Raw genomic sequence first — 47951 nt, 5'->3', positions numbered from 1 at the left:
GAACGTTCCACGTGAAACACCGCCCGAAGGCGGCCCGGCGGCGGCCCGGCAGCGGCGCCCCGGGCCGGGCTCAGTCGTCGAGTACGGCCAGGTCGAGGGCGCGGAGCCGGTCGCCGCCCAGGGCGTCGATCTCGACGATCCGCCCCTCGTGGACCGTGAAGGCCAGGACCGAGTACGGCGAGCCGTCGGCCCCCAGGGAGACGAAGCCCGCCATGCCGTTGACGAGCGCCGGACGGACCGAGGCGGCGAGCCGCGAGTAGGTGATCGCGTTCCGGGCCACCTGCTCCACACCCCGGAAGACCTGGACCGGCCCCGGCCCGCCGGTGTCGGAGCGGACCACCACCTCCGGGTCGAGTACCGCGATCAGCCCCTCGAAGTCCCCGTCGCGGGCGGCCGCGCGGAACGCGTCCACGACCTTCCGCTGCCGGGTGATGTCGGCGTCCGGGGCCGGGGTCCCCTGGACCCGGCGCCGGGCCCGGCTGGCGAGCTGCCGGGTCGCGGCGGGGGTACGGTCCACGATCGGCGCGATCTCCTCGAACGGCACCGCGAACAGATCGTGCAGTACGAAGGCCAGCCGCTCGGCCGGTGACAGGGTCTCCAGGACGATCAGCATCGCCAGCCCCACCGAGTCCGCCAGCACCGCCTGGTACTCCGGGTTCTCACCCTCCGGCTTGGCGATCACCGGCTCCGGCAGCCGGACGTCCAGCGGATCCTCCCGCCGCTGGGTCCGGGAGCGGAGCATGTTCAGACAGACCCGGCTGACGATCGTGGTCAGCCAGCCGCCCGGATTCTCCACGCCGTCCGTACCGGCCCGGCTGACCCGCAGCCAGGACTCCTGCACGGCGTCGTCGGCCTCGGCGGCCGAACCCAGCATGCGATAGGCGACCGCGTGCAGCCGTCCCCGGTGCTCCTCGAAGAACGCGGCCAGCAGCTCGTCGCCGGGCTCGACCCGGTCCTGGCCGCCGGGGTGTCCGCCGGGCCGCGCGTCGGGCGTGTGGTCGTTCATGGGTGGCTTTCCTCCGTCATCGGTCTCACCGGGATGACCCGCCGGGACCCTCCGATGTGACAGGACCGGGGAAATCCGGCGGGCCGGATTCTCCCGGGCCGGTACTGGGCCGTCGGAGGAGGCCGGAGGAGTACGGCGGACCCGGGCCGAGACCGTCCGGCCCCCGATCGCGGAAACCGGCCGGAACGGGCGCACCGTACGACGCCCCTCCCGTCCCCGCCACCCGGAATGGGCCGACCGGGTGGTGTTCATCGGAAGAACCTCTTAGCAACGGCGTCGGTCCTTCGCAACTCGAGATCCATACAGATCATGAGAAAGGTATGTAGATCGCCCAACTCGAATGTGAGGGGTCATGGCAGTCCAGCAGGTCAGAAATGTGTGGGCCGCGCTCGTCGCGGCGCTCGTGGCGCTGATGGCGTCACTGGGGTTCTCCACCGCTTCGGCGGGGACGGCACGAGCCGCCGGGGGAGTCTCCGGCGAGGCGGTTCCGCCCGCCCGGGGCGCGGAGTCGCCCGCCGCGACCGGTGCCACGGCGGCCGGTCAGGGCTCACCGCCCGGCGGATCCCCGGCGCGGACGGCGGAGATGCCGCGCCAGTCGGACGGCGGCCGTCAGGACGGCGGCCGGACGACGGAGCGGGCCCAGGACCGCGAACGGTGGCGGGACCGGGTGCCGGACCGGCTCCGGGGCCTGATCAGGGACCATGAGCGCGGCCGGTCCGTACGGTCGCTGATGTCGGCACTGATCCCGGCCCAGCAGACCCGGCTGCACACCGGGCCGCGCGAGAGGTCGCTACCGCCGACGATCAAGCAGCGCATCGGTGCCGAGGCCCATGGCTCGTCGCCGTCGGTCCGCAGGATCCCGCTGTACGACACCGACTCCCCGGCCGCTCCGGCCACCGCGTCCGCCGAGTCCGAGCAGTCCGGCCAGGAGGCCGCCGCGGACGCGGACCGGGCGGAGCGTAGGGAACGGAGCGCTTCCGGCGTTGCCACGGGCGGCACAGGCACACCGGCGGAAGGCACCGGAACCGACACCGGCACCGACACCGGTGGCGCGTCGGCGGACCGTACCGCCGTTCCGGCCGCCCGCTCCTCGTACACCACGGCGGCATGAGACGCCGGACGTCGTGTCCGTGCCGTTCCGGCAGCCGTACGAGACGAACCGGCGACGCCGTGCCGGGCCTCCGCCCGGACCGTTGCGACCGGCCCGTACGAACGACCGGACGACCGTGCCGACCAGCGGTACGGCGACGGACCCGACCACCGACCGGACCACCGGCACTACAGCGCCGGCGACGACCGGTCCCGCCGGGCGGAACACCGGAACACGGGGCCCCATCGGAGTCCGGGGCACACCCGGTCCGCCCGGGGACCGCTGAACCGGACCACGGAACCGGACGGGACCACCAACCGGATCGCCCACCGGGCCAGCGCCCGAACCGGCGGCCGACGGCGACCGCCGTACGACCCGTACCGCCTCCGGGAAGACGACCACGGCACCGGCGACCCGCCGGGCGCTCACCACGGGACCACCCCGCCGCACGGCATCACCTCACCGAGCGGCGGCACACCGCTCAGGCACGCCCGTCGCGGTTCTCCTCACCGGCCTCACCGGTCTCACCGGCCGCGTCGGCGGCGTCGGCGTCGTGCTGCTTCGCCCGTACCTCGGGATCCAGCGCCTCCGGACTGCCGTCGACGGACGACAGCGGATCGCGGCCCGGATCGGGGATCTCGGTCGCCTCCGGCGGCTCCACCAGCCAGTCGGGATTGGCCTGCCGGTCCCACCACTTCCACGCCACGAACGCCACCACCGCCGTCCCGCCGACGATCGCGAGGCCCCTGACGAACCGGCCGGCCCTGGCCCGCCGTTCGTGCTTCCTGACCAGACGCTGAATCTCGCCCGCCGTCACCCCGCCGCGCAGCGCGGCCAGTGCGGCGTTCGACCTGACCACGGCCTCCTCGCCGATGGGCTGGGCCGCGGCCACCGCGTGTTCGATCCGCGGTTTGCCGTAATCCGCCGCCTGACGAGCCGCCTTCCGGGCCCGGTACGCCGCCCGGTGCGCAGCCGCGTCCACCTTCGGCGGCACATGCGGCGCGACATGCGCGCCGTATTGAAGGCGTGCCTGAGCGGCGGTCGCCCGCGCCGCCCCGGAGACCCGGGGCGCGATCCGTACGCGGGCCTCCTGCGCGTAATGAGCGGCGTGGTCCCGGGCCGAGTCCGCGTAGGGCGCCACCACCTCCGCCGCGTGCAGCACGCTCTCCTTCGCCGTGTCGGTCGCGGCGCGCACGCTCTCCAAGCGGGTCACGGGAACCTCCTCATCGGTGGCGTTCCGGAACGCACCGGGCAAAGCCCGTACACATCCCGGTTCAGTACATAACGTCGTATCGCCTATCCGTCCGTGGAAAAATCATGCCTTCGGGGCGGGACCTCGGCATGCGGTGCGCGCATCCGGGTCACCGGGCCCGTACCCCGGTGGGGGTGTTCCATGGCATTTCCGGGCGGTTTTCGGTGCCCGCCGCCCATCCGTGCGAGGATCGGGCCGACCGATATGACCGTCAGCACCCACCGGAAGGCAGGATCGTGGCTGAGCAGCTTTACGCCACCCTGAAGACCAACCACGGCGACATCGAGATCCGGCTGCTGCCGAACCACGCGCCCAAGACCGTGAAGAACTTCGTCGAGCTGGCCCAGGGCGAGCGCGAGTGGGTCAACCCCGAGACCGGGCAGAAGACCACGGACCGCCTCTACGACGGGACGATCTTCCACCGGGTGATCGAGGGCTTCATGATCCAGGGCGGCGACCCGCTGGGCAACGGCACCGGCGGCCCCGGTTACAAGTTCGCCGACGAGTTCCACCCCGAGCTGGCCTTCACCAAGCCGTACCTGCTGGCCATGGCCAACGCGGGCCCCGGCACCAACGGCTCGCAGTTCTTCATCACCGTCGGCCCGACCACCTGGCTGACCGGCAAGCACACGATCTTCGGCGAGGTCAGCACCGAGGCCGGCCAGAAGGTCGTGGACGCGATCGCGACCGCCGACACCAACCCGCGCACCGACCGCCCGGTCAAGGACGTGGTCATCGAGTCCGTGGTGATCGAGACTCGCTAGGGCTGAGCCCCGCCCGGCCGACCGGCCCCGGGCCGTACCCGGGCCGTGATTCCGGGAACAAATCCGCCCCGTCCATCCGTCTGATGGACGGGGCGGTGTGTTGCCGGACGCCCGACCGGGGTATCCGCTCGGCGACGCATCCCGGGCGGCTGCCGGGACACCGGCCGCGACCCGGCCGGACGGTGAAGGACGTGGGAGTTCATGGACCAGGCGCCAGGCCAACCGCAGGAGTCGCGCGGCGCGCACCGTCCGCCCGGGTGTTACCGCCATCCGGACCGCGAGACGGGCATCACCTGTACCCGCTGTGAGCGGCCGATCTGCCCGGAGTGCATGATCAGTGCCTCCGTGGGCTTCCAGTGCCCCGAATGCGTGAGAACCGGTTCCGGTACGGGGCACGGCGCGGCGGCCAACCAGCCGCGGACCATCGCGGGCGGCGCGATCGCGGCGGACTCCTTCCTGGTCACCAAGATCCTGATCGGGATCAATCTGGCGGTCTTCGTCGCCGTGCTGGCGCTCGGTGACGAATTCGTCGACGAGACGAGCCTGATCGGGCTGGCGTACAGCCCGCTGCTCGGGGAGGTCGTCGGGCTCGCGGACGGCCAGTGGTACCGCCTGCTGACCTCGATCTTCCTCCATCAGGACCTCTCCCATATCGCCTTCAACCTGCTGGCCCTGTGGTTTCTGGGCCGGATGGTCGAACCGGCGCTGGGCCGGAGCCGCTTTCTCGCGCTCTATCTGCTCTCCGGGCTCGGCGGCGATGTCTTCGTCTATCTGCTGAGCGAGCCCAACCAGGCCACGATCGGCGCCTCCGGCGCGATCTTCGGACTGGTCGGCGCCTTCGCCGTACTGCTGCGGCGGATGAACCTCGATCTGCGGCCGGTCGGTCTGATCATCGCGATCAGTGTGCTGCTGACGGTGGTCCGGCCCGGTGAGATCTCCTGGCAGGCCCATCTGGGCGGACTGCTGACGGGTGGCATCCTCGCCCTCGCCATGGTCTACGCGCCCCGGGCGCACCGGAATCTGGTGCAGTTCGGGGCGATGGCGCTGGTGGTGCTGGCGATCGTGGTGGCCCTGGCCGCCAGAACCGCTTATCTGACCTGACCCGGAGGGCCGACCCGGGGGCGCGGACGGCGACCCCGGGCAGACGGCGGTCCGGCATCCGGACGGCGGACCGGCATGCGGACGGAGACGGACAGTGAAGGGCCCCGGGCGTCAACCCGGGGCCTCTTTCGTCCGGCCCGAAAATCTGTCCGACGTGGCCGCGCTGAGCAGGGTGTTTCCCCGGTCCGCTCCCCGGTTGTCCACAGCACGTGCCGGATCTTGTGCATGGTGTGGTAAAAGCCCGTACCCCTTGTTCCGGCGGGGCTCTGCCCAGCGGGGACAAGGGGTACGGGGAACCACCGGGATGGCGGACGGCGTCTCACGCAGTCACACCGGCGTCAACATCCCGAAGGTTATCCACAGATCGTCTGACCTTTTCCCCACTGTGGACAACTCTGTGGACAAAGGTGGGGACAACCCTGGGGAGGGTGCGCCGACGGCTACTCCGGGAAGCTCCGGAGACGCCCTCCGGCGGTCATTTCCACTGGGTGGAGACCGCGAAGCCACCGGCGATGAAGCCGAAGCCCACCACGATGTTCCAGTTCTTCAGGCTCTCGACCGGCAGACTGCCGTCGGTCACGTAGAACAGGACGATCCAGACGAGACCGATCAGGAACAACGCGAGCATCACCGGCGCGACCCAGCTGCGATTGGTCAGCTTGATGGTCGTCGCCTGCTTACCCGCCGGTGGCGTGTAGTCGGCCTTCTTGCGGATACGTGACTTCGGCACGAGGGACTCTCCTGTCGATGCGCTGCGTTACCGCGCAGATAACGGTGGCTGGCGCCGGATCCGGGAGGAGCGACGGGTACCACTGCCTCCCCCGGGCGTCCGTTAGCGTAGTGCTTCCAAGGCGCCTGGTGAGATAAGGGTACGCTGGGCAATTCTGCCGGTGGGCAGGGGCGCGGGGACAGGGGGCTGACCGGAATGTGGACGAACGGCACGACGGCCGCGATCTACGGCCCGTCCCGCGGTATCACGTGATGCGCGGCGGCCGCACGCTCGTCCTCCGGACGCTGACCGGCGCCGTCTTCGCCCTCGCCGGGCTGATCTTCGTCACCAGCTTCAACACCGCCCGGGGCACCAACCTGCGGACCGACGACTCCCTGCTGAAGCTCTCCGACCTGATCCAGGAGCGGAGCGACCGCAACGGGGAGCTGGACGATTCCACCGCGAAGCTCCGCGGCCGGGTCGAGGCGCTCGCCCGCGCCGACGACGGATACACCCGTGAGGAGGACGCCAGGCTCGGCGCGCTGAAGCGGGCGTCCGGCACCGAGAAGGTGACCGGCCGGGGGCTGACCGTCACCCTCGACGACGCGCCGCCCGACGCCAGGGCCGCCCCCGGTTATCCCGAGCCCGGCGCCAATGACCTGGTGATCCACCAGCAGGACCTCCAGGCCGTGGTCAACGCCCTGTGGGCGGGTGGCGCCCGGGGTATTCAGGTGATGGACCAGCGGCTGATCTCCACCAGCGCCGTGCGGTGCGTCGGCAACACCCTGATCCTCCAGGGGCGGGTCTACTCGCCCCCGTACAAGATCACCGCCGTCGGGGACCAGGACCGGCTCCGGAAGGCGCTGGACCGCTCCCCGGCGCTGCGGAACTACCAGCTGTACGTCGAGGCGTACGGGCTCGGCTGGCAGGTCGACGAGCGCGACACCGTGAATCTGCCGGGGTACGCGGGGGCTGTGGATCTCCATTACGCGAAGCCCGTCCGCCGGGACGGGTCCTAGGCACCGGGACCCGGCACCCGGACCCGGCATCCGGATCCGGCCGGGCGGTTCACCCGGCGGATCATCACGAAGCCCCGCCGTTCGGTCCCGACCGGTACCGGAGTGATCGATCCCGGTCCGAAGGGGCCGCCTTTCGAAGAACCCGGGCGCCGCCCGGACCCGACCACGTGTGATCCGGGGTGGGGCGGCGCCACCCGCCGGCCGCCCCGGTCCGGCCCGGCGCCGGCCGGGCTGTGACGCACGGCAAACCGGAAGCTTCGCGCAGCCGACCCGCGGCCCCGTGCCGCCCCGTAACCTGGTGCGGTACCGAAACGAAAGGGACGGCATGTACGGCTGGATCTGGCGGCATCTGCCGGGGAACGTGTGGGTGCGTGCCCTTCTCTCGCTCGTCCTGGCCCTCGGCGTCGTCTTCCTGCTGTTCCAGTACGTCTTCCCATGGGCGGAGCCGCTGCTTCCGTTCAATGACGTGACCGTGGACGGAACCGGAAGCGGAACCGGGACCGGAACGGGATCCGCACCCGAGGGGATCGCCCGATGAACGCATCGCACCACCGGCCCGCCCGTGTCCTGGTCGTCGACAACTACGACAGCTTCGTCTTCAACCTGGTCCAGTACTTGTACCAGCTCGGCGCGGAGTGCGAGGTCGTACGGAACGACGAGGTCGCACTCTCGCACGCCCAGGACGGCTTCGACGGCGTACTGCTGTCGCCCGGTCCCGGCACCCCCGAGCAGGCCGGGATCTGTGTCGACATGGTCCGCCACTGCGCCGCGACCGGTGTCCCCGTCTTCGGCGTCTGCCTGGGGATGCAGTCGATGGCCGTGGCGTACGGCGGGGTCGTCGACCGGGCGCCCGAACTGCTGCACGGCAAGACGTCCCCCGTCAGCCACGAGGGCAAGGGCGTCTTCGCCGGGCTGCCGTCGCCGTTCACCGCCACCCGCTACCACTCGCTGGCCGCCGAGCCCGCCACGGTCCCCGCGGAGCTGGAGGTCACCGCCTGGACGGCGGACGGCATCATCATGGGCCTGCGCCACCGGGAACTGCCGGTGGAGGGCGTGCAGTTCCACCCCGAGTCCGTCCTCACCGAGCACGGCCATCTGATGCTCGCCAACTGGCTGGAGCGGTGCGGCGACGCCGGGGCGGTCGCCCGGTCGGCCGGGCTGGCGCCGGTGGTGGGCAAGGCCCTGGTGTGACCGGGCGGGAGCCGGGCCGGGACGACGGTCTCTCGCCGTGGTTCTCGGCGGGCGCCCCACCGCGCCCCGAACAGCCGGACACCGCCGTCATGCCGGTCGTCCGGGACGACCCCGGCGACGGCGGGGCCGCCCCCGGTCCCATGGGGGTACGCCGCCCGGAGGCGCCCGGTCCGGCGACGGCGTCCGCCCCCCGGGTGTCCGGCCCCCCGGCGCCCGGCCCTCCTTTGTCCGGCCCTCCTTTGTCCGGTGCCCTGTTGTCCGGTCCCGAGCCGTCCGCGCCGCCCGTTCCCGCCGGACCCGGCCGGGCCGAGCGCCGCAGGGCCGCGGCCGCCGCCGCCAAGAAGGGCCGGGGCCGGGGCCGTAAGCCCTCGAAGGGCACGGCGGGCACCCCGCCCGGAACGGGAACCGGAACCGAGGGCGGGGCCGGGGACCGGCCGATGACCCGGGTCGAGGCCCGTCGCGCGGCCCGGGCCGCCAAGGACAGCCCGGCCGTGATCGCCAGCCGCGCCATGGGTGAACTCTTCATCACCTGCGGTGTGGTGATGCTCCTCTTCGTCACCTACCAGCTCTGGTGGACCAATGTCCGGGCCGGGATAGAGGCGGGCAAGGAACGCGACCGGATCGAGCAGAGCTTCAAGGACGAGAAGCGCAAACCCGGCGCCTTCCGGCCCGGTGAGGGCTTCGCCATCATGTACATCCCCAAGCTGGACGTCGTGGTCCCGGTCGCCGAGGGCATCGACAAGAAGAAGGTCCTCGACCGGGGGATGGCGGGCCACTACGCCGAGGGCTCCCTGAAGACGGCGATGCCCTCCGACCGGCAGGGCAACTTCGGGGTCGCGGGCCACCGCAACACCCATGGCGAACCGTTCCGCTACATCAACCGGCTGAAGCCGGGCGATCCGATCGTGGTCGAGACCCGGGACGCGTACTACACCTACGAGATGGCGAGCATCCTCCCCGAGACCTCGCCCTCCAATGTGGCGGTCCTCGATCCCGTACCGCGCGGCTCGGGGTTCACCGGGCCGGGCCGGTACATCACCCTCACCACCTGCACACCCGAGTTCACCAGTACCTATCGCATGATCGTATGGGGCACGATGGTCGAGGAACGGCCTCGCAGCAAGGGCAAACCGGACGCACTCGTAGGGTAGGGCCGGACCGGAACCGGGCGGCCCCCCCGCCCCGGACCGGGGGGAACCATCCACGGCCCCCGAGGAACCAGACGGGAACAGGTGCAGCAGTGTCACGTGCGCGCAGCCGGATCGCCGGTGTCATCAGTGTCCTCGGTGAACTGCTGATCACCGCGGGCGTGGTGCTGGCCCTCTTCGTCGTCTACTCCCTCTGGTGGACCAATGTCCTCGCCGACCGGGCGGCGGCCAGGATGAGCGACGACGTACGCGACGGCTGGAAGGCCAACAACGCGCCGCAGGGCCTCGACACCCGGGACGGCATCGGCTTCCTCCACGTACCCGCGATGAAGAACGGCGAGGTGCTGGTCAAGCGGGGGACCGACCCCAAGAAGCTCAACGACGGCATCGCGGGGTACTACACCGAGCCCATTGCGTCGGCGCTGCCGTGGCAGCCCCGGGGCAACTTCACCCTCGCCGCGCACCGCGACGGCCACGGGGCCAAGTTCCACAACATCCACAAGATCAAGGAGGGCGATCCGGTCGTCTTCGAGACCAAGGACGTCTGGTACGTCTACAAGGTCTACAAGACGCTGCCGAAGACCTCCAAGTACAACGTGGACGTACTGGACCCGGTCCCGAAGGAGTCCGGGAAGACCAAGCCGGGCCGGTACATCACCCTCACCACCTGCACCCCCGTCTTCACCTCCGACTACCGCTACATCGTCTGGGGCGAGCTGGTGCGCGAGGAGAGGGTCGACCGGGAGCGCACCAAGCCCGCCGAACTGCGCTGACCCGCCCGCACCGGGACCGCCGCACGAAACCGGACCGGACCCGGACCGAGCCAGGACCAGGACCGGAGATCGGGGCCGGGACCCCGGCGAACGACCGGAGACACGACGGTACGGGGAAGGCCCCGGCACCCCCGAAGGGCGCCGGGGCCTTCCCCGTACCAGCGTCGCGTTCCGCCGACCCGCGCGGTCAGTCGCCGCCGTTCAGCCAGTCCCCTATGTCACCGCTGCCGTTCCCGTTGCCGCCCGGATTGCCGCCGAACGCCTGGGTCTCGACATTGACCGCGTCGCCCTGGTTCATCGGCGTGCCGGGCGCCGGGTTCTGCACCATGATCCGGGCATTCTCCCCCTTCGGGCCCTTGATCTCGCCGAGCTGCAACCCCAGCTGCTCCAGAGTCGCCTTGGCCTGCGCCAGCGTCTGGCTCACCACCATCGGGGCCTGCGTCTGCTGCTGCGGACCCTTGGAGACCTTCAGCTTGACGGTCGAACCCTCACCGGCCTTGGTGCCACCGCGCGGGGTCTGCTCGATGATCTCGTTCGCGGGCTTCTCCGAGTCGACCATCTCGACCGAGACGTCGAAACCGGCGTTCTTCAGCTGGTTCTCGCCCTGGCTGAGCTGACGGCTCTCCACCGGCGGTACGAAGGCCATGGCCTCGGTCGCCACGGTGATCGTGACGGTCGAGTCCTTGGCGGCCATCGAGTTGCCCTTCGGCTCCTGCTCGATCACCTTGCCGGCCTCGACGTCACTGGACTCGGAGGTCTTCACATCGACCTTGAAGCCCTTCCGCTCCAGCGCCTCGACGGCGTTCTCCCGGGACTTCTCGGTGACATCGGGCACCTCGACCTTGGCCGCGCCCTCGGAGACCACGACCTGGATCGTGTCACCCTGGTCCATCTTGCCGGTCTCGGGCGACTGCTTGCAGATCGAGCCCGCGGGCTGGTCGCACGGCTCGGTACCGGTCTGGGAGAGCTTCACCTCGGCGTTGTCCGCGAGCCGCTGCGCCTCCTTCATCGGCTGACCGACCAGGACGGGCACATCGACCTGTGCCGTCTTCTCCTTGCCGTCGAAGATGGTCTGCCCGATCAGGATCGCCCCGACCAGGACCAGAACGGCCGCGACCGCCAGCAGGATCGTCGACGTATGCGACTTCTTCTGCTGACGTCGCCGGTCCGGCCGGTCGTCGTAGCCCGAGTAGCCGCCGTCGTCCGGGTTCATCGGCGGCAGCATCGACGTCTGGGCGGCGGCCGGATCGGACTGCCGCAGCGCCGTGGTCGGCTGGTCCTGCGGACCGTAACCGCCGGCGCCGTACCCGACCGCGCCGAGCGCCGCCGTGGCCGCCACCGGCTGGCCGTCGAGGCATGCCTCGATATCGGCCCGCATCTCGTCTGCGGACTGGTAGCGGTAGTCGGGGTCCTTGACCAGGGCCCGCAGGACGATGGCGTCCATCTCGGGCGTGATCTCGGGGTCGAAGACCGACGGGGGCTGCGGCTCCTCCCGGACGTGCTGGTACGCCACGGCCACCGGCGAGTCGCCGATGAACGGGGGCCGCACGGCCAGCAGTTCGTACAGCAGACAGCCGGTGGAGTAGAGGTCGGACCGGGCGTCGACCTGCTCGCCCTTGGCCTGCTCCGGCGAGAGGTACTGCGCGGTGCCGATGACGGCCGCGGTCTGGGTCATCGTCATCCCCGCGTCGCCCATGGCGCGCGCGATGCCGAAGTCCATCACCTTGACCTGGCCGTCGCGGTTCAGCATCACGTTCGCGGGCTTGATATCGCGGTGGACGATGCCGTTCCGGTGCGAGTACTCCAGCGCCTGGAGAATGCCGGTGGTCATCTCCAGGGTGCGCTCGGGCAGCAGTCTGCGCCCGGAGTGCAGCAGCTCGCGGAGGGTGGAGCCGTCGACGTACTCCATCACGATGTACGGGATGGAGACCCCGTCGACATAGTCCTCGCCGGTGTCGTACACGGCGACGATCGCCGGATGGTTGAGCGACGCGGCGGATTGGGCCTCGCGGCGGAACCGGGCCTGGAAAGACGGATCACGGGCGAGATCGGCCCGCAGCGTCTTCACGGCGACGGTGCGGCCGAGCCGGGTGTCGTGGGCGAGATAGACCTCCGCCATGCCACCGCGGCCGAGCACCGAGCCCAGTTCGTACCGGCCGCCGAGGCGACGCGGCTCCTCCATACTGTTCCAGCCCTCTCCGTCAGTCCCCACTGCACTCGTCTCCGCCACCGCACCCACGTCGTCCGATCCGGCGGGTGAGCCGCTCGATATACGCTACCGGGCCCATACCACCCGATCGGCCCGTGACCTTCACCTGATACCCGACCGGTATCGCAATGTGCAGGTATCGGGGCCGGACGTGAGATGCGTCACCGGGACGGCGCCCGCCGGGATCCGTGATCGTGGCCGGGGCCCGGCCACGCGGATGAGACGGTCCGGACCGGGCACGCGGTTCCCGGTCCGCGGGGCGCGTCCCGGGCCCGCCGCACTCCGGGCCCGTCGTACCGTCCCGCGGGCCCGCCGCACTCGGGCCCGGGACGGGGTACGTCACCGCTTGCTGTCCAGTACCGCCTTCATCACGTCCTTGGCGATCGGCGCCGCGAGACCGCCGCCGGAGATGTCCTCACGGCTGGCGCCGCTGTCCTCGACTACCACGGCGACCGCGACCGGGGAGCCGTCGGCCGTCATCGCGTAGGAGATGAACCAGGCGTACGGGCGCTTGGAGTTCTTCTCACCGTGCTGGGCGGTACCGGTCTTGCCGCCGACCTTCACCCCGCCGCCGAGCGCGGCCTTCTTGCCGCCGCCGTTCTCCACGACGTTCTCCATCATGTCCCGCACCAGCTGGGCGTTCTCGCCCGAGAGGGGACGGCTCATCTCCTGCGGCTTCGTCTTGGAGATCACATCGAGATTGGGCGCCACCAGCTGGTCCACCATGTACGGCTTCATCAGCTTGCCGTCGTTGGCGATCGCCGCGGCGACCATGGCCATCTGGAGCGGGGTGGTCGCGGTGTCGAACTGGCCGATCGAGGAGAGCGCGTTGCCCGGCCGGTCCATGGTGTCGTTGTACCGCGACATCGCGGCCCGGACCGGGGTGTCCAGCTCCTCGTCGTTGAAGCCGAACTTCTTCGCCGTCTCCACCATCTCGTCCCGGCCCACATCGTCACCGAGCTTGGCGAAGACCGAGTTGCAGGAGATCTGGAGGGCGAACTTCAGGGTGGCGTTCTCGCACCCGTTCGCCATGTTCTTCATCTGCGTCCGGGTGTTCGGCAGGATGTACGGCTCCGGCGTGTCGGTCGGGGCGTTGATGTCCTTGACCTTGCCGTGCTCCAGCGCCGCCGCCGCCGTGACCACCTTGAAGACGGAACCGGGCGGGTAGACCTCCCGCAGCGCCCGGTTCAGCATCGGCTTCTCCTTGTTGTCCTTCGAGGAGAGCGTCCCCCACGCCTTCTCGTCCTTGTTCGAGCCGCCCGCGAAGGCGCCCGGGTCGTACGAGGGGGTGGAGGCCAGCGCCAGGATCTTGCCCGTCTTGGGCTCGATCGCGGCGACCGCGCCCTTCTTGGAGCCGAGACCCTCGAACGCGGCCTTCTGCGCCGCCCCGCTCAGGGTCGTGACGACATTGCCGCCCTTCTTCTTGTCGCCGGTGAACATCGCCATCGTGCGGTCGAAGAAGAGCTGGTCCGAGTTGCCGGTGAGGATGCCGTCCTCCAGCTTCTCCAGCTGGTTGGCGCCGTACACCTGGGAGGCGTAGCCCGTCACCGGCGCCCACATCGGACCGTTGACATAGGTCCGCTTGTACGCGAAGTCGGCGCTGTCCGTCTTCACGGAGCCGGTGATCGGCTTGCCGTCGACGATGATGTTGCCGCGCTCGTTGGCGTACCGCTCGATCAGCACCCGGCGGTTCTTCTCATGGGTGTTCAGGCTGTCCGCCTGGACGTACTGGAGCCAGTTGGTCCGGGCGAGCAGGGCGAGGACGAGCAGTCCGCAGAAGATCGCGATCCGGCGCAGGGGCTTGTTCACGGGCGGACCACCTGGGTCATCTCGGCGTCGGAAGAGGGAGCGGGGGCGGGGGCCGGGCGGCGCGCCGTGTCGCTGATCCGGATCAGGATCGCGATCAGCGCCCAGTTGGCGATCACGGACGAACCACCGGCCGCCACGAACGGCATCGTCATACCGGTCAGCGGGATCAGGCCCATCACGCCGCCCGCGACCACGAACACCTGGATCGCGAAGGCGCCGGAGAGGCCGATCGCCAGCAGCTTGCCGAACGGGTCACGGGCGGCCAGCGCCGTCCGGATGCCGCGCTCCACGATCAGTCCGTAGATCATCAGGAAGGCCATCATCCCGGCCAGCCCGAACTCCTCGCCGACGGTGGCCAGGATGAAGTCGGAGTTGGTGGCGAAGCCGATCAGATCCGAATTGCCCTGGCCGAGGCCGGTACCGAGGGTGCCGCCGGCGCCGAAGGACATGATCGAGTTGGATACCTGCTCACAGGCGGCCGTACTGCACCCGAAGGGGTCGAGCCAGGCGTCGACCCGGGCGCCGACGTGCGGGGAGACCGAGGCCACGCCGACCGCGCCGACCGCGGACATCAGCAGACCGAAGACGATCCAGCTGGTCCGCTCGGTGGCCACATAGAGCATGATCACGAACATCCCGAAGAACAGCAGGGACGTACCGAGGTCGGTCTCGAAGACCAGGATCAGGATCGACATCGCCCAGACCACGAGGATCGGGCCGAGGTCCCGGCCACGCGGCAGATAGAGGCCGAGGAAACGACGGCTGGCCAGCGCCAGCGCGTCCCGTTTCACCATCAGATAGCCGGAGAAGAACACCGCGATGATGATCTTCGCGAACTCGCCGGGCTGGATGTTGATCGGACCGAGGCTGATCCAGATCCGGGCACCGTTACGGGCCGGGAAGAACATCGGCAGCACCAGCAGCACCAGCGCCGCCGCCATCGAGATATAGGTGTACCGCTGAAGGATCCGGTGGTCCTTGAGCAGCAGCAGCACCCCGACGAAGAGGGCGATGCCGATCGCCGAGTAGAGCATCTGCTTGGGGGCGTCCGGGGAGAACGAGCCCCACGCCGCCTCGGCCCGCCGGATCAGCCGCTTGGACTGGTCCAGCCGCCAGATCATCACCAGACCGATGCCGTTGAGCACCACCGCCAGCGGCAGCAGCAGCGGATCGGCGTACTTGGCGAACTTGCGCACCACCAGATGCGCCACGGCCGCCAGCAGGGTGATCCCCGCCGTGTAGCCGAAGACGCCCGCGGGCAGCTTGCCGTCGATGGCGAGGCCCACATTGACGTACGCGAAGACCGCGATGGCCACCGCGATGCCCAGCAGCATCAACTCGGTGTTGCGGCGGCTCGGTGCGTCGATGGCGCCGATCGTGGTGGTGTTGGTGACAACGCTCATGGTCGAGAAGGCCCCCTACGGCTGAGTTACTGCTTACCGCAGTTCGAGGCCAGCTTCTGCTCCTCCTCCGAGAGGGTGGGTCCCGGAGCGGGGGAAGCGGTGGTCGGCGGCTTTTCGGTGGTTTTCTGGTCGCCCTTGGCGTTCTCGGCGGCGGGCGGCGGAGTCGCCGACGCGGCCCGTTCGGCCGCCTTCCTGCGCTCCTCGTTCTTCTTGCAGGCGCCTGCCTGGAGCGACAGCTCCTCGATCTTGGCCCGGGCCCGGTCGAGGCTGTCCTGGGGGAGGGCGCCCTCGACCTGCTTCTGCTGGTACGGCGGTAGGTACTTGAGTTCGATCTCGGGGTGGTCCTTCTTCACCTTCGAGAGCGACACCCAGCCGAGATCCTGGTCGATGCCCTGGTAGAGGGCGACATGGCCGTCCTTCGTGCCGATGTAGTACTGGGTCTGCGTCCAGCGGTGGCCGCCGTAGAGCGCGCCGCCGACGACCGCCAGCGCCAGTACCCCGATCAGGGTCCGGCCGAACCAGACCCGGCCCGCGGAGCGCGGCTTGCCGAGGTCGTCGTCGAACTCGTCGAAGCCGTCGTACGACTCCTGGGAGCCGTCGGGCGTCCGGCCGTCGTAACCCCCGCTGCCGGGCGGGCCGAAGCCGCCCTGCTGCGGCGCCTGCCGGCCCAGACCGGACGCGCGCCCCGCCGGGGTCTGCATCGCGCCGCCGTCGTTCAGCGGGTACTGGTTCTCGGCGACCGCGCCGACGACGACCGGGATGTCGCTGAGCTGCCCCGCCGCCCCGTCATTGGCATCGGTGTCGAAGACATCGGCGACGATGCAGGTGATGTTGTCCGGGCCGCCGCCGCGCAGGGCGAGCTGGATCAGGTTCTGGACGGTCTCCTGCGGGCCCTGGTAGCTGGCGAGGGTGTCCTCCATCGTCTGGTGGGACACCACCCCCGACAGGCCGTCGGAGCAGACCAGATAGCGGTCACCGGCCCGGACCTCGCGGATCGACAGATCGGGTTCGACGTGGTCGCCGCTGCCCAGCGCGCGCATCAGCAAGGAGCGCTGCGGATGGGTGGTGGCCTCCTCCTCGGTGATCCGGCCCTCGTCGACCAGCCGCTGGACCCAGGTGTGGTCCTGGGTGATCTGGGTGAGCACCCCGTCCCGCAGCAGATAGGCCCGGGAGTCGCCGACATGCACCAGACCGAGCCGCTGCCCGGTCCAGAGCAGGGCGGTCAGGGTCGTGCCCATGCCTTCGAGCTGGGGGTCCTCCTCGACCATCAGCCGCAGCTGCTCATTGGCGCGCTGGACCGCGGTACCGAGGGCCGTGATGATGTCGGAGCCCGGGACGTCGTCGTCCAGACCGACCAGCGAAGAGATCACCTCGGACGAGGCGACCTCGCCGGCCGCCTGGCCGCCCATGCCGTCGGCGATCGCGAGCAGCCGCGGCCCGGCGTAGCCGGAGTCCTCGTTCCCCTCGCGGATCATGCCCTTGTGGGACCCGGCGGCGAAGCGCAGAGACAGACTCATACGCACCTGCCCCGGTGAACCTGGATCGGGGTACAGCCGGTCTCTCGCCACACTGCCCACCCTCCGGTCGGGAGCCCGCCCCGGTCCGCCGAGGGGACCGCGGCTCGCTCGCTCCGCTCGCGCGCTGTCATTGGTCGTGTCTACTTCCGCAGCTCGATGACGGTCTTGCCGATACGGATCGGCGCGCCCAGCGGGATCGGGGTCGGCGTGGTGAGCCGGGTCCGGTCGAGATAGGTGCCGTTGGTGGACCCGAGGTCCTCCACGATCCACTGGCCGTCACGGTCCGGATAGATCCTGGCATGTCTGCTGGACGCGTAGTCGTCGTCCAGCACGATCGTCGAGTCGTGCGCCCGGCCCAGGGCGATCGTCTGGCCCTGGAGCGCCACCGTGGTGCCCGTGAGGGTGCCCTCGGTGACGATCAGCTTGGTCGGGGCGCCGCGCCGCTGGCGCCCGCCGGACTGCGGCGGCTGCTGCTGGCGCTGCGGCGGCGGGGCCGCGGCGGCCTGCCGCTGCTGGGCGCGCGGCTCGGAGTTCCGGCGCGATCCCCGCTGGGTGACCCGCGTACCGAACAGGTCACTGCGGATGACCTGAACGGCCACGATGACGAACAGCCACAGAACGGCCAGGAAACCCAACCGCATGACCGTCAGGGTCAGCTCTGACATTGCCCCCGCTTCACCCTTCGGCTTGCCGGTAAACGATGGTGGTGCTGCCCACGACGATCCGCGAGCCGTCGCGGAGCGTAGCGCGGGTGGTGTGCTGCCCGTCCACCACGATGCCGTTGGTGGATCCGAGATCCTGGATCGTCGGGGGCGTTCCGGTCCGGATCTCGCAGTGCCGGCGGGAGACACCGGGGTCGTCGATCCGTACATCGGCCTCGGTGCTGCGACCCAGCACCAGGGTCGGGCGGGAAATCTGGTGGCGGGTGCCGTTGATCTCGATCCAGCGCCGGACCTGGGCCCCGGGCAGGGGGCCGGGGCCGCCGGAGCCGCGATCCGGACCGACGGCCGCGAGGCCGGGGCGCCCGGCGCCGGGCGGCGGGGCCGCCGGCATGGGCGGAGCGCCCGCGGGGCCGCCGCCCGGGCGGGGCGGCTGGCCCGCTCCGCGCTCCGGGGACTGTGACGTACTCGACGCCAGAGTCCGGCTGCGGACCCGGTAGAGCCCGGTGTCGAGGTCGTCGGCCTTCTCCAGGTGGACCTTGATCGGGCCCATGAAGGTGTAGCGCTGCTGCTGGGCGTAGTCCCGGACGAGACCCGCCAGCTCGTCACCGAGCTGGCCCGAGTACGGGCTCAGCCGCTCGAAGTCGGGGGTGCTCAGCTCGACGATGAAGTCATTGGGGACGACCGTCCGGTCGCGGTTCCAGATCGTCGCGTTGTTGTCGCACTCCCGCTGGAGCGCGCCGGCGATCTCGACCGGCTGGACCTCGGACTTGAACACCTTGGCGAAGGTGCCGTTGACCAGACCTTCGAGACGCTGCTCGAAACGCTTCAGAACTCCCATGGGGCACCTCCTCCGGCGCTGCCGTCCTCATACTGCTTACTGATCGTATCCACGCGTCGGGAAATCGGCTGGTTCCCCTTGTCTGCCCCGTCGATGAGTGTCACCTCTCACACGGATCGTAGAGGCGGCTCGCTGCCAGTGTCCCGCACCCGGGGCGGACCCGGCGGGAGCGGGGCGGGACCCCGCCGTCCCGGGCCCGGCCCCGAGCCCGCTCCCGGCCCCCGGGAAGCCTTCCGCTTGGCCCTCCGGACGCCGCTCCCGGTCTCCCACCGTCCTCCCCTCCCGTCCGTTCTCGTCCGTCGCGCGTCCTTTCCCGGGGTTTCCCCCGGTTCCCCCGGGGCGGCGTTCCCGGATTCCGTCCGGCCCTCCCGGATCCCGTCGCCCGGCCCGCCGGACGAGCCCGTACGGCCTTCGGTTCCGGCACCGGCCCGCGCACCCGGCCCGGTGCCGCGCCGGGTGCCGCGCCGGGTGCGCGGGCCCTCCCGTCGCGCCTGCCCACTCCGCCGAAAGGGATGTGAACCCACCCTCGCCAGCGTGCTAATCTTCTGGATGTCGGCAGGCGAAACCACCGGAAGGCGGGAAAGCCCGGCGGCGACACCCAATGCGCGGGTGGCGGAATAGGCAGACGCGCTGGATTCAGGTTCCAGTGCCCGAAAGGGCGTGGGGGTTCAACTCCCCCCTCGCGCACCAGACGAGACGGTCGTCATCGTGAAAACGATGGCGGCCGTTTCGGCGTTCCCGGCTCCGGGAGCGAATGGGGCCGGGCCGTGAGCGGGGCGACCTTCGTCGGTGCCGGGCTGGACGAAAGTGGGCCGTCGGGGGTGGGGCGGGGTGCCTAGGGTGCCGGTGTGGAAATGTCGATGAAGCTCTGGACCGGGCGAATACGTCGTGGCTGGGAGTGGCTGGAGCCCGATCCGCGGCGGCGCCGCGCGCCCGGGACGGAGTTGACGATCGCCCTGGTCACGGGCTGTCTCTCCACCCTGCTCGGGATGCTTTTCGACGAGGGGCGGACAGTCTGGCTGGTGCTGCTCGGGGTCGGGGTCGCCGTACTGACGCTGCTGCGGCGGCGGTATCCCGCGACTGTGTTCCTGGTCACCGCCGCCGTCTCCGGCTGGCTGGCGGGGATGGCGCTCGCCCTGCCCCTGATGGCCTGGTCGGCGGGTCGCCGGATCGAGCAGTCCGGGCGGACCCTGGCCGCCTTCATCGGGGCGTACCTGCTGATCCATGTGATCGGGCTGCTGGACTACGGGCCCGGTCTCACCCTGACGCCCCTGATGGTGGGCCTGGGCGCGCTGCTCTATCTGGCGCTGGTCGTGGTGCCCGGTCTGGGCGGGCGCTATGTGGCACAGCGGCAGACCCTGCTCGACACCCTGCGGGAGCGGAACGCCCAGTTGCAGTGGGAGAGCCGGATGGTGGCGGGGCAGGCGCGGCTGCGGGAGCGGCAGCGGATCGCCCAGGACATGCATGACAGCCTCGGCCATCAGCTGGCGCTGATCGCGGTGCACACCGGGGCGCTGGAGGTGGATTCCGAGCTGACCGAGCGGCAGCGGGACGCCGTGGGGGTGCTGCGGCAGGCGTCGGTCGGGGCGATGCACGAACTGCGGGAGGTCGTCGGCATCCTCCGGGACGGCGAGACCATCGGACTCGAACCGGTGGACGAGTCGGGGCGGGCGGCCCGGGGCACGGCCGGGGTGGCGGACCTGGTGGCGGCGGCCCGGGGCGCGGGCAAGGAAGTGGCGCTGCGGCAGTCCGGGGAGCGCCGGCCGCTGGCGGCGGCGGCCGATCACGCGGCGTACCGGATCGTCCAGGAGGCGCTGACCAATGCCTACAAGCACGCGCCGGGGGCCTCGATCGCGGTGGAGCTGCGCTATGAGCCGGATTCCCTGGTGGTGGAGATCGTCAACGGTCCGGCACTGCCCGGCGGGCCGGTGGGGGAGGTCGTCAGCGGCGGTCAGGGGCTGACGGGGCTGCGGGAGCGGGCCCGGCTGGTCGGCGGGATCGTGCATGCCGGGGCGGTCGGGGGCGGTGGCTTCCGGGTGGCCGGTGTGCTGCCGTACGGGGCCGGTGAGAAGGCGCCTTTCGTCGCACCGGACGAAGACTTTCCGACGCAGCCGGGGTTCGGTCCGCCCGGCCATGGTGTTCCGGCGATGAACTGGAACAGCGTGGCGGGACAGGAGCCGGTGATGAGCGGTGGGTACGGGCCGACGGCGGGCGGGCGGCGCGGCGGGATGCTGGGCGGGATCGGACTGGGGTGCGGGATCTCGGTCCTGGTCGTGATGGCGCTGGTGGCTTTGGTGGTGGTCGGGGGGTTCCTGTTGTTCAACTCCGCCGAGGAGAACCTGGTGAGCAACAAGGAGTACGACTCGATCGCGCTCGGCGCCCCCGAGGACGAGGTGCGGAGCAAGATGCCGTCCTCGGACTCGTTCTGGGCCACCGGTATCAGTGACGCCGAGGGGCACCCGAGGAAGCCCGAGGGGTCGGAGTGCCTGGTCGTGGTCTCGGAGGAGAGCGGCAGCGATCTGGACCGCGAACCGGTGTTCCGGTTCTGTTTCCGGGACGGGAAGCTGATCGAGAAGAAGTCGTACGAGGTGAAGGTCGACTTCTGACCGGCCTCCGGGCCCGGGCCGGGGGCGCCGTCGGTCCGGGGAGCGGGCAGACTGGGGCGCGGCCGGTAGGGACCGGTCATGACATGGGTGAGGGTGAGGACGCGATGGCGGGGGAACGGATCCGGGTGGTCGTCGCCGATGACGAACCGCTGATCAGGGCAGGGATCCGGATGATCCTCACCTCCGACCGGCAGATCGATGTGGTGGCCGAGGCCGCCAACGGCCGGGAGGCGGTGGAGGCGGCCCGGTCGCACGGCGCCGATGTGGTGCTGCTGGACATCCAGATGCCGGTGATGGACGGGCTGACGGCCATGGGGGAGCTTCGGCGGGTCGTCCCGGCGACCAGGGTGATCATTCTGACCACCTTCGGGGAGCGGGAGAACGTGCTGCGGGCCCTGGAGTCCGGTGGGGCCGGTTTTCTGCTGAAGGACACCGCGCCCGCCGAGCTGATCGGTGCCGTACGTGCGGCGGTCGCCGGGGACGCCTATCTCTCGCCCGGTGCCACCCGGCATGTGATCGACCAGCTCGCGACGGGCCGGTCCGTGGGCCGGGGCGAGCAGGCCCGCGCCAGGATCGCCCAGCTCAGCGGGCGGGAGCAGGATGTGCTGGCGCTGCTGGGCGAGGGGCTCTCCAATGCCGACGCGGGGCGGCGGCTGCATATGAGCGAGGCCACCGTGAAGACGTATGTGAGCCGGATCCTGGCCAAGCTGGAGTGTGAGAACCGGGTCCAGGCGGCGCTGATGGCCCGGGACGCGGGGCTCGGCCCCCAGGAGTAGGCCGGTTCCTCCGGAGGTCCGGTACGGGCCGTCGGCGGTGCGGCTCGCGGTGTTTCACGTGAAACGGTCTCCGGGGTGCCGCACGACCGCCGGGCCGGGTGTGGGTATGGGTGTTCGACGCCGGGCGGTACGGTCGGGACAGCCGGGCCCGAGAACGGTCACCCGGCCGGATTCTGGTACCGAGTGGGGGAGGCGGCGCGCGATGGGCTGGACCGAGTCGGAGACGGCGGCGGGGGGAGCCACCGGCGGCGGGGCGCGGATTCCGGTGGTCCGGGGGTTCGCCCCGGGCGGCGGTACCTCCGGTGCGGCGGTGGTCGTCCCGGGTGGTGGGATCCCCGCGGGGGCGGCCGTCTCGCCCAAGCAGGCGGGGAAGGCGCTGCGCGAGCGGATACCGCGTTCGGCACATGCCGTGCTGGAGCTGCCCGCGGGGCGGCCCGACGCGGTGGCGGCCGTGCTGGAGTCCAGCCGGGGCCGGGTGCCGGAGCTGACCCCGATCCGGGTCGGCCGGATGATGGCCTCGCCCTTCGCCTTTCTGCGCGGCGCGGCCGGGCTGATGGCCCACGACCTGGTCGGTACCCCCGTCACCGGGGTGGGCGCCCAGCTCTGCGGTGACGCCCACGCGGCCAACTTCGGGCTGTACGGGGACGCCAGGGGCGGACTGGTGATGGACCTCAACGACTTCGACGAGACGGTGCCCGGCCCCTGGGAGTGGGATCTCAAGCGGCTGGCCGCCTCGTTGGTGCTGGCGGGCCGGGCCGGGGGCGCGGACGAGACCGTCTGCCGCAGCGCCGCCTTCGACGCGGTGGGCGCGTACCGCCGCACCGTACGGCTGCTGTCGAAACTGCCCGCCCTGGACGCCTGGAACGCGATCGCGGACGAGGAACTGGTCTCCCACACGGACGCCCGCGACCTGGTGGGCACCCTGGAACGGGTGTCGGAGAAGGCCCGGAACAACACCAGCGCCCGGTTCGCGGCCAAGTCGACCCGGGCCGTGCCGGAGGAGGAGGGCGGCGGGCGGCGGTTCGTCGACGCGCCTCCGGTGCTGCGGCGGGTGTCGGACCAGGAGGCCGCGGCGGTCGCCGGGGCGCTGGGCGAGTATCTGACGACGGTGGGGGAGGACCGGCTGCCGCTGCTGGCCCGCTACGCGATCCATGACGTGGCGTTCCGGGTGGTGGGCACGGGCAGTGTCGGCACCCGCTCGTATGTGGTGCTGCTGCTGGACCACCGGGGCGATCCGCTGGTGCTCCAGGTGAAGGAGGCCCGGCCTTCGGCGCTGCTGCCCCATCTGGCCGCGGCCGGGTTCCCGGTCCCCGCGGTGGACCACGAGGGCCGCCGGGTCATCCGGGGCCAGAAGCGGATGCAGGTCGTCAGCGACCAGCTGCTGGGCTGGACGACGGTCGCCGGGCGGCCGTTCCAGGTCCGGCAGTTCCGGAACCGCAAGGGCAGTGTCGATCCGGCGGAACTGTCGGCCGGGCAGCTCGACGACTACGGGCGGATGACGGGCGCGCTGCTGGCCAGGGCGCACACCCACAGCGCCGACCCGAGGCTGCTGGCCGGGTACTGCGGCCGGGGCGAGGAGCTGGACGAGGCCGTGGCCGCTTTCGCGGTGACCTACGCGGACCGCACCGAGGCGGATCACGCGGATCTGGTTGCGGCGGTCGGCGCCGGGCGGATCGCGGCCGAACAGGGCGTATGAGGCCGCTCGCCCGGCGCGGGTGGCGGTGGCCGGGCGGGCGGGTGACCGCGGTGGTCGCCCGCCCGTAGGCTGGGCGGGTGACCCACGAAGCACCCGGCGGGCAGACGGCCCGTGACGACGGCCGGAACCCCGCCCAGGACGACATCGAGGACGGCACCCGATACGACGCCGGAGCCGGAGCGGCGGCGGACGCGAGCGGTGCCGGGGACGGGCCGGGCGGTTTTGGGGGCGCGGACGCCGGGGCGTCGGCCGAGCGTCCCGAGGCCCGGCTGGAGCGGGCCGTCCGCGCGGCCGAGCAGGCGCTGATCGAGTTCGAGATCGCGGTGGAGACGTTCCGGGTGGAGGTGGAGAACTTCTCCCGGCTCCACCACCAGAAGCTCGGCCCGATGTACACCCGCCTCGACGAACTGGACGCGGAGATCGCCGAGGCCGAGGCGGCGCGCACCGGCGACCCCGAGGATCTGCGCAAGGCGCGGGAGGCCAGGGCAGCCGTGCTGCCCATGCCGGGGGTCGACGAGCTGTTCAACGGCTGGATGGACGCCGAGGGGCTGTCGCCCGAGGCGACGGCGATGCTGACCGGGCGGCCGGTCCGGGCCCCGCAGCGGGTCCGGCCGGGCGAGGAGGCCAGGCGGCTCTACCGCGAGCTGGCCCGTAAGGCGCATCCGGATCTGGCCCAGGAGGAGACCGAGCGGGCCCGGCGCGAGGAGTTCCTGACCCGGGTCAACGCCGCCTACGCGCTGGGCGACGCCGAGGCGCTGCGGGAGCTGACCGCCGAGTGGGAGGCCGGTCCCGAGCCGGTCCGGGATCCGCTGGGCGAGGCCGAGGAGCTGTACGCCCGGCTGGAGTGGCTCTCCCGGCGGAAGGAACTGCTGGTGGTGGTCGCCCGGGATCTGGAGGAGAGCGCGATCGGCGCGATGCTGAAGATGGCACCGGACGATCCCGACGGGCTGCTGGACCAGATCGCCGATCAGCTGCTGGCGCAGGTCGCCGAACGGGAGCGGGAGCTGGCCGCGCTCCTCGGTTAGGTTGGCGGGGTGCCGTCCGCCCGTGGACCGGGTGTCCGGCGCGTCGCCCATGACGTATGAGAAGAGGCTTGACCCATGAATTTCGCCCCGCTGCCCTCGGTGACCGTGGCCGAGGTACCGGCCGACGGGCTGATGCTGGACGTCCGTGAGCACGACGAGTGGGCGGCCGGTCATGTGGACGGCGCTCTCCATGTGCCGATGAGTGACTTCGTGGCCCGGTTCGGCGAGGTGACCCAGGCCGTGGAGGACGGCCGGCGCGCCTATGTGATGTGCCGGTCCGGCGGACGGTCCGCGCAGGTCACGGCATACCTCACCCAGCAGGGCATCGACGCGGTCAACATCGACGGCGGAATGTACGCCTGGGAGGCCGCCGGACGCCCGATGACCACGGACGGCGAGGGCCCCGCGATCGTCCTCTGAGGCGTCTTCGACGGCCGGCCCGTCCGCGCGCCGGACGGACGGGCAGGGGACGAACGGGCGGGCGGCGGGGCGGGCCCGGCCGGGCGGTCGGGCGTCAGCGGTCGAAGTCCAGCTCCACCTCCGCGGTCACCGGGTGGGACTGGCACGCCAGGACATAGCCCGCCTCCGTCTCCTCCGGCTCCAGGGCGAAGTTGCGGTCCATCCGCACCTCGCCCCTGGCCAGGAACGCCCGGCAGGTTCCGCAGACGCCGCCCTTGCAGGCATAGGGCGCGTCGGACCGGTTCCGCAGCACGGTCTCCAGCAGGGACTCCCGCTCCCGGACGGGCCAGTCGCCGGAGCGGCCGTGCAGGGTCGCCGTGAGCGTGGCCCGGTCGGGGGCGGGCAGCGGGGCGGGCGCGGGGGCCGAGCCGTCGTCGACATGGAAGATCTCCTGGTGGATCCGGGAGCGGTCGACCCCGAGTCCGCGCAGGGTCCGCTCGGCCGAGGCCACCAGACCCAGCGGTCCGCAGAGGAACCAGCCGTCCACCGCGGCGACCGGGAGCAGTGCGGGCAGCAGAACGGCCAGCCGCTCGCCGTCCAGCCGTCCGGACGGCAGCCCCGAGGACTGCTCCTCCCGGGAGAGCGCCGTGACCAGCTGGAAGCGGTCCGGATAGCGGTCCTTGAGGTCGGCGACCTCGTCCAGGAACATCGTCGACGCGACGGTCCGGTCGCTCCGGATCAGACAGAACCGGGCATCCGGTTCCCGGGCCAGCAGCGTCGCGGCCATCGACAGCACCGGTGTGATCCCGCTGCCGCCGACGACCGCCGCGAAGTATCCGGGGCGGGGATCGAGCCGGAACCGGCCCGTCGGGGGCATCACCTCGACCCGGTCGCCGACGGCCAGCTCCTTCAGCGCCCAGGTGGAGAACTCGCCGCCCTCGACCAGCCGGATGCCCACCCTGAGGACGGGCCGGAACGCCGGGGCCGTGTCGTCCCCGCCGTCCGGGGGCGGGGTTACGGCGGGGGCGCAGATCGAGTACGTCCGGCGGATCTCCGCGCCGTCGACGATCCGGCGCAGCGCCAGATGCTGACCGGGGGTGTGCCGGAACTCGGCGGCCAGTTCGGGCGGCACGTCGAAGGTGACGGCGACGGCGTCGTCGGTGAGCCGGTCGACCGCGGCGACCCGGAGCGGATGGAACATCTACAACTCCTTGAAGTGGTCGAAGGGTTCACGGCAGGAGACACAGCGGCGCAGCGCCTTGCAGGCGGTCGAGGAGAACCGGCTGAGCAGTTCGGTCTCCGTGGAGCCGCAGTGGGGGCAGCGGACGGAGAGGCCCACCGGGACCGGTCCGGACGCCGGGTGCGGCCGGGGCGGGGCGATTCCGGACTCGGCCAGCTTGCGCCGCCCTTCGGAGGTGATGTCGTCGGTCGACCAGGCGGGGGAGAGCACCGTGACGACGGAGACCTCCGCCATGCCGTGTCCGAGCAGGGCGCGCTCTATGTCGTCGCTCATGGCCTCGACGGCGGGGCAGCCGGTGTAGGTCGGGGTCAGGGCCACCTTGACCCGGCCCGGCCCGAGCACCCTGACATCGCGCAGAACGCCCAGCTCGGCCAGGGTCACCACCGGCAGCTCCGGGTCGGGCACGGCTCCCGCGACGCGCCGCAGCTCCGCCTCCAGGGCCGTGTCCCCGGTGGGGCGTTGTGCCGTGCCGCTCACCATGACGCCCCCGGATGGCTGCGGTGCAGATGCTGCATCTCGGCGAGGGTCCGGCCGAAGGGCTCGGTGTGGATGCCCTGCCGTCCGGCGCCCGCGGTCCAGCCGCCGGTGCGCGGGCCTTCGGGCACGGGGAGCGTCGCCCGGGTCAGCACGGCGGTCACGGATGACAGCCACTCGGCCTCCAGCTCCCGCCCGTCGACCTCCGCCCCACTGGCCCCACCAGCCCCATCGGCCGGGGCGGCTGAGGCGCTGGTGCGGTGGATCAGCCCGGCGAAGGGCTGGAACGGCTCCCCGGTGAACCGCCACAGCTCTTCGACGGCCCGCAGCATCCGGCGCCGACTCTCCTCGGTGCCGTCCCCCAGCCGCACCGTCCACTGCTCGGCGTGGTCCCGGTGGTAGGCGACCTCCTTGACCGCCTTGGCGGCGAGGGCGGTGAAGCGGCTCTCGGCGGCGGCCAGCCGCTCGTACAGAAGGTGCTGGTAGGTGGAGAAGTAGAGCTGGCGGACGATCGTCCGGGCGAAGTCGCCGTTGGGCTGCTCGACCAGCTGCAGATTGCGGAAGGCGCGCTCCTCCCGGAGGTAGGCCAGCTCGTCCTCGTTACCGGCGAGGGAGAGCAGGACCCGGGCCTGGCCGAGCAGATCGAGGGCGATGTTGGCGAGCGCGACCTCTTCCTCCAGGACGGGGGCGTGGCCCGCCCACTCCCCCAGCCGGTGCGAGAGCACCAGCGCGTCGTCTCCGAGGGCGAGCGCCGCGGCGTCCGCCTCGGCCGGTGCGGCGGTCACAGATGCCTCACCCCGTCCGGGATCTCGTAGAACGTCGGATGGCGGTAGGGCTTGTCGGCGGAGGGCTCGAAGAAGGGGTCCTTCTCGTCCGGCGACGAGGCCGTGACGGCGGTCGAGGGCACCACCCAGATCGACACCCCCTCGCCGCGCCGGGTGTACAGGTCCCGGGCGTTTCGCAGGGCCATCTCGGCGTCCGGGGCGTGCAGGCTTCCGGCGTGGGTGTGGGAGAGGCCGCGCCGGGACCGGACGAACACCTCCCACATGGGCCACTCCGCCGTGCCGCTGCCGCTCATGCCGTGGCCTCCAGGGACGCTGTGGTGCGGGCGGACCGCTTGGCGGCATGGGCCGCGGCGGCTTCCCTGACCCAGGCGCCGTCCTCGTGGGCCCGGCGGCGCTGGGACAGCCGCTCTTCGTTGCAGGGGCCGTTGCCCTTGAGGACCGCGTGGAACTCGGCCCAGTCGATCGCGCCGAAGTCGTGGTGGCCGCGCTCCTCGTTCCACCGGAGATCGGGGTCGGGGAGGGCGAGGCCGAGGGATTCGGCCTGCGGGACGCAGATGTCCACGAAGCGCTGCCGCAGCTCGTCGTTGGAATGGCGCTTGATCTTCCAGGCCATGGACTGCGCCGAGTGCGCCGACTCGTCGTCCGGCGGGCCGAACATCATCAGCGACGGCCACCACCAGCGGTCCACGGCGTCCTGGGCCATCGCGTGCTGGGCGGGGGTGCCCTGGGAGAGGGCGTGCAGCAGCTCGTAGCCCTGGCGCTGGTGGAAGGACTCCTCCTTGCAGATCCGGACCATCGCACGCGCGTAGGGGCCGTAGGAGCAGCGGCACAGCGGGACCTGGTTGGTGATCGCGGCACCGTCCACCAGCCAGCCGATGGCGCCGACGTCGGCCCAGGTCAGCGTGGGGTAGTTAAAGATCGAGGAGTACCGCTGGCGGCCCGCGTGGAGCTTGTCCAGCAGCTCGTCCCGGCTGACGCCCAGGGTCTCGGCGGCGCTGTACAGATAGAGGCCGTGGCCCGCCTCGTCCTGCACCTTGGCCATCAGGATCGCCTTGCGGCGCAGGGAGGGGGCGCGGGTGATCCAGTTGGCCTCGGGCTGCATGCCGATGATCTCGGAGTGGGCGTGCTGGGCCATCTGCCGGACCAGGGTGGCCCGGTAGGCGTCGGGCATCCAGTCGCGCGGCTCGATCCGCTCGTCGGCCGCCACGGCCGCGTCGAAGACCTCCTGCGCGGACGCCCCCGCGGCTCCTGCGGACCCCGCTGCCCCGGCGGATCCGGGGCCGGCGCCGGGCGCAGGGCCGTACATCTCCGGCGTATCCGCCGTCACTGACGTCATCCGAACCCCCTACCGACCGATCGTTCGGTTCATTGACTTCAATGGTGGGTCGGCGGCCCTTAAGGTGTCAACCCTGTGGATAACCGAGGTGGGACCGGCGGGATCGGGGCGGGATGGACTCCTACGAGCACGAAGGCGCACGGGAACAGAGGGGTCGGCGGCCCGGCTCCCCACCGGACGGCACCCCGCTTTCCCCCTCCGACCGGCGGGAACGTGAGTCCGGCCCGGATTCCGCGACCCCCGGCGGGACCGCCGCGGGGACTGCCGCCGACGGCCCCGCCACCGGTGGCCCCGCCGGTTCGGCCGGCGGATCCGCCGGTGGGGTGAGCGAGCCCGGCCACGACGGCCCCGGCGGTTCCGGCTCCGGCGAGGGCCCCGGCGGTTCCGGTTCCGGTCGGTCTCCCGGCGCCGGGAGCGGTCCGGAGGGCCCGGGCGCCGCTCCCGCCGCGGGGCTCGCCGCGCTCTCGTTCCCGTACCAGGTCACCGCCGCCGTCGTGCTGGGCCTGGCGGCCCTGGTCGGCGCCGTCCATCTGCTGATGGTCTTTCTGCACGTGGCGCCCTCCAACACCGCCAGCAAGGAGTACAGCGAGGCCGTGGACGGCTGGGTGCTGCCCGAGTTCGAGCAGAACTGGAAGCTCTTCGCCCCCAACCCCCTCCAGCAGAACATCACCATCCAGGTGAAGGCGGAGCTGTCCGGCGCGGGCGGCGAGAAGAAGACCACGGAGTGGATCGATCTGGGCGCCGACGACGTCGACGCGATCCGCGGCAGCCTGCTGCCCAGCCACACCGCGCAGAACCAGCTCCGCCGGGCCTGGGACTTCTACACCGGTTCGCACGACGACCAGAACCGGGCCACCGGCCGCCGCGGCGAGCAGTCCGAGACCTATCTGCGGCGGCTGGTGACGCTGCGGATCGAACGGGACCACGATCTCGGGGGGAGGGTGGAGCGGATCCAGATCCGCTCGGTGGCGACGCTGGTGAAGGCGCCGCCGTGGTCGAAGGAGAAGACCGACACCCGGCCGTCGTACCGGGTGCTGCCGTGGTGGAACGTCACCGACGCCGACCGGCCGCTCGGCCACGGCGTCCGCGCGGCGGACAGCGGCGAGAGCAGCGGCAAGGGCGGCGGCGAGGGCAGCGGCGAGGGCAGCGGCAAGGACGGCGGGAACGGCGAGCGCGCGGAGGCGGCCCGATGAGCGGCACGAACGAGGGCTCCACCCGGACCGCCGAACTGCTCCAGAAGGTCACCGCGACCGCCTTCGGCCCGTACCAGAGCGCGATCATCCGGATCGGCTTCTCCGCGACCTGGCTGTTCTTCCTGCTCCGCGAGTTCCCGCACCGCCATCAGCTGTACGGCCCCGACGGGCCGTGGAGCTGGCAGCTCGCGGACGGCTTCATCTCCGGCAACGACTCCTTCACGGTCCTGATGTGGTCGGACGGCGAACTCTGGTTCGAGATCGTCTACGCCCTGGCGGGCCTGGCCGCGCTCGGCCTCTGTCTGGGCTGGCGGACCCGCACCATGTCGGCCCTCTTCATGGTCGGCGTGCTGTCGCTCCAGAACCGGACGATCTTCGTCGGCGACGGCGGCGACAACGTCATCCACATCATGGCGATCTATCTGCTGGTCACCCGGTGCGGCCGGGTCTGGTCGCTGGACGCCGCCCGGGCCCGTAAGGCACCCGGCGCGCCCGACCGGGTGGGCCCGGTGCTGTGGGTCGTGACCGGTACCGCCCTGCTGCTGGCCACGGTGGAGAACCGGACGGGCCTCTTCATCCTGCTGGTGCTCTGGGGCATGTGGGCCGGGCTGGGCCTGTGGTGGCTGGCGCACCGGCCCGGTGTGCCGGATCAGCCCCGGATCCTGCTGGACACGCTCGCCAACATCGGGCACAACGTCGGACTCGTGGTGATCATGGCGGAGGTCTGTCTGATCTACGCCACCGCGGGCTGGTACAAGATCCAGGGCTCCCGCTGGGGGGACGGCACGGCGCTCTACTACACCCTGGAGCTGGACTACTTCGCCCCCTGGCCCGCCCTCTCCGAGATGCTGGGCTCGCACGGGCTGATGGTGATGGCGCTGACCTACGGCACGGTCATCGTGCAGGTCGCGTTCCCCTTCACCCTCTTCCACCGCCGGGTGAAGAACGTTCTGCTGGTGGTGATGATCGCCGAGCACGCGGCGATCGCCGTGATCATGGGGCTGCCGTTCTTCTCGATGGCGATGATCGCCGCCGACGCCGTCTTCCTGCCGACCGCCTTCCTGGTCTGGCTGGGCGTCCGGGTGACGCGCGGCCGGGACCGGCTGCTGGGCCGGGCCGGGAAACGGCCGGACGCCGGGGACGGTCCGGAGGGGGCGGGCCCCGGGGCCGTACTGCCGGAGCAGCGGACCGGGGAATCCGGCGCGCCCCGTACGCTCGTGGGGTGAGCACGACCCGAGGTACCGCGCCCGAAGCCGATCCGACGGCCGTCCCGGCCGTCCCCGAGGAGGCGTCCGGCGCCACCGCGTACGCCGGGGCCGGTGGGGCTGCGGGGACTGGTGGGGCTGCGGGGAACGGCGGTCCGGTGACCGGGACGGACGAGCCGGTGCAGTACGACGACGGCTACGGCCCCGAGATCGGAGTCGGGCCGCATCCGCTGCCCTGGCCCGAGGACGAGCGCTACGACCCCGAACTCCTGGCCGGGGGCGATCGCCGCAATGTGGCCGACCGCTACCGCTACTGGACACGGGAGGCCGTCGTCGCCGATCTCGACACCCGGCGGCACGACTTCCACATCGCGGTGGAGAACTGGAGCCACGACTTCAACATCGGCTCCGTCGTCCGGACCGCCAACGCCTTTCTGGCCCGGGAGGTCCATATCGTGGGCCGCCGCCGCTGGAACCGGCGCGGTGCCATGGTCACCGACCGCTATCAGCACGTCCGGCACCATCCCGACACCGCCGCCCTGACGGCCTGGGCGGCGGCCGAGGGGCTGCCGGTCATCGGGATCGACAACCTCCCCGGCGCCGTGCCGCTGGAGCGGACCGTACTGCCGCGCCGCTGTGTGCTCCTCTTCGGCCAGGAGGGGCCGGGGCTGACCGAGGAGGCGCGGGAGCACGCCGCCATGGTCTGCTCGATCGCCCAGTTCGGTTCGACCCGGTCGATCAACGCCGGGGCCGCCGCGGCGATCGCCATGCACGCCTGGGTCCAGCGGTACGCCGAGATCTCCGCGCCCTCCTGACCCGGGCGCCCTCCCGGCCCGGTCCGGCGGGGAGGCCCTACGCCTGGCGGCGGACCTCCACCACCCGGAAGCGGTTGGCCACGAACGCCCCGTCGCAGAGCGCCGCGTTGGCCGCCGGATTGCCGCCCGAGCCGTGGAAGTCGGAGAAGGCGGCCGTCTGGTTGACGTACACCCCGCCGGTGAGGTTGAGGGAGAGCTGGGCGGGCTCGTCCAGGCAGACCTCCTCCAGGGCCCGCTCGACCTTCTCCGACGTCGTATAGGCCCCGACCGTCATCGCGCCCTTGTCGCGGATCGTGTGCCGCAGCAGTTCGACCGCGGCGGCCGTGGAGTCCACCGCGACCGCGAACGACACCGGGCCGAAGCACTCGGAGAGATAGACCGCCTCCGGGTCCGCCGCGCCCCCGTCCAGCTTGACGATGACCGGAGTACGGACCACCGCGTCCGGGAACTCCGGATGCGTCACCTCGCGGGAGGGCAGCGCGACCTCGCCCAGTCCGGCCGCCCCGTCCAGCCGCGTCCTCACATCGGGGTTGACCAGCGCGCCCAGCAGCGCGTTGGCCCGGGCGTCGTCCCCGAGCAGTCCGTCCACCGACGCGGCGAGATCGCCCACCACCTCGTCGTACGACTTGTGGCCCGCGTCGGTGGTGATGCCGTCGCGCGGGATCAGCAGATTCTGCGGGGTGGTGCACATCTGGCCGCTGTAGAGGGAGAGGGAGAAGGCCAGATTGGACAGCATGCCCTTGTAGTCGGCGGTGGAGTCGACGACGACCGTGTTCACCCCCGCCTTCTCGGTGTACACCTGGGCCTGGCGGGCGTGGGTCTCCAGCCAGTCGCCGAAGGCGGTCGAGCCGGTGTAGTCGATGATCCTGACCTCGGGGCGGAGCGCGAGGGTCTTGGCGATGCCCTCCCCGGGGCGTTCGGCGGCCAGACAGACCAGATCGGGGCTGAAGCCCGCGTCCGCGAGCGCCTCCCGGGCGATGTCGACGGTGAGTGCGAGCGGGAGCACGGCCCTCGGATGCGGCTTCACCAGCACCGGATTGCCGGTGGCGAGGGAGGCGAAGAGCCCCGGATAGCCGTTCCAGGTGGGGAAGGTGTTGCAGCCGATAACCAGGGCGACACCGCGCCCGGCCGTGGTGAACGACTTCCGCAGCTTCAGCGGGTCCCGCTTCCCCTGCGGCTTGGCCCAGTCCGCCGTCCCGGGGGTCCTGGTCTGCTCCTGATAGGCGTAGGCCACGGCCTCCAGACCCCGGTCCTGGGCATGCGGCCCGCCCGCCTGGAACGCCATCATGAACGCCTGACCGCTGGTGTGCATCACGGCATGGGCGATCTCATGCGTCCGCGCCGCGATCCGCGCGAGGATCTCCAGACAGACCAGGGCCCGCCGTTCGGGCCCGGCGTCCCGCCAGGCGGGTACGGCGGAGCGCATCGCGGGAAGGAGGACATCCGGATCGACATGGGGGTACTCGATCCGCAACTCGGGCCCGTACGGCGAGACTTCGGCGCCCGCCCAGCCGTCCGTGCCGGGCTGGCCCAGATCGAACCGGCTGCCCTTGAGCGCCTCGAAGGCGGCGAGATCTTCGGCCGGGGCGCTCTCCCCGTAAGCCTTCGGATGCTCGGGATGGGGGGACCAGTAGGCCCTGGTCCGAATCGCTTCGAGGGCCTGGTCGAGCGTCGTCCGATGGCCGGTCAGCCGGGTCTCGGTCAGGGTCATGACGGACCAACTCCTCGTCGAGCTGTGGGCGGGGATGAGCGGACAGGGTTAGAGTAACCGAACGATCGGTCGGTACAAGGGGGCCTGTCGAAGCTGTGGACAACTCATCGGGGAGGATCACCTCCATGACCGCCATCGAGCCCGGGACCGCCGCCGGGCGGGCCCCGGGCGACGGGTCCGCCGACCGCGCCGGGCCCGGCCGGACCGCCGCTTCCGAGGTCCCTGCCGGGCCCGCCGCGCCCGCCGGATCCGCTGAATCCACCGGATCCGCCGAGTCCGCTGCCCCGCTGCCGCTCGGCGCCCTCGTCGCGGTCGTCGGCGCCGGGACGATGGGCCGGGGCATAGCCCAGGTGGCCCTGGCCGCCGGACACCCCGTACACCTCTACGACCAGGACGGGGAGCGCGCGGCCGAGGCCGTGAAGGACATCGGCGCCCGCCTCGACCGGCTCGTCGAGAAGGGCCGGATGGACGCGGTCGACCGGGATGCCGCCCGCTCCCGGCTCCGTACGGTCGACAGCGTCTCCGGGCTCGCGGACGCCGCCCTCGTCGTGGAGGCCGTCGCCGAGGACCTGGAGGTCAAACAGAACCTCTTCCGGGCCCTCGAAGTGCTGGTCGCCGAGGACTGCCTGTTCGCCACCAACACCTCCTCCCTCTCGGTCACCGCCGTCGCGGGCGCGCTCGGCCGCCCGGAGCGGCTGGTCGGACTCCACTTCTTCAACCCCGCGCCCCTGATGCCCCTGGTGGAGGTCGTCGGCGGCCGGACGACCGGCGCCCGGTACACGGCGCTGGCGAGGGCGACCGTCGAGGCATGGGGCAAGATCCCGGTCGCATCCGCCGACGAACCCGGCTTCATCGTCAACCGGGTGGCCCGGCCCTTCTACGCCGAAGCCTTCGCCCTCTACGAGGAGCGGGCGGCCGACCCGGCCACGATCGACGCGGTGCTCCGCGAGTGCGGCGGCTTCCCGATGGGCCCGTTCGAACTGACCGATCTGATCGGCCAGGACGTCAACGAGGCCGTCACCCGCTCCGTCTGGAACTCCTTCTTCCAGAGCCCGAAGTTCGTCCCGTCCCTGGCGCAGCGGCGGCTGGTCGAGGCCGGGCTGCTGGGCCGTAAGACGGGCCACGGCTGGTACGACCACACACCGGGCGCGGAACGACCCCTTCCGCAGACCGCGGAGCCCGTCGACGCGCCTCCTTATGTCACGGTCGGGGCCGTCAAGGGGCTCACGGCCGAGCTGGCGGAGCTGGTGGCCGAGGCCGGGATCGACGTACGCGAGGGGAACGACGGCCGGTGGCGGCCCGGAATCGAGCTGCCGGGCGGCGGATTCGTCGTACCGGTGACCGGCGCCCCGCCCGGCCACGGGCGGGAATGGGTCCAGGTCGATCTGGCGCTCGACTACCGGGCCGCGACCCGGGTCGCGATCGCGCCCGCGCCGACCGCGTCGGCGCGGACCGCCGACGAGGCGGTCGGCCTCTTCCAGGCGCTGGGCAAGAAGGTCAGCGTCGTGGCCGACGTACCGGGCCTGATCGTCGCCCGTACGGTGGCGATGCTGATCGACATCGCCGCGGACGCGGTCGCCCGGGGCGTCGCGAGCGAAGCGGACGTCGACCGGGCGATGCGGCACGGCGCCGGTCATCCCGTGGGCCCGTTCGGCTGGGAGCGGCGGCTGCCGCCGGGATGGGCGTACCACCAGCTGGAAGAGATGCACGGCTTTCTGCAGTCGGGGCGCTACGCCCCCGGATACGCGCTCTACCGGCGGACTTTCCAGGGTGAGGGAGCGGACGGATGACCACCGCGAAGCGGGACACGTACACACCGGAGACGCTGCTGACGGTGGCGGTGCGGATCTTCAACGAGCGCGGCTACGACGGCACTTCCATGGAGCACCTCTCCCAGGCGGCGGGGATCTCCAAGTCGTCGATCTACCACCATGTGGCGGGCAAGGAGGAGCTGCTGCGCCGGGCGGTGAGCCGGGCGATCGACGGGCTCTTCGCGATCCTCGACGAGCCGGGGGCGCAGCGCGGCCGGGCCGTGGAGCGGGTCGAGTACGTGGTGCGGCGGACCGTACAAGTACTGGTGGCGGATCTGCCGTATGTGACGCTGCTGCTGCGGGTGCGGGGGAACACCAAGACGGAGCGGTGGGCCATGGACCGGCGCCGGGAGTTCGACCAGCGGGTGGTCGATCTGCTGCGGGCGGCGGCGGCCGACGGCGATCTGCGGGCCGATGTGGACACCCGGCTCGCCACCCGGCTCCTCTTCGGCATGGTCAATTCCCTGGTCGAGTGGTACCGGCCGCATCCCGGCGGCGGCTGGGAGGGGGACCAGGTGGCGGAGACGGTGGTACGGATCGCCTTCGACGGCCTGCGGACGGCCGACGGGCCCCGGGCGGCGGGCTGACGCTCCCGGCGTCTCCGGAAGCCTTCCCGCGGCCTCCGCACGGTCTTCAGGGCCCAGCCACGGTCTTCCCCGGTCCCCGCGGGTTCCGGGGAGCTGTCGCGGGGGTCGGGGGTGCCGTCCGTCCGCGATCCGTACCGGGCGGCTCGGCGTGCTTCGGGACCGGTGCGCGCGAGGCGTCGCGCGGTGGTCAGCCGGCCGGGTCGTCGTCCGGGGCCGTCGCGGGCGCGGGGACGCCCGTGCCCCGGTCGAGATCGGTCTCCTCGAAGACCAGCAGGGTCCGGGTGGAGAGCACCTCCGGAATGGACTGGAGCCGGGTCAGCACCAGCTCCCGCAGGGTCCTGTTGTCCCGGGTGTGGATCAGCAGCAGTACATCGAAATCACCGCTGACCAGGGCGATGTGCGCGGCACCCGGCAACTCCTCGAGCTGCTCGCGCACGGTGCGCCAGGAGTTCTGCACGATCTTGAGCGTGATGTAGGCGGAGGCCCCCTGGCCCGCCCGCTCATGGTCGATCCGGGCGCTGAAGCCCCGGATCACCCCGTCGTCGACCAGACGGTTGATCCGGGCGTAGGCATTGGCCCTGGAGACGTGCACCCGCTCGGCCACGGAGCGTATCGAGGCCCGGCCTTCGGCTTGGAGGATCCGGAGGATGTCCCGGTCGATCGCGTCCAGCGGGCGGGGCGCGAGCGGTTGTCCGGTTCGGGCCGCGCCGTCGGCCATTTGTTCAGCTCCCATGTCCCCCCGCTTCCCCGGTATGGACGACCTGTGCCCATCACAGGCTGTGGGGAACCGTTTGTCCACAGGCTGGAGGCGCCTGTAGCCAAATTGCGCCGACGACCGAACAATCGGTAGGTGAGGCGGGCCACAGCCGGACCGCTTCCTTCGTCGCCCCCACGAGGAGGTGCTCGCGTTGCGCAAGAGCAGCAGCACGACCGTGCAGGAGCTGCCGGGTTCCGCCGCCTACCGCCCCAGCCCGCCCCCGGCGTGGCGGCCCCGGACCGACCCCGCGCCCCTGCTCCCCGACCCCGAGCCGTTCCGCGTGCTCGGTACGGACGCGGCGGCGTCGGCCGATCCCGATCTCCTGCTCGCCCTCTACGCCCAGCTCGTCCGCGGCCGCCGGTACAACGCCCAGGCGACGGCGCTGACCAAGCAGGGGCGGCTCGCCGTCTATCCGTCGAGCACCGGCCAGGAGGCGTGCGAGGTGGCCGCCGCGCTGGTGCTCCGCGAGCGGGACTGGCTCTTCCCCAGCTACCGGGACACGCTGGCGGCGGTCGCCCGCGGACTGGACCCGGTGCAGGCGCTGACCCTGCTCCGGGGCGACTGGCACACCGGATACGACCCGCACGAGCACCGGATCGCCCCGCTGTGCACCCCGCTGGCCACCCAGCTGCCGCACGCGGTCGGGCTGGCGCACGCGGCCCGGCTCAAGGGGGACGACGTGGTCGCGCTGGCCCTCGTCGGCGACGGCGGCACCAGCGAGGGCGATTTCCACGAGGCGCTGAACTTCGCGGCGGTGTGGCGGGCACCGGTCGTCTTCCTCGTCCAGAACAACGGCTTCGCGATCTCCGTCCCGCTGGCCAAGCAGACCGCGGCGCCGTCCCTGGCCCACAAGGCCGTGGGGTACGGCATGCCCGGCCGGCTCGTCGACGGGAACGACGCGCCCGCGGTCCACCGGGTGCTCTCCGAGGCGATGGAGCGGGCCCGGGGCGGCGGCGGTCCGACGCTGGTGGAGGCGGTCACCTATCGGATGGACGCGCACACCAACGCCGACGACGCCACGCGGTACCGGGGCGAGAAGGACGCCGACGCCTGGCGCGACCACGATCCGATCCTGCTGATGGAACGGGAGCTGACCGCGCGCGGGCTGCTGGACGACGCCGGTAAACAGGCCGTCGCGGACGCGGCCGAGGAGATGGCCGCCGAACTGCGCGCGGGGATGAACGCGGATCCGGTGCTCGACCCGGCGGATCTGTTCACCCAGGTGTACGCGGAGCGGACGGGCCAGCTCCGGGAGCAGGCGGCCCAGCTGCGGGCCGAGCTGGCGGCGGAGGACGAGCAGGACGGGTCGGACGGGGCCGACCGGGCGGACGGATCGCGAGGAGGGGACCGATGAGTACGGCGACGACCACACCGGCCGGGCGGGCCGGGGCCCCGGCCAAGCCCGCGACCATGGCCGAGGCCCTGCGCCGGGCCCTGCGGGACGCGATGGCGGAGGACCCGGCGGTCCACGTCCTGGGCGAGGACGTGGGCACCCTGGGCGGTGTCTTCCGGATCACGGACGGGCTGGCCGCCGAGTTCGGCGACTCCCGGTGTACGGACACCCCGCTCGCCGAGGCAGGCATCCTCGGGGCGGCCGTCGGCATGGCGATGTACGGGCTGCGGCCCGTGGTGGAGATGCAGTTCGACGCCTTCGCCTATCCCGCGTTCGAGCAGCTCTTCAGCCATGTCGCCCGGATGCGCAACCGCACCCGGGGCGCGATGCCGCTGCCGATCACCGTCCGGGTGCCCTACGGCGGCGGGATCGGCGGCGTCGAGCACCACAGCGACTCCTCCGAGGCGTACTACATGGCCACCCCGGGGCTGCACGTGGTGGCCCCGGCGACCGTCGAGGACGCCTACGGGCTGCTGCGGGAGTCGATCGCCTCGGACGATCCGGTGGTCTTCCTGGAGCCCAAGCGGCTCTACTGGTCGAAGGCCGACTGGTCGCCGGAGGCGCCGAAGCGGGTGGAGCCGCTGGGCCGGGCCGTGGTCCGGCGCCGGGGGAGCGACGCCACCCTGATCACCTACGGTCCTTCGGTCCCGGTCTGTCTGGAGGCGGCCGAAGCGGCCACCGCCGAGGGCTGGGACCTGGAGGTCGTCGATCTGCGGAGCCTCGTACCGTTCGACGACGAGACGGTCTGCGCCTCGGTCCGGCGCACCGGGCGGGCGGTCGTCGTCCACGAGGCCACCGGCTTCGGCGGACCCGGCGGCGAGATCGCCGCCCGGGTCACCGAGCGCTGCTTCCACCGGCTGGAGGCGCCGGTGCTGAGGGTCGCCGGTTTTGACATCCCCTATCCGCCGCCGATGCTGGAGCGGCACCATCTGCCCGGGGTCGACCGGGTTCTCGACGCGGTGGCGCGGTTGCAGTGGGAGGCGGAGAGCTGATGGCCCAGGTGCTGGAGTTCAGGTTGCCCGATCTCGGGGAGGGGCTGACCGAGGCGGAGATCGTGCGCTGGCTGGTCGCGGTCGGCGATGTGGTCGCCGTCGATCAGCCCGTGGTCGAGGTCGAGACGGCCAAGGCCATGGTGGAGGTGCCCTGCCCGTACGGCGGGGTGGTGACCGCGCGCTTCGGCGACGAGGGCACGGAACTCCCGGTGGGGGCGCCGCTGCTGACGGTCGCGGTGGGCGCGCCCGGTGACGGCGACGGTGCCGCCAACGGTGATGGTGCCCCGGCGGCGTCGACGGCTGCCTCGGGCACTGGTGCCGGTTCCGGTTCGGCTCCGGCTTCGTCGGGGGCTTCGAGTGAGTCGTCCGGGAATGTGCTCGTCGGGTACGGGACGGGGGCGCCCGCCGCGCGCCGCCGCCGGGTCTCCCCCGACGCGACCCGCCCCCGTCCGGGGACGCCCGTTCTGCGGGAGCCCGGTGTCGTCACCCCTGATCCGGTCCCGGCCGGGCCCGTGCCGGTGATCTCGCCGCTGGTACGGCGCCTGGCCCGGCGGAGCGGTCTCGATCTGCGGGAGCTGACCGGATCGGGCCCTGAAGGGCTGATCCTCCGCTCCGATGTGGAACGGGCGATCGGCGCCGCCGCGACCGCCCCGCCGGAGCGGACCGCCGTTCCGGCCCCCGCCGCCGCTCCCGCCCCTGCTCCGGCGGCCTCGGCGACGGCACCCGGCCTCGGTACGGGCAGGGCGGCCGAGGCTGTCGGGGCTTCGGCTGAGACTTCGGCTTCGGCGGCGGAGGTCCGGATACCGCTGCGCGGGGTGCGCGGAGCGGTCGCCGACAAGCTGACCCGCAGCCGCTCCGAGATACCCGACGCCACCTGCTGGGTCGACGCGGACGCCACCGAACTGCTGGCCGCGCGGACGGCGATGAACGCCGCGGGCGGGCCGCGGATATCCCTGCTCGCCCTGCTCGCCAGGGTCTGTACGGCGGCGCTCGCCCGCTATCCGGAGCTGAACTCCAGGATCGACACGGACCGGCGGGAGATCGTCCGGCTGCCCGAGGTGCATCTCGGCTTCGCCGCCCAGACCGAACGGGGCCTGGTCGTCCCGGTGGTCCGGTCCGCGAACCGCCGGAGCGCCGAATCGCTGACGGAGGAGTTCGCCCGGCTGACGGACGCGGCCCGCGGGTCGGCGCTGACCCCGGCCGAGCTGACCGGGGGGACGTTCACCCTGAACAACTACGGAGTGTTCGGGGTCGACGGCTCCACGCCGATCATCAACCACCCGGAGGCGGCGATGCTCGGCGTCGGCCGGATCGTGCCCAGGCCCTGGGTGCACGGCGGTGAGCTGGCCGTGCGTCAGGTCGTCCAGCTCTCCCTCACCTTCGACCACCGGGTCTGCGACGGCGGCACGGCGGGCGGCTTCCTGCGGTATGTGGCGGACTGCGTCGAACAGCCGGCTGTGCTGCTGCGGACGCTCTGACCGGGGCCGGGGCCGGGGCGGCATCTCCCCCGGGGCGCGAGGCCCGTCGGCCGCCCGGTCGCCGCCGGGCCCGTCCGGCGGCCCGCCCGACCGCCGGTGTCCGTCGGAGCCGGAATCGCCCGGCCCCGAGGGGGCCGGGGCTTCGGCTCGCGGGACCGACCGGCCCGGTCATCGTCCGCGCGCTGGGACAGGCGTGCGGCGGTTCGCCCGACCGCCGCCCCCGCCACCGGCCCGCCGCGTCGGACGGAGTCCGGTCACGTCTGCCGGGAACGGCCGTACGCGAGGCGCCGACGGGCGCCGACGGCCGTAGAAGGGCGTGAAAGGGCGTGGGAGAGGCGTAGAAGAGGCGGAATCCGGCCCGCCTACTGGTCGGCACGGGGTGGGAGGGACGCTTCACCCGGGAGACGGCGGGCGATCATACTGCTGGGTATGACCGCGATCTCGGGACCGCAGTGATGACCGTGTCGGCCGGACCGGGGCCGGGTCCGTCGGCCGACGGGTACGACGCCGTCGTGCTCGCCGGGGGCGGCGCGAAGCGGCTCGGCGGGGCCGACAAGCCCGGGGTGGCCGTGGGCGGGCGGGCGCTGCTCGACCGGGTGCTCGGCGCCTGCCGGGACGCCGGGCGCACGGTCGTCGTCGGCGGGCGCAGGCCCACCGTACGGCCCGTCGTCTGGACCCGGGAGGATCCCCCGGGCGGCGGGCCCCTGGCCGCGCTCGCCGCGGGCGTACGGCAGCTCGCCACCCCGCCGGACGGCGCGGTCGTGGTGCTCTCCGCCGATCTCCCGTTCCTCGGCCCTTCGACCGTGCGCCGACTGGTGGACGCGCTCGGTGCCGACGGGCACGAGGGCGTCGTGCTGACCGACCCCGACGGGCGGGACCAGCCGCTGGTGGCGGCCTACCGGGCGGAGCCGCTCCGGCGGGAGATCGCCCTGCTCGCCACGGAGTACGGCTCACCGGCCGGACTGCCGCTGCGGCTGCTGGTCCGGGAACTGGACCTGGACCGGATCGAGGCAGGGCCGTTCGCCTCGTTCGACTGCGACACCTGGGACGACATCGCCGTCGCCAGGGCCCGGATCAGGGAGCATGGCACCGTGCTGGAGGAATGGATCACCGCGGTCAAGGACGATCTCGGTGTCGACCTCGATGTCGACACCCATCTGCTGCTCGATCTAGCCCGCGACGCCGCGCACGGCGTCGCCCGGCCCGCCGCGCCGCTGACCACGTTTCTCGTGGGGTACGCGGCGGCTTCGGCGGGTGGCGGCCCCGAGGCGGTGGCGGAGGCGGTACGCAAGGCCACCGCGCTCGCCCGCCGCTGGGCCGAGGAGACCGAGCAGCGCCCTGACGGGAGCGGGACATGAGCGGCGGGTCCCGTTCGGGCGGCCGGAAGGCCACCGCCGGGAGCCCGGCCGCCGCCGCCCCCACCGCCCCCACTGCCGTCACCGATCCCACCGACCCTGCCGATGACGGGGTCGAGGACGCCCTCGCGCTGGTGGGGCGGGCGGCCTCGTGGGAAGCTCGCGCCGCCGCCCCGACCGACACCGCCACCCCGACCGACCCCGGTGCCGCCGCCCCTGGGCGCGACGACGGCAACGATGACGGGAACGACGACGGCTTCGAGGACGTCCTGGGGCTGGTCGGCCGGTCCGCTCCCCGCAGGGTTCCGGCCGCCTCGCGGGAGCCCGCCGCCACGGACGTCCCCGGCGGTGAGGACGGCGTCGAGGACGCCCTCGCGCTCGTCGGCCGGGCCGCGTACGGGAGCGGCGCGGAACGGCCCGTAGGACAGACCGGACGGACCGGGCGCACTGGCCGGGCGGGACCGGCCGGACCGGCAGGACCGACGGAAGCGGCAGCGGGTCGGGAGCGGCGGGCGGGGACGGCCTGGCCCGAAGCCCGGGCGGCGGCGGCGACGGCCGGGCGGGAGGTGTTCCGCGGCGACCGGACCCGGCGGGTATCGCTGGAGTCGGCTGTGGGCCTGGTGCTGGCCGAGGAGCTGACCGCGCTCTGCGATCTGCCGTCGTTCGACACCTCGGCCATGGACGGCTGGGCCGTGGCCGGACCCGGCCCCTGGGACCTCGACGACTCCGCCCCCGTACTCGCCGGGCGCGATGACGTACCCCCGCTGCCCGACGGCACCGCCGTGCCGATCGCCACCGGTGCCCGGGTCCCGCCCGGGGCCACCGCCGTGATCCGGACCGAGCACGCCCGGCCCGACCCGGCCCGGGGGCTGCTGTTGCCGTCCCGGACGGTGGTCCACGGCCAGGACATCCGGCCCCGGGGCCAGGAGTGCCGGTCCGGTGAGCGGCTGCTGCCCGCCGGGGCGACGGCCACCCCGGCCGTGCTCGGGCTCGCGGCGGCGGCCGGATACGACGAACTCGCCGTCGTCGTCCGCCCGACCGTCGAAGTGCTGGTACTCGGGGACGAACTCCTCGACGGCGGACTCCCCCACGACGGCCGGATCAGGGACGCGCTCGGCCCCATGACGGCCCCATGGCTGCGGGCCCTGGGCGCCGAAGTCCTCGGCACCCGCCGGATCGGCGACGACGAGAAGGCGCTCCGCCGGGCGGTGACCGGCTCCCCGGCCGATCTTGTGATCACCACCGGCGGTACGGCCGCCGGGCCCGTCGACCATGTCCATCCGGTGCTGCGGAAGGCGGGCGCCACCCTGGTCGTCGACGGTGTCGGAGTACGGCCCGGCCATCCGATGCTGCTGGCCCGGTTCCCCGACGGGCCCGGCCCCCGCTGTCTCGTCGGGCTCCCCGGCAACCCCCTCGCGGCGGTCTCCGGGCTGCTCACCCTGGCCGCGCCGCTGCTGCGCGCGCTCGGCGGGCTGCCGGAGCCGGTTCCGTACACCGCGCCGGTACGTGACGAGGTGTCCGGTCACCCCCGGGACACCCGGCTCGTCCCCGTCGTGCACAGCGGGGCGCTGCTGGTGCCGCTGCGGTACCACGGTCCGGCGATGCTGCGCGGGATCGCCTCGGCCAACGGGCTGGCGGTCGTACCGCCCGGCGGGGCCCGGCCCGGGGACGAACTGGAGGTACTGGATCTCCCGTCGGCCCCGGGCGGCACCGACGGCCTCTGGCTGTGACCGGGCCCGGTCGCCGACTGCGTTTCACGTGAAACACTGTCAGTGATCAACGTCGAACAGTCGGTGGCCAACGGCCCGGTGACCAATGGCCGGTGTCCTTCGGAGCACCGGATCCGTCAGAGGTACTCGGGTTCCTCCCGGCCGATGATGATCAGCCGGTCCCCGAACTGCATGGTCGCGGCCTCCGGGTCGGCGTAGTCCAGCATCCGCTTCCGCCGCACCACGGCGACCACCAGATCCGCGCACTCCCGCAGGGTCCGGCCGATCTCGTCCTTCCGTACGCCCCGTTCGGTGAGGCTGAGCCCACGGCCGTGGGTCATCAGATCCTCCAGGGTGTCCGCCACATGCGGACTCGCCGTCGACGCGCCCAGCAGCCGTCCGGCGGAGCTGGAGCTGGTGACCACGGTGTCCGCGCCGCTCTGCTTCAGCAGGGGTACGTTCTCGTCCTCGCGGACCGCGACCACGATGGACGCCCGGCGGTTGAGCTGGCGGGCGGTCAGGGTCACCAGGGTGGCGGTATCGTCCCGCTGCGGGGAGATGATCACCCGGGCGGCCCGTTCCAGCTCCGCCCTGAGCAGGGTCTTGGAGCGGGTGGCATCGCCCTGGACGGCGACGAGCCCGTCCGCGTTGGCCGCGTCGACCGCCTTCTGGAGGGGGTCGACGATCACGATCCGCTCCTTGGTGAGGCCCTGTCCGAGCAGGGTCTCCACGGCGTGCCGCCCCTTGGTGCCGTAGCCGACGACGACCACGTGGTCCCGCATCCGGGAGCGCCAGCGGTGGACGCGGACCTGCTGCCTGGTGCGTTCGGTGAGCACTTCCAAGGTGGTACCGACCAGGATGATCAGGAAGACCACGCGCAGCGGGGTGATCACGAAGATATTGGTCAGCCTGGCGGCGTCGCTGACGGGGGCGATATCGCCGTAACCCGTGGTGGAGAGGGTGACGGTGGTGTAGTACGCCGCGTCGAGGAGGTCGACCTTGCCGTCCGCGTTGTCGTTGTAGCCCGCCCGGTCGAGCCAGACGAGCAGGGTGGTGACCGCGAGGACCAGTATCGCCATGGCCAGCCGCCGCAGTACCTGCTGGAGCGGCGGTACGGCCGCCTGTGCGGGCATCGTGATGGCGCGCCCCGCCTCGGTGTCGTCGCTGGTCTCCACCTTGGGGCGGGACCAGATGGAGCGCAGGATCGAGATCCGTCCCCTGGGCGGCGGATGTTCCTCGTCCTTCATCGCGTGTCTCCTCCGGCCTTGGCCGTCTCGCGGGGCATGGGTGACCATGGTCGCGGATCCGTCCGGGTAAGTCTCGCCGGGTTCGGTCGGAAGTGCCGGGAACACGGGTACTACCGGGGCCGGGCGGAACAACTGGATCGGGAACTCGGGAACGACGAGGAGGAGGCCGGACGTGCGCGATCACACGATCATCGTCGGCTTCGGGACCAAGGGGCGCTCGGCCCTTCAGACACTGATGGCGACGGGCCTGCCGAAAGAGCAGGTCATCGTGGTCGACCCGAGCGGCAAGGTGATCGAGTCGGCGCTGGCCGAGGGTGTCGAGGGCGTGGTCGGCGACGCCACCCGCAGCGGGGTTCTGCTGCGGGCGGAGGTCCAGCGGGCCCGGCAGATCGTCATCGCGACACAGCGCGACGACACCGCCGTACTGGTCACTCTGACGGCGCGCCAGCTCAATCGGCAGGCGAAGATCGTGGCGGCGGTACGGGAGGAGGAGAACGGGCCCCTGCTCCGCCAGTCGGGCGCCGATACGGTGATCACCAGCGCCAGCGCGGCGGGGCGGCTGCTGGGTCTCTCCGTACTCAGCCCGAACGCCGGGGCCGTGATGGAGGATCTGATCCATCAGGGCAGCGGCCTCGACCTGGTCGAGCGGCCGGTGATAAAGGCCGAGGTGGGGAAGGACGTCCGGGACACCGGCGATCTGGTGGTCAGTGTGCTGCGCGGCCATCGGCTGATCGGGTACGACGACCCGGCGGCGAGCCCGCTCCAGTTGACGGACCGTCTGATCACCATCGTCCGGGCGAACGCGTCCGCCCCGCCGGAGCAGCCCCACCGGCCCTGAAACAGCTGGTTGGGGCGGGGCCGGGGAACGGCTCCGGAGTAGCCTCGCGGTCATGCATGCGATCACGATTCCGGAACCCGGTGGGCCCGAGGCGCTGGTCTGGGCCGAGGTGCCCGATCCCGTGGCGGCCGAGGGCGAAGTCCTCATCGAGGTGGTGGCCAGTGCCGTCAACCGTGCCGACGTCCTCCAGCGGCGGGGGCGCTACGACCCCCCGGCGGGCGCGTCGCCCTATCCGGGCCTGGAGTGTTCGGGCCGGATCGTCGGCATCGGGACCGGGGTCTCCGGCTGGGCCCTCGGTGACGAGGTGTGCGCCCTGCTCGCGGGCGGCGGCTACGCGGAGCGGGTCGCCGTCCCCGCGGGTCAGGTACTGCCGGTGCCCCGGGGTGTCGATCTCGCGGTCGCCGCGTCCCTGCCCGAGGTCACCGCGACGGTCTGGTCCAATGTCTTCCTGGTCGCGGGGCTGCGGCCGGGGGAGACCGTACTGATCCACGGCGGGGCGAGCGGGATCGGCACGATGGCGATCCAGCTCGCCAAGGCCGTCGGGGCGCGGGTCGCGGTCACCGCGGGCGGCCCGGAGAAGCTGGCGCGCTGCGCCGAGCTGGGCGCGGACATCCTGATCGACTACCGGCGGGACGACTTCGCCGACGAACTGCGCCGGGCCACCGACGGGGACGGCGCCGATGTCATCCTCGACATCATGGGCGCCCAGTACCTGGACCGGAACGTCCGGGCGCTCGCGGTCAACGGCCGGCTGGCCGTCATCGGCCTCCAGGGTGGAATCAAGGGCGAGCTGAACCTGGCGACGCTGCTGGGGAAGCGGGCGGCGATCACCGCGACATCGCTACGGGCCAGGCCGCTGGAGGAGAAGGCGGCGATCATGGCGGCCGTCCGGGAACACGTCTGGCCGCTGATCGAGTCGGGCCGGGTCAGGACCGTGGTCGACCGGGAGTTCCCGCTCCGGGATGCCGCCGCTGCCCATGAGGCGCTGGAGGCCGGTACGCATACCGGCAAGATCCTGCTCAGGGCGGCCTGACCCCCGCCGCGACCGCGGAGACCGTCCCGGTACGCATACGTACACGGCATTCATACGCGGCAGCCATACGCACCGGGACGCGTCCGCGGGCATTCGTACGCATGCGTACGCACCGGGACGCCCGAGCCGCGCCCGAGCCGCCCCCGGGCCGGTCGGCCCCGGGCCGGGACCCTTGTGGGGTACGGCTCGGGAGCCGCGGTCCGCGGACGCGGTGGACGTGGTAGACGCGGTCTACAGATACGGCCCCGAGCGCAGCGCGCCGTCCATCGGGTTGTCCTCGTCGTGCGACGCGCCGGGCGGCAGGGCGCGGCGCATCTGCTCCAGCTGGGCCCGGGCCGCCATCTGCTGGGCGAACAGGGCCGTCTGGATGCCGTGGAAGAGCCCTTCGAGCCAGCCCACGAGCTGGGCCTGGGCGATCCGCAGTTCCGCCTCGGAGGGGACGGCCTCGTCGGTGAAGGGGAGGGAGAGCCGTTCCAGCTCCTCGACCAGTTCGGGGGCGAGCCCGTCCTCCAGCTCCTTCACGGAGCTGGCGTGGATCTCCTTCAGCCTGACCCGGCTGGCCTCGTCCAGAGGAGCGGCCCTGACTTCTTCCAGCAGCTGCTTGATCATGCTGCCGATCCGCATGACCTTCGCGGGCTGTTCCACCATCTCCGTCACGGGAACCTCACGAGACTGGTCGTCGCCGCTACCGTCACCGCCGCCGAGAGCCATGCCGTCCTGCCCCACGACGAGGACATGGGGGCTTTCCTGCGAGCGTTCGTTCCTCGGCATATCCATGCCGCCATTCTCGCGCACACCGACCGCGTCACGGGGTGTGCCCCCGGGCGGGAGTGATCACTCCCACACGAGGGCACATATGCGCGGCTGCCGGTCCCGGAGCCGCCCCGGGGCCGTCCGGGAACGTTCCCGGACGGCCCCGGCGGCCGGTGGGGGCGCGGTGCCGGGGCCCCCCCCCGGGGGGTTTGCCGGGGGAGGGGGTGTGGGGGGGGGGCAGCGGGC

The 47951-nt window shown here is 72.2% G+C and carries 42 protein-coding genes, 1 tRNA gene and 1 pseudogene; 26 read left to right on the top strand and 18 right to left on the bottom strand.

All coding sequences use genetic code 11. The features are described from left to right. Positions 1-70: 70 nt before the first annotated feature. Positions 71-1006, bottom strand: a complete 936-nt coding sequence (locus tag AB0G74_RS28930) for a sigma-70 family RNA polymerase sigma factor (RefSeq protein ID WP_361151996.1) — start codon at positions 1004-1006, stop codon at positions 71-73. 352 nt (positions 1007-1358) lie between these two features. Here AB0G74_RS28930 and AB0G74_RS28925 point away from each other — a divergent pair, with 352 nt between their 5' ends. Continuing rightward, complete coding sequence (locus AB0G74_RS28925; RefSeq protein ID WP_361151993.1) at positions 1359-2117, top strand: DUF6344 domain-containing protein; 759 nt, start codon at positions 1359-1361, stop codon at positions 2115-2117. Between the two features lie 460 nt (positions 2118-2577). On the opposite strand, the gene AB0G74_RS28920 is transcribed toward AB0G74_RS28925, so the two are convergent. Continuing rightward, the gene (locus tag AB0G74_RS28920; protein WP_361151991.1) at positions 2578-3309 is read right to left on the bottom strand and encodes a DUF5324 family protein; all 732 of its coding nucleotides are present in this window, start codon (positions 3307-3309) and stop codon (positions 2578-2580) included. Positions 3310-3584: 275 nt separating this feature from the next. Here AB0G74_RS28920 and AB0G74_RS28915 point away from each other — a divergent pair, with 275 nt between their 5' ends. After that, on the top strand, positions 3585-4112 hold the full coding sequence (locus AB0G74_RS28915; protein WP_361151988.1) for a peptidylprolyl isomerase: 528 nt from the start codon (positions 3585-3587) through the stop codon (positions 4110-4112). A 201-nt stretch (positions 4113-4313) separates the two neighbouring features. Continuing rightward, positions 4314-5213, top strand: a complete 900-nt coding sequence (locus AB0G74_RS28910) for a rhomboid family intramembrane serine protease (RefSeq protein ID WP_361151985.1) — start codon at positions 4314-4316, stop codon at positions 5211-5213. A gap of 475 nt (positions 5214-5688) precedes the next feature. On the opposite strand, the gene crgA is transcribed toward AB0G74_RS28910, so the two are convergent. Then, positions 5689-5943 carry a cell division protein CrgA gene (crgA, locus tag AB0G74_RS28905; protein ID WP_361151984.1) on the bottom strand — a complete coding sequence of 85 codons (255 nt, stop codon included), beginning with the start codon at positions 5941-5943 and terminating at the stop codon, positions 5689-5691. Positions 5944-6194: 251 nt separating this feature from the next. On the opposite strand from crgA, the gene AB0G74_RS28900 reads away from it, so the two are divergent. The 5 genes from AB0G74_RS28900 (at position 6195) to AB0G74_RS28880 (ending at position 10053) form a co-directional block, all read left to right on the top strand. Then, positions 6195-6941, top strand: coding sequence for a DUF881 domain-containing protein (locus AB0G74_RS28900; RefSeq protein ID WP_361152011.1), 747 nt, complete (start codon positions 6195-6197; stop codon positions 6939-6941). Positions 6942-7266: 325 nt separating this feature from the next. Further along, positions 7267-7479, top strand: coding sequence for a hypothetical protein (locus AB0G74_RS28895; RefSeq protein WP_361151981.1), 213 nt, complete (start codon positions 7267-7269; stop codon positions 7477-7479). Then, the gene (locus tag AB0G74_RS28890) at positions 7476-8132 is read left to right on the top strand and encodes an aminodeoxychorismate/anthranilate synthase component II (protein WP_361151978.1); all 657 of its coding nucleotides are present in this window, start codon (positions 7476-7478) and stop codon (positions 8130-8132) included. Before AB0G74_RS28895 ends, AB0G74_RS28890 begins: the two co-directional genes overlap by 4 nt. Beyond that, positions 8063-9283 carry a class E sortase gene (locus AB0G74_RS28885; protein WP_361151976.1) on the top strand — a complete coding sequence of 407 codons (1221 nt, stop codon included), beginning with the start codon at positions 8063-8065 and terminating at the stop codon, positions 9281-9283. Before AB0G74_RS28890 ends, AB0G74_RS28885 begins: the two co-directional genes overlap by 70 nt. A gap of 89 nt (positions 9284-9372) precedes the next feature. After that, the gene (locus AB0G74_RS28880) at positions 9373-10053 is read left to right on the top strand and encodes a class E sortase (RefSeq protein WP_361151973.1); all 681 of its coding nucleotides are present in this window, start codon (positions 9373-9375) and stop codon (positions 10051-10053) included. A 187-nt stretch (positions 10054-10240) separates the two neighbouring features. On the opposite strand, the gene pknB is transcribed toward AB0G74_RS28880, so the two are convergent. The 6 genes from pknB to AB0G74_RS28850 form a co-directional block, all read right to left on the bottom strand. Further along, complete coding sequence (gene pknB / locus AB0G74_RS28875) at positions 10241-12235, bottom strand: Stk1 family PASTA domain-containing Ser/Thr kinase (RefSeq protein ID WP_361152009.1); 1995 nt, start codon at positions 12233-12235, stop codon at positions 10241-10243. A gap of 366 nt (positions 12236-12601) precedes the next feature. After that, positions 12602-14071 (bottom strand): penicillin-binding transpeptidase domain-containing protein, encoded by a 1470-nt coding sequence (locus AB0G74_RS28870; protein ID WP_361151971.1) that lies wholly within the window; start codon positions 14069-14071, stop codon positions 12602-12604. Further along, on the bottom strand, positions 14068-15474 hold the full coding sequence (locus tag AB0G74_RS28865) for an FtsW/RodA/SpoVE family cell cycle protein (RefSeq protein WP_361151968.1): 1407 nt from the start codon (positions 15472-15474) through the stop codon (positions 14068-14070). The genes AB0G74_RS28870 and AB0G74_RS28865 overlap by 4 nt, the downstream gene beginning before the upstream one ends. 26 nt (positions 15475-15500) lie before the next feature. Then, on the bottom strand, positions 15501-16991 hold the full coding sequence (locus AB0G74_RS28860) for a PP2C family serine/threonine-protein phosphatase (protein ID WP_361151966.1): 1491 nt from the start codon (positions 16989-16991) through the stop codon (positions 15501-15503). Positions 16992-17131: 140 nt separating this feature from the next. Further along, on the bottom strand, positions 17132-17656 hold the full coding sequence (locus tag AB0G74_RS28855) for an FHA domain-containing protein (protein ID WP_361151963.1): 525 nt from the start codon (positions 17654-17656) through the stop codon (positions 17132-17134). Between the two features lie 10 nt (positions 17657-17666). Beyond that, the gene (locus AB0G74_RS28850; protein WP_361151960.1) at positions 17667-18491 is read right to left on the bottom strand and encodes a DUF3662 and FHA domain-containing protein; all 825 of its coding nucleotides are present in this window, start codon (positions 18489-18491) and stop codon (positions 17667-17669) included. Between the two features lie 603 nt (positions 18492-19094). Here AB0G74_RS28850 and AB0G74_RS28845 point away from each other — a divergent pair. The 6 genes from AB0G74_RS28845 (at position 19095) to AB0G74_RS28820 (ending at position 25014) form a co-directional block, all read left to right on the top strand. Further along, positions 19095-19181, top strand: a tRNA-Leu gene (locus AB0G74_RS28845). 164 nt (positions 19182-19345) lie between these two features. After that, on the top strand, positions 19346-21097 hold the full coding sequence (locus tag AB0G74_RS28840) for a histidine kinase (protein WP_361152006.1): 1752 nt from the start codon (positions 19346-19348) through the stop codon (positions 21095-21097). Between the two features lie 104 nt (positions 21098-21201). Next, entirely contained in the window at positions 21202-21873 is a 672-nt protein-coding gene (locus AB0G74_RS28835) for a response regulator transcription factor (RefSeq protein WP_358824489.1), read from the top strand. Positions 21874-22075: 202 nt separating this feature from the next. Continuing rightward, complete coding sequence (locus AB0G74_RS28830) at positions 22076-23569, top strand: DUF2252 domain-containing protein (RefSeq protein ID WP_361151957.1); 1494 nt, start codon at positions 22076-22078, stop codon at positions 23567-23569. A gap of 77 nt (positions 23570-23646) precedes the next feature. Continuing rightward, positions 23647-24594 carry a hypothetical protein gene (locus AB0G74_RS28825; protein WP_361151955.1) on the top strand — a complete coding sequence of 316 codons (948 nt, stop codon included), beginning with the start codon at positions 23647-23649 and terminating at the stop codon, positions 24592-24594. A gap of 75 nt (positions 24595-24669) precedes the next feature. After that, positions 24670-25014 carry a rhodanese-like domain-containing protein gene (locus AB0G74_RS28820; protein ID WP_361151952.1) on the top strand — a complete coding sequence of 115 codons (345 nt, stop codon included), beginning with the start codon at positions 24670-24672 and terminating at the stop codon, positions 25012-25014. 94 nt (positions 25015-25108) lie between these two features. Here AB0G74_RS28820 and AB0G74_RS28815 read toward each other — a convergent pair whose 3' ends face one another. The 5 genes from AB0G74_RS28815 to paaA are packed head-to-tail and all read right to left on the bottom strand — an operon-like array spanning position 25109 to position 28828. After that, positions 25109-26194, bottom strand: a complete 1086-nt coding sequence (locus AB0G74_RS28815; protein WP_361151949.1) for a 2Fe-2S iron-sulfur cluster-binding protein — start codon at positions 26192-26194, stop codon at positions 25109-25111. After that, positions 26195-26713, bottom strand: a complete 519-nt coding sequence (paaD, locus tag AB0G74_RS28810) for a 1,2-phenylacetyl-CoA epoxidase subunit PaaD (RefSeq protein ID WP_361151947.1) — start codon at positions 26711-26713, stop codon at positions 26195-26197. It lies immediately after the preceding gene. Continuing rightward, positions 26707-27492: a 1,2-phenylacetyl-CoA epoxidase subunit PaaC gene (gene paaC, locus AB0G74_RS28805; protein WP_361151944.1), complete on the bottom strand. Its 786-nt coding sequence runs from the start codon at positions 27490-27492 to the stop codon at positions 26707-26709. Before paaC ends, paaD begins: the two co-directional genes overlap by 7 nt. Beyond that, a complete protein-coding gene (gene paaB / locus AB0G74_RS28800) occupies positions 27489-27785 on the bottom strand; it encodes a 1,2-phenylacetyl-CoA epoxidase subunit PaaB (RefSeq protein WP_361151941.1) in 297 nt (98 codons plus the stop codon). The genes paaC and paaB overlap by 4 nt, the downstream gene beginning before the upstream one ends. After that, on the bottom strand, positions 27782-28828 hold the full coding sequence (paaA, locus tag AB0G74_RS28795; RefSeq protein WP_361151939.1) for a 1,2-phenylacetyl-CoA epoxidase subunit PaaA: 1047 nt from the start codon (positions 28826-28828) through the stop codon (positions 27782-27784). Before paaA ends, paaB begins: the two co-directional genes overlap by 4 nt. Before the next feature lie 323 nt (positions 28829-29151). Here paaA and AB0G74_RS28790 point away from each other — a divergent pair, with 323 nt between their 5' ends. From AB0G74_RS28790 to AB0G74_RS28780, 3 genes are all read left to right on the top strand, one after another. Continuing rightward, a complete protein-coding gene (locus AB0G74_RS28790) occupies positions 29152-30021 on the top strand; it encodes a DUF5819 family protein (RefSeq protein WP_361151937.1) in 870 nt (289 codons plus the stop codon). Beyond that, positions 30018-31247, top strand: a complete 1230-nt coding sequence (locus AB0G74_RS28785; RefSeq protein ID WP_361151934.1) for an HTTM domain-containing protein — start codon at positions 30018-30020, stop codon at positions 31245-31247. The genes AB0G74_RS28790 and AB0G74_RS28785 overlap by 4 nt, the downstream gene beginning before the upstream one ends. Positions 31248-31384: 137 nt before the next feature. Next, a complete protein-coding gene (locus tag AB0G74_RS28780; protein ID WP_361152003.1) occupies positions 31385-32041 on the top strand; it encodes a TrmH family RNA methyltransferase in 657 nt (218 codons plus the stop codon). A 37-nt stretch (positions 32042-32078) separates the two neighbouring features. Here the strand turns inward: AB0G74_RS28780 and paaN are convergent, their stop codons facing one another. Further along, complete coding sequence (gene paaN, locus AB0G74_RS28775) at positions 32079-33752, bottom strand: phenylacetic acid degradation protein PaaN (RefSeq protein ID WP_361151931.1); 1674 nt, start codon at positions 33750-33752, stop codon at positions 32079-32081. A 125-nt stretch (positions 33753-33877) separates the two neighbouring features. Between paaN and AB0G74_RS28770 the strand changes: the two genes are divergently transcribed. Further along, positions 33878-35542, top strand: coding sequence for a 3-hydroxyacyl-CoA dehydrogenase (locus AB0G74_RS28770; protein WP_361151929.1), 1665 nt, complete (start codon positions 33878-33880; stop codon positions 35540-35542). After that, complete coding sequence (locus AB0G74_RS28765) at positions 35539-36150, top strand: TetR/AcrR family transcriptional regulator (protein WP_361151927.1); 612 nt, start codon at positions 35539-35541, stop codon at positions 36148-36150. The genes AB0G74_RS28770 and AB0G74_RS28765 overlap by 4 nt, the downstream gene beginning before the upstream one ends. A 187-nt stretch (positions 36151-36337) precedes the next feature. On the opposite strand, the gene AB0G74_RS28760 is transcribed toward AB0G74_RS28765, so the two are convergent. Next, a complete protein-coding gene (locus AB0G74_RS28760; protein ID WP_361151999.1) occupies positions 36338-36868 on the bottom strand; it encodes an Lrp/AsnC family transcriptional regulator in 531 nt (176 codons plus the stop codon). A gap of 190 nt (positions 36869-37058) precedes the next feature. Here AB0G74_RS28760 and pdhA point away from each other — a divergent pair, with 190 nt between their 5' ends. From pdhA to AB0G74_RS28735, 5 genes are all read left to right on the top strand, one after another. Further along, positions 37059-38261 (top strand): pyruvate dehydrogenase (acetyl-transferring) E1 component subunit alpha, encoded by a 1203-nt coding sequence (gene pdhA, locus AB0G74_RS28755; protein WP_361151925.1) that lies wholly within the window; start codon positions 37059-37061, stop codon positions 38259-38261. Then, entirely contained in the window at positions 38258-39292 is a 1035-nt protein-coding gene (locus tag AB0G74_RS28750) for an alpha-ketoacid dehydrogenase subunit beta (protein WP_361151923.1), read from the top strand. The genes pdhA and AB0G74_RS28750 overlap by 4 nt, the downstream gene beginning before the upstream one ends. After that, positions 39292-40770 carry a dihydrolipoamide acetyltransferase family protein gene (locus AB0G74_RS28745; protein ID WP_361151921.1) on the top strand — a complete coding sequence of 493 codons (1479 nt, stop codon included), beginning with the start codon at positions 39292-39294 and terminating at the stop codon, positions 40768-40770. Before AB0G74_RS28750 ends, AB0G74_RS28745 begins: the two co-directional genes overlap by 1 nt. A 455-nt stretch (positions 40771-41225) precedes the next feature. Then, on the top strand, positions 41226-42128 hold the full coding sequence (locus AB0G74_RS28740; protein WP_361151918.1) for an NTP transferase domain-containing protein: 903 nt from the start codon (positions 41226-41228) through the stop codon (positions 42126-42128). Next, positions 42125-43855, top strand: coding sequence for a molybdopterin molybdotransferase MoeA (locus AB0G74_RS28735; protein ID WP_361151916.1), 1731 nt, complete (start codon positions 42125-42127; stop codon positions 43853-43855). Before AB0G74_RS28740 ends, AB0G74_RS28735 begins: the two co-directional genes overlap by 4 nt. Positions 43856-43971: 116 nt before the next feature. Here the strand turns inward: AB0G74_RS28735 and AB0G74_RS28730 are convergent, their stop codons facing one another. Continuing rightward, on the bottom strand, positions 43972-45081 hold the full coding sequence (locus tag AB0G74_RS28730) for a potassium channel family protein (protein WP_361151913.1): 1110 nt from the start codon (positions 45079-45081) through the stop codon (positions 43972-43974). A gap of 169 nt (positions 45082-45250) precedes the next feature. Between AB0G74_RS28730 and AB0G74_RS28725 the strand changes: the two are divergent. Together AB0G74_RS28725 and AB0G74_RS28720 are read left to right on the top strand one after the other, a co-directional pair. Beyond that, positions 45251-45919 (top strand): annotated as a pseudogene (locus AB0G74_RS28725) (NAD(P)-binding protein); the annotation flags it as partial. 52 nt (positions 45920-45971) lie between these two features. Continuing rightward, positions 45972-46952 (top strand): NAD(P)H-quinone oxidoreductase, encoded by a 981-nt coding sequence (locus AB0G74_RS28720; RefSeq protein WP_361151910.1) that lies wholly within the window; start codon positions 45972-45974, stop codon positions 46950-46952. A 231-nt stretch (positions 46953-47183) separates the two neighbouring features. On the opposite strand, the gene AB0G74_RS28715 is transcribed toward AB0G74_RS28720, so the two are convergent. Then, on the bottom strand, positions 47184-47729 hold the full coding sequence (locus AB0G74_RS28715; RefSeq protein WP_361151908.1) for a bacterial proteasome activator family protein: 546 nt from the start codon (positions 47727-47729) through the stop codon (positions 47184-47186). Positions 47730-47951 lie beyond the last annotated feature (222 nt).

This window comes from Streptomyces sp. NPDC020875 (assembly GCF_040641415.1).
GTDB lineage: Bacteria > Actinomycetota > Actinomycetes > Streptomycetales > Streptomycetaceae > Streptomyces.
Note: the sequence above shows the minus strand (reverse complement) of the source record. Positions and strands in the feature narration are given on the sequence as shown.

What these genes read in the sequence shown, in the direction of transcription:
- AB0G74_RS28895 (WP_361151981.1), top strand. Translation starts at nt 7,267, where the DNA reads ATGTACGGCTGGATCTGGCGGCATCTGCCGGGGAACGTGTGGGTGCGT.
- pknB (WP_361152009.1), bottom strand. Translation starts at nt 12,235, where the DNA reads ATGGAGGAGCCGCGTCGCCTCGGCGGCCGGTACGAACTGGGCTCGGTG.
- AB0G74_RS28850 (WP_361151960.1), bottom strand. Translation starts at nt 18,491, where the DNA reads ATGGGAGTTCTGAAGCGTTTCGAGCAGCGTCTCGAAGGTCTGGTCAAC.
- AB0G74_RS28835 (WP_358824489.1), top strand. Translation starts at nt 21,202, where the DNA reads ATGGCGGGGGAACGGATCCGGGTGGTCGTCGCCGATGACGAACCGCTG.
- AB0G74_RS28840 (WP_361152006.1), top strand. Translation starts at nt 19,346, where the DNA reads ATGTCGATGAAGCTCTGGACCGGGCGAATACGTCGTGGCTGGGAGTGG.
- AB0G74_RS28785 (WP_361151934.1), top strand. Translation starts at nt 30,018, where the DNA reads ATGAGCGGCACGAACGAGGGCTCCACCCGGACCGCCGAACTGCTCCAG.
- AB0G74_RS28820 (WP_361151952.1), top strand. Translation starts at nt 24,670, where the DNA reads ATGAATTTCGCCCCGCTGCCCTCGGTGACCGTGGCCGAGGTACCGGCC.
- AB0G74_RS28730 (WP_361151913.1), bottom strand. Translation starts at nt 45,081, where the DNA reads ATGAAGGACGAGGAACATCCGCCGCCCAGGGGACGGATCTCGATCCTG.
- AB0G74_RS28715 (WP_361151908.1), bottom strand. Translation starts at nt 47,729, where the DNA reads ATGGATATGCCGAGGAACGAACGCTCGCAGGAAAGCCCCCATGTCCTC.
- AB0G74_RS28815 (WP_361151949.1), bottom strand. Translation starts at nt 26,194, where the DNA reads ATGTTCCATCCGCTCCGGGTCGCCGCGGTCGACCGGCTCACCGACGAC.
- paaN (WP_361151931.1), bottom strand. Translation starts at nt 33,752, where the DNA reads ATGACCCTGACCGAGACCCGGCTGACCGGCCATCGGACGACGCTCGAC.
- AB0G74_RS28765 (WP_361151927.1), top strand. Translation starts at nt 35,539, where the DNA reads ATGACCACCGCGAAGCGGGACACGTACACACCGGAGACGCTGCTGACG.
- AB0G74_RS28770 (WP_361151929.1), top strand. Translation starts at nt 33,878, where the DNA reads ATGACCGCCATCGAGCCCGGGACCGCCGCCGGGCGGGCCCCGGGCGAC.
- AB0G74_RS28735 (WP_361151916.1), top strand. Translation starts at nt 42,125, where the DNA reads ATGAGCGGCGGGTCCCGTTCGGGCGGCCGGAAGGCCACCGCCGGGAGC.
- AB0G74_RS28860 (WP_361151966.1), bottom strand. Translation starts at nt 16,991, where the DNA reads ATGAGTCTGTCTCTGCGCTTCGCCGCCGGGTCCCACAAGGGCATGATC.
- AB0G74_RS28740 (WP_361151918.1), top strand. Translation starts at nt 41,226, where the DNA reads ATGACCGTGTCGGCCGGACCGGGGCCGGGTCCGTCGGCCGACGGGTAC.
- AB0G74_RS28855 (WP_361151963.1), bottom strand. Translation starts at nt 17,656, where the DNA reads ATGTCAGAGCTGACCCTGACGGTCATGCGGTTGGGTTTCCTGGCCGTT.
- paaA (WP_361151939.1), bottom strand. Translation starts at nt 28,828, where the DNA reads ATGACGTCAGTGACGGCGGATACGCCGGAGATGTACGGCCCTGCGCCC.
- paaB (WP_361151941.1), bottom strand. Translation starts at nt 27,785, where the DNA reads ATGAGCGGCAGCGGCACGGCGGAGTGGCCCATGTGGGAGGTGTTCGTC.
- AB0G74_RS28830 (WP_361151957.1), top strand. Translation starts at nt 22,076, where the DNA reads ATGGGCTGGACCGAGTCGGAGACGGCGGCGGGGGGAGCCACCGGCGGC.
- AB0G74_RS28865 (WP_361151968.1), bottom strand. Translation starts at nt 15,474, where the DNA reads ATGAGCGTTGTCACCAACACCACCACGATCGGCGCCATCGACGCACCG.
- AB0G74_RS28760 (WP_361151999.1), bottom strand. Translation starts at nt 36,868, where the DNA reads ATGGCCGACGGCGCGGCCCGAACCGGACAACCGCTCGCGCCCCGCCCG.
- paaD (WP_361151947.1), bottom strand. Translation starts at nt 26,713, where the DNA reads ATGGTGAGCGGCACGGCACAACGCCCCACCGGGGACACGGCCCTGGAG.
- AB0G74_RS28910 (WP_361151985.1), top strand. Translation starts at nt 4,314, where the DNA reads ATGGACCAGGCGCCAGGCCAACCGCAGGAGTCGCGCGGCGCGCACCGT.
- AB0G74_RS28720 (WP_361151910.1), top strand. Translation starts at nt 45,972, where the DNA reads ATGCATGCGATCACGATTCCGGAACCCGGTGGGCCCGAGGCGCTGGTC.
- AB0G74_RS28750 (WP_361151923.1), top strand. Translation starts at nt 38,258, where the DNA reads ATGAGTACGGCGACGACCACACCGGCCGGGCGGGCCGGGGCCCCGGCC.
- AB0G74_RS28930 (WP_361151996.1), bottom strand. Translation starts at nt 1,006, where the DNA reads ATGAACGACCACACGCCCGACGCGCGGCCCGGCGGACACCCCGGCGGC.
- AB0G74_RS28745 (WP_361151921.1), top strand. Translation starts at nt 39,292, where the DNA reads ATGGCCCAGGTGCTGGAGTTCAGGTTGCCCGATCTCGGGGAGGGGCTG.
- AB0G74_RS28890 (WP_361151978.1), top strand. Translation starts at nt 7,476, where the DNA reads ATGAACGCATCGCACCACCGGCCCGCCCGTGTCCTGGTCGTCGACAAC.
- AB0G74_RS28900 (WP_361152011.1), top strand. Translation starts at nt 6,195, where the DNA reads ATGCGCGGCGGCCGCACGCTCGTCCTCCGGACGCTGACCGGCGCCGTC.
- AB0G74_RS28925 (WP_361151993.1), top strand. Translation starts at nt 1,359, where the DNA reads ATGGCAGTCCAGCAGGTCAGAAATGTGTGGGCCGCGCTCGTCGCGGCG.